The organism is Streptomyces sp. RLB3-17, assembly GCF_007113425.2.
Taxonomy (GTDB): domain Bacteria; phylum Actinomycetota; class Actinomycetes; order Streptomycetales; family Streptomycetaceae; genus Streptomyces; species Streptomyces mirabilis_D.
The window spans coordinates 1871907-1928136 of record NZ_CP041610.2 but is presented as its reverse complement, the minus strand read 5'-3'; the positions used below and the strand labels follow the sequence as shown (position 1 = coordinate 1928136).

Below are 56230 nucleotides of genomic sequence, written 5' to 3'. Positions count from 1 at the left end.
CTCGACCTGTGCTGCGGCACGGGCGCGGGCATGGAGGTGCTGAGCGGACTGTGCCGGGGTCGGGTCACCGGGGTCGACATCAGCGCGGGGATGCTGGCCGTGGGACGGGAGCGGACGGGTACGGGGGGACTGAAGCGTACGGAAGCGGACGCGCCGGGGGTCGCGCTCCCCGGCGCCGAAACGCGCCCGCGGCCCGGCGCGCGAGCGGGGGCGAGCCCCGGATCGTACGAGGGCGTGGACCAGGGGATGTCGCCGCGCCTCGCGTGGGTACGGGGTGACGCGCGTGCCCTGCCCTTCGGCTCCGTCTTCGACCTCGTCGTCAGCTTCGGCGCGTTCGGGCACTTCCTGCCGCGCGAGCTGCCGGGGCTGTTCGCCCAGGTCCACTCCGTCCTGCGACCGGGCGGCCGCTTCGCGTTCCCCGTCACGGCCCCGCCGCGCCCGAGTTCGCCGTGGTACTGGGCCCTGTGGGGCTTCGACGCGGCGATGCGGGTGCGCAACGCGGTCTGGCGGCCACCGTTCGTCATGTACTACCGGGCGTTCCGGCTCGGCGACGTACAGCGGGAGCTGAGGCGGGCGGGGTTCGAGGTGGAGCTCCTGGCGCTGCCCGAGTTCGGGTGGCGGCGTGACGGCAGCCCGCGATGCCGGATGGTCGTGGCCACCCGAAGCGGCGGCGCCTCCGCCGCCGCTTCGGATGCCGCTTCAGGTTCCGGCTGACCCGCGCTGTCGCGGGAGGTCAGGCGAAGCGGCGGACGAACTCCAGCGCGGTGTCGGCGACCTCCTGCCAGCCGTGGTCGATGGTCAGCGCGTGTCCACGGCCCGGGATCTCGGTGATCTCGGTGACGCCCGGGTTGTGCTGCTGCTTCTTGTACGAGGCGTTCGCGATCGCCCACGGCACGGTGTGGTCCTTCTCGCCCGAGATGATGAGCAGCGGGCCGCGGTCGGGGTTCTCGGCGTCGACCTTGACCTCGGTCCACGGGTTGAAGTTCGCCGTGGCGGCCTGGAAGAGCGGGGCGCCCGGCGCGGGTACGGCGAACGTGTCGTACAGCTCCTTGGCCTCCTCCTCGCTCACCGCGTTGGCGAAGCCGTAACGGAACTGGTCGAAGGTGAGCGGGACGGCCCGGTGCCGGTTGGCCGGGTTGCCCAGGACCGGCGCGGCGGAGCGCAGCGACGAGATCGGCAGCGGCAGCACGCCCCGGAACGGTGCCGGGTCGATCGCCACCGAGACGGCGGACCGGCCCCGGCCGGCGAGGATCTGGGTGAGCAGTCCACCGAAGGAGTGGCCGATGACCGCCGGCTTCTTCTCCAGGCCGCCGATCAGTGACTCCAGATGGTCGGCGACCTGCCCGACCGTCTTGCCGGCGAGGACCTCCGGGTGGGCGTTGGCCTCCTCGACCGTGTCGGGGTCGTCGGGCCAGGACAGGGAGACCGGCGCGTAGCCCGCCTGCTCGAAGTGCGCGGTCCACCGGTCCCAGCTGCTCGGCAGCAGCCACAGGCCGTGGACGAAGACGACCGGGACGCGGCCCGTGGCGTTGGCCCGCTCGATCTGCTGTGCGTCGTTGGTGGTCATGTCCCGAACCTAGTCGCGTACGGCGCTCCTGGGATCTGTCACGTGACTGCGTCCTCGGACCGGTTTCACCCCGCTGCCGGCAGTGTGAACTCGTAGACAAGCGCGTCCTGTTGTGCCTCCACCACCAGCTCGGTGATCTCCAGGGGCCGGTCGTACTGATCGTGCACGCGCCGGGTGACCCGCACGGACTGCGGGAGCCGGGTGATCGCGTCCCGGTGGTGCAGGGTCAGACCGGCCTTGCGCATCCAGTCGTACGCCCGCCGCAACTGCGCCGACGCGCAGCCGTCCGCGCGGTCGCGGTAGCGGGCGAGTTCCTCGACCTCGGTCACGGCGACGGCGGAGAACGAGGTGACGGCCGTACGCAGTCCGCTGCCGTCCGCCGCGGCCGACTCGTAGCGATGCACGAGGGTCGGCCGGGCCGGCGCGAGTCCCAGAGCCTCGGCGTGCTCGGGCGGGGGAGCCTCCCAGGTGACGCTGGCGCGGTGGACGGCGCACGGCTCGGCGGTGTGCGCGCCGACGGGGAAGTCGAGCGAGGGGATGTGCTCGGCCGTGGTGCCGGGCAGGGTGGCGTGGCTGCCGCGCCGGTCGGTGGAGACGAGACCGTCGTGCCGCAGCCGCTGCAGCGCCTGCCGCACCGTCTCGCGGCTGACGCCGAAGCGCGAGGCCAACTCCCTTTCTCCCGGCAGTCGTTCACCGGGCGGAACCGTCCCGTCGCGCAGTTCGCCCAGCAGTTGTGCGGCGATCCGCGCGTAGCGGGGCTCCTGGTCGGACGGGTGGGTGCTGGTTGGACTGGTGGTGCGGGCCATGTCCGCGCCTCCTGAGAGGTGACCGTGGTGAGCGTGCTGATCGTGGTGACAACACGTAGCCGTGCGGGCTCTGTGCGCCACCAGATCTAGCATTGGTCTAAACCACGAGGGAAGAGCGGTCGGACGGTTCGGCCGGTTTCAGCCCGCACCCACCGGGCGTCGCGGGCGCCCTCAGAGCGCGCTGTACAGGGCGTCCACGAGCGCCATCTTCCTTGGGTCGTCGGCGATGTGCGGGCCCATCCGGTTCATGACGTACCCCAGGGAGAGGCCCGACTCCGGGTCGGCGAGACCACAGGAGCCGCCGAAGCCGTCATGTCCGAAAGCCCTCGGGTTGGGGCCGTACGAGCCATTGGGTCCGCTCAGCCACAGTCCGAGACCGGTTTCCGTCTCGTGCTCGAACCCGGCGCCGAGCACCAGGTCCCGGCAGCTGCCCTGCCCCTCGCGCACCCGCTCCGCGGCCTCCGGGGAGAGCACCTGCCGGGAGCCGTACGCCCCGCGTCCGGCGAAGATCCCGTACAGCGCGGCGACCGCGCGGGCCGTGCCGTGACCGTTGGCCGCCGGTATCTCGGCCGCCCGCCACCGGGCCGTGTTGGCCTCGGCGGCGCCGACCAGCGGGTTGGCGAGGGCGGCCACCGCCGCGGGCGCCAACTGGGCGAAGATCGCCGCCTGTTCACTGCTCGACGCGACCCGCGGATGCACCAGCTCGGCCGCCCGCTCGGTCTCCTTCTCCGGCAGTCCGATGGTGAAGTCGATCCCGAGCGGCCCGGTCACCTCCCGTTCCAGGAACGCGCCCGGCCGCAGCCCGGAGACCCGCCGCACCACCTCTCCCACCAGATGGCCGAAGGTGAGCGCGTGGTACCCGGACCGGGTCCCCGGCTCCCACCACGGCTCCTGCGCCGCCAGCCGCTCCACGGTCAGCTCCCAGTCGCACAGCTGGGCCAGATCGTGCGGCTCACGCAGCCCGGCCAGCCCCGCGCGGTGCGACAGCAGATGCCGTACGAGCACGGACTCCTTGCCCGCCGCCGCGAACTCCGGCCAGTACGCGGCCACCGGGGCGTCGAAGTCGAGCAGCCCGCGATCGGCCAGGATGTGCGCGCACAGCGCGGTCGGGCCCTTGGACGTCGACCAGACGTTGACCAGGGTCTCGCGCTCCCAGGGCCGGGTGCGCGCCGCGTCGGCCCAACCGCCCCACAGGTCGACCACCGACTCGCCGTCGAGCGTGACGGTCACGGCCGCGCCGAGCTCGTCGCGATCCCGGAAGTTCTCCTCGAACGCGGTGCGCACCGCCGCGAAGCGGGCGTCGCAGTGGCCGTGAACACGCGGCGCGGGCTGGGTCATGGGACCTCCGTCATCCATCGGGACTCCGGGCCCGAACGTACCGACTGGTCGGACTGGAGGGAAGCGGTGTGACGGCATCCGTCTTCCGTATGTGTCGTCGTCGCCCGTCGTCCTTCACCGCGGGATCTTCCGGAAGTCACCCAACACCCCTACGCTGCACGTCGGTTGACCACCGAGACGCAGGAGGCAGGGGAGCATGTACAGACATGTGAGGGTGTTGGCGCGTACCGGGATCGCGGTGGCGACGGCGGGAGCCCTCGCCCTGACCACGGCCCCCGGCGCCACCGCCGCGGACCTCTCGTACTCCGCCAGCACCTCGGTCGGGGTCCACAACTCCTACGACAAGGCCAAGTACACGTACTTCGCCGACGCGCTGGACTCCGGCGCCGGAATGCTCGAACTCGACGTGTGGACCAATGTGTTCGGCGCCTCCTGGCGTGTCTCGCACAGCAACCCGATCGGCAACGACAACAACTGCGAGAACGCGGCGAACGCCTCCGAACTGCGCACCAAGTCCCGCAACCGCGACCTCGCCGGCTGCCTCTCCGACATCAAGGCCTGGCACGACGCGCACCCGGGCCACCGGCCGATCCAGCTGAAGATCGAGATGAAGGACGGCTTCCAGGCCAACAACGGCCGCGGCCCCGCCCAGCTGGACGCCCTGCTCACCGCGAAGCTCGGCGACGCCCTGTTGCGCCCCGCCGACATCGTCGGCTCCCACGCCGACCTCGACTCGGCCGTACGCGCCGACGGCTGGCCCGCCCGCTCGGCCCTCGCGGGCAAGTTCATGGTCGAGCTGATCCCCGGAACCGTCGAGGAGAGCAACCCCCTCGACTCGCTCTGGACCGACCGCGAGTACGCCACCCACCTCCGCGACCTCGCCGCGGCCGGGCGGCTGCGCGAGGCGGCCGCCTTCCCCGCCGTCCACAACGCGGCCACGGGCGACCCGCGCACCCGCTACACGGACCCGGCCATCCGCCCCTGGTTCGTGATCTTCGACGGCGACGCCGCCACCTACGTGAACGGCACCATCGACACCGCCTGGTACGACGACCGCCACTACCTCGTCGTCATGACCGACGGTCAGAACGTGCCCCCGGCCATCGACGCCACCAACCCCACCCAGGCCCAGGCACTGGACCGGGTCGCCCTCCTCGCCCGGCAGCACGCGAGCGTGGTCTCGGCGGACTGGTACCCCCTGCCCGCGGTCCTGGCGACGGTCGTACCACGCGGAACGGCGGGCTGAGCACCCGCCGTCACCTCTGCACGGCTGCGTCAGAGGCGCGCGGGCAGCCAGGACAGCTTGGCCGCCTCCTGGTAGGGGCCGCCGCCCTCGTGGTCGTTGAAGTCGTAGACCTCGATCTTCTTGTCCTCGTGGTCCCAGGCGTTGAAGGCCGCGAAGATCGTGGAGGGTGGGCAGGTCTGGTCCTCCAGCGCGACCGAGAAGAGGGCCGGCGCCCGCCCGCGCGCCGCGAAGTGCACCCCGTCGAAGTAGGACAGCGTGCGCAGGACGTCCTCGGTGCGGCCGCGGTGGGTCTTGAGGTAGTTGCCGATCTCCCGGTACGGGTGCCGGTCCGTCAGCGTCGTCGCACGCGGGAAGTCGCACAGGAACGGCACGTCGGGCGCGATCGCGGCCAGGTCGGGGACCAGACCGCCCACCGCGATCGTGATCCCGCCGCCCTGACTCCCGCCGACGGCCGCCACGCGTTCCGCGTCGACCAGCGGATGCGAGCGGGCCGCCTCCACCGCGCGCACGCCGTCGGTGAACACCCGGCGGTAGTAGTAGTTCTCGGGGGCGTCGATGCCACGGGTCATGTAACCGGGGTACGCGGGCGCGCTGCCCACCGGGTCCGGGGTCTCGCCGCCGCCCCACGCGCTGCCCTGGCCACGGGTGTCCATCACGAAGTGCGCGAAGCCCGCCGAGGCCCACAGCAGATGCGTGTGCGAGAGGCCGCGACCGCCGCCGTAGCCGACGAACTCGACGACGGTGGGCAGGGCGGAGTTCGCCCAGGCGGGCAGCGTGAGCCAGCCCTTGACCGGGTGCCCGCCGAACCCGGCGAACGTCACGTCGTACACCTTGACCGTCTTGAGCGGCGTCTCGACGGGTTCGAAGCGGGCGTCGAGGTCGTGCTCCCGCGTCTCCTGGAGGGTCTTGGCCCAGAAGGTGTCGAAGTCCTCGGGCTCGGCGGACGCGCTGCGGTATTCGCGAAGTTCGTCGAGGGGGAGGTCGAACTGGGCCATGAAGGACCACCTTTTGACGTCACGGGTGCGGATGATCACACCGTACGTGTGACGCCGGAGGGCCGCCAGGCCACCGTTCGGTCAGCCACCGGGGCCGAGGGCCAGGGCCACGGACCAACCGCAGTCACGTCGCCCGGCCCGGTCGTCCTCGCTCTTGCGCGACCAGCGGTTGGCGTTCACGGAGACCTCCTTCGCGCCGGCCCCGACACGGCGTCGGGCGGGCGAGCGCCACGTTAGGAAGCGCCGTCCCGCCGTGCCACGTCACGCGTGCACAGTCGGGCCGCCGGAGGCGCCGCCGGGGCGGACGGGAGCCGTTCCGGTGCACAGGACGGCGGCGCGTCACCTCACCGGTGCACAGTCCGGCGCCGGTGAGGGGCGGGCTCAGGCGGCCGGCAGGAAGGGGCGGCCGGTGCCGGCGTGCAGCGCGAACGCCAACGGGCGTACGCCGCTGAGCGCCTGCTCGTGCTCGTTTCCGTCGAGCGCCTCCGTCTCGTCCGGGCCCACCGGCAGGTGGCGCTGGATCAGCGGCGCGGCGGCCCGCAGGTGACTGCGGACCGTCACCGGCGCCACGTCAAGGGCGGCGGCCGTCCGTCCGGTGTGGGTGTCGTTCTCCAGCCAGACCCGGAGCGTGCGCAGCAGATCGCGGCGGTCGGCCCGCAGCGGCTCGAGGAACGAGTCGGCCCAGGCGCGGACCTCCGGAGCGGACACCATGGCGGTGAAGTCCGCCGCCGGGTCGGCCGAGTGCGCGTCATGACCGTACTTCACGACGACCTGGAGCGCCGTCGAGACCACCACCCGGTTCAGGACCTGGCCGCGGTCGAGGCCGAGCAGACCGAAGCCCTTGCTGATGCGGTGCGTCACCGTGTTGCGGTGGATGCCGAGCAGGCGGCCGACGGCCGTGTGCGGGAACTCGAGCCCCAACTCCAGTGTCCGTACGAGCTGTTCGCGCTGCCCGGCCGGCAGGGTGAGCACCGGGCGCAGCAGTGTGCCCGCCCACCGTCGGGCCGTGGCCGGCGGCAGGACGTCCATCAGGTCGGCGCGCTGTTCGGCGAGCGCGACCCGGCCGGCCGTCCTGCGCGCCGTCACGAGGGTTCCGGCCGCCTGCGTGTACGCGTCCGCCACGCTGCTCAGCGCGTACACCCGGCTGCCGCCCATGCAGTGCCCGGGCAGTGCGGCGACGACCGCCTCCAGCGTGTGCCACACACCGCCCGGAGCGTCCTCGTCCGTCTGGAGCGGATCGACCACGATCAGGTGATTGAACACCGGGCACCGCGCCAGCAGCGCGCGTCCGGCGAGCGCGTCCTCCGCCTGCCGCAGCGCCACCTCACGGTCCTCCCGCGCGCAGTCGATCACATGGACACGCACCGACTCGGTCGCCAGCAGCCCCGGTGCGAGGCCGGCCAGTACGCGCTGGGCCGCCACCTCCTCACCCACCATCAGCAGTTGCAGGACGCTCAGCTGCACCTCGCGCCGGGTCTCCGCCAGTTGGTCCCGCAACCGAGTCCGGTCGATGAGACCCAGCGCCTTCGCCGCGTGCCCCATCAACTCGGTGCGCACGTCGTCGAGCGCACGGCGGGGGGTCACCGTCAGCACCGCGCCGGAACCGGCGGCGCCCAGCGGGAGCGACTCCGTCCGCGTCCGGGGGAAGGCGGTGCGAGGGGGCTGCCGGGTGAGGACGTCGGGCGCCGCGGCCAGTACACCGCGCAGGGGATCACTGACCACCACTTCGGCGTCCACCGCGGCCGCCAGCCAGTCCGCGATCCGCTGCATCGCGTCCGTGTCCGCGTCCGTGACCGTGTGCGCGTCGGCGAGCCGGTCCGGAAGCCGGTTCAGGAGCGCGGTGAGCTGATCGGCGTGCCATTCGGCCTGCCGGTAGCGGTACTCGCGCAGCCGCGGGATCAGTTCGTGCCAGTCGTGCAGCTCCTTCGTCGTGGTCAGCAGCGGTACGCCGAGGCGGACGGCCGAGCTGCGGATCACCACCGGAACGGACTGCGCGCCGTGCTGCCCGACCACCACGGCGAGTCCGGCGGCCCGCTGTCGCGACAGCTCACGCAGCAACGGCTCGACCCCCTCGTGCACGGACGTCCGCCCGGAAGCCCAGAAGTCACCGATCACCACCAGCGCGTCCCTCACATCACCCAGCGAGCCGCCCGCGGCCGCGGCCAGGGACAGGGCGCGTACGGAATCGACCGCGCGGTCGGCCATCGGGCCCCCGTTGACGAACCGAAGACAGAAGTCGGGCTCCTCGCACAGGTTGATCAGCGTGGGCATGGCGTCCTTCCCGTGTCGATGGCGCACCGGCCGCTGCCGACACCGTAGGCGCGTCCGGCGCCGGACCGCAGTACGGGGTGCGCGAAAAAGACGCGGGAGGGGTGGTATCCGGCGCAGTCGCCGTCAAGACGGGTGGTTCCCCCCGCCATCAAGCCGTGTGCCGTCGCCACTTGGGCCCCGTACGCGCCCACTCCCGCTCCCACTCGGCCAGACGGCGACGCGCGGCGATCCGCCGTACGGCGAAGTGCCAGGCGAGTACGACGGCCACGACCCCCGCGGCGGTCGACACGCCCGTCGTCAGCGCGTGTTGCCAGACCGCGCCGGTGCTCACCGGCGGACCGACGTTCCGGCCGCGCTTATCGAGCCAGACCGCGACGCGGTCGCCGCGCTGCCCGCCCGCGGGGACCAGGGCCTCACCGGTCCGGGGCCCCTTGCCCGGCTCGGTCCAGCGCACCTTCACCCGGAACGTGGGCAGCCTGGCACCCTGCGGCGAGGGCACCGCCGCGGGCGCGGTCTCGACGAGTACGGCGCTCACCCGCTGCCGCTCGGCCCGCTGCGTCGCCGCCCGTGCCTGTGCGCTCTCGTACCGCCACCACCCCACAGCGGCTCCGGCCAACGGCGCACCGACGAAGAGCAGCACGGCGACGGTCAGTACCGTCCACGCCTCGACGACGTCCGAGCGGCGGCGCAGTGGATTGCGGCGCCAGCGCCAACCGCGTACCCGGGTACGCATCTTCACCTCCTCGCCTCCAAGGTCCCGCCCGCGGAGGGCCGAACGGACCCCGCACCGGGACGATTCGGCCCACCCGGCGTGACTGATCCGCGCCTCCTGTGGAACCCGCGCACCACTCCACGCAGCGAACAGGAGCCACCATGACCTGTGCCCATCCAGCAGCACTCGACGCGCACTGGCGCGTAACCGACCCCCGCACGAGGGGAAGTTGCCCGAGGTCGCACCCCCTGGGAAGGCGGGAGCCATGAGCACCGACACGCGGACGATCACCGTGGGCATCGACGGCTCGCGATCCAGCCTGGACGCGGCCGACTGGGCAGCCCGCGAGGCGCAGCGCCGCCGGCTCCCCCTGCGGCTGCTGCACGCGGGGACCGAACCGGCCGTTCCCGGCGGCGTCTTCGACATCGACGACATGGACGACATCGACGACATCGACGTTCCCGCCGGGCGCACCCGCGCGGCACTCGACCGGGCCGCCATCGAACTCTCCTACGCCCACCCGGCCTTGGACATCATCGCCCGCCGCACCGCGACACCGGCGGTCCCGGCGCTGCTCGCCGCGGCCGTCGAGGCGGAGACGCTGGTCCTCGGCTCGCGCGGCCGTACGGGGAGCGCGGGGTTCCCGGTCGGCTCGGTCGCCCTCGGCGTCGCGGCCCGCGCCGACCGTCCGGTCGTCCTGGTGCGCGCGGGCGAACTCCCCGAGGACGAACGGGTTCCCGTCGTCGACGGCTCACCGCCGAGTACGGCGCCCTACCTGCCGGTCGTCCTCGGACTCGATCCGGACGCCTCGGCCGACGACCTGATCGGCTACGCCTTCGACACGGCCGCGGTCCGCTCCGCGCCGCTGCACGTGGTGCATCCGTGGACCCTGCCCAGCAGCACACTGCGGCCGTGGCGCCAGAGGTTCCCCGGGACCACGGTCCGCGAGCACCGCGTCGAGGGCGATCCCGGCCCCCGTCTGCTGGAGGCGTCCGCGCGGGCCGGTCTGCTGGTCGTCGGGCGCCGCGCGGGCCGGGGTCCGGGCCGCGCCGCGCGGTCGCTGATCCGGCACGCCGACTGCCCGGTGGCGGTCGTTCCGCACGACTGACCGGGCTCGGCGGGTGAGGACGTCTCGACTGACCGGGCTCGGCGGGTGAGGACGTCTCGACTGACCGGGCTCGGCGGGTGAGGACGTCTCAGCCGACCGGGTTCGACGGACGAGGACGTCTCAGCCGAAGCGTTCGATACGAATGCGGTCCACCGGCTGCCCGGCCTCCACCAGCAGCCGCGAGGCGTGCTCCGCGAACCCGTTGGAGCCGCACACATAGGCCTCCCACCCACCTGGTGGCCGCTCGGCCAGCAGCGGCGCCAGATGCGCCGCCGCGAGCCGTCCCACGGCCATCCCCTCGGGTGCGGTGCGCGTGAAGACGGGCGTGGTCTCGGCACCGTACTCCCGCGCGTAGATGAGCTCTTCGGGGCCGCGCGCGGAGACGAGCAGCCGCAGCGGCACGTCCAGCGCGCGGGCCCGGTGGTGGCGCAGCATCGACATCAGCGGTACGACACCGGAGCCGGCGCCGACGAGCAGCGCGGGCCGGTCGCCGGGCCAGGCGAAGAACCCGCTGAGCGGGCCGCGCACCTCGACCGAGTCACCGGGTCTCGCCACCGTGTGGAACCAGCCGGAGACCTCGCCGCCCTCGACGTGGTCGAGGGTGAGTTCGATGTGCCCGGTGTCGTCGGGCGGCGACGCGAGGGAGTAGTGACGCTGCGCCACGTACCCGTCCTCGGCGGTCAGCCGCAGCATCAGGTGCTGTCCCGGCAGATGCCCCGTCCACTCCGGCACCGCGAACCGGAAGGTGGCGGCGCCCGGCGTCTCCCGGCGGATCTCGGTGAGCGTCGCGGTCTGCCAGGTGGCGGCGGCCCGGTTGCTCACGGCGATCCGCCCGGGCACGGCGAACCGGGTGGGGGGTACGAACGTGTCGGTCATCGTCTCAGTCACCGGAGTAGCGCTGTTCTTCCCAGGGGTTGCCGCGTGCGTGGTAGCCGTTCTGCTCCCAGAAGCCCGGCTCGTCGTGGTCGAGGAGCCTGAGGCCCGCGATCCACTTGGCGCTCTTCCAGAAGTACAGGTGCGGCACGATCAGCCGCGCCGGGCCGCCGTGTTCGGCGGGCAGCGGCTTCCCCTCGTACTCCCAGGCGATCCAGGCACGACCGCCGGTGATGTCGGCGAGCGGGAGGTTCGTGGTGTACCCGGTGTGCGAGTAGGCGACCACGTGGGTGGCGGACGTGTCCGGGCGTACGGCGTCCAGGAACGCGTCCAGGGAGGCACCCCCGAAGCGCACCCCGAACTTCGACCAGCTCGTCACACAGTGGATGTCGCCCTCGTACGCCGAGCCGGGCAGGGCGTGCGCCTGTTCCCAGTCCCAGGTACGCGGCTCGGCCACCAGCCCGTCGACCCGGAAGGTCCAGTCGGCGGGTGCCAGGTCGGGGGTGACCTCGGCGGACAGGACGGGCCAGTCGTCGCCCGCGTCGTACTGGCCGGGCGGCAGTCCGGCGTTGTCGACGCGGGGGCGCCCGGTGAAGGCTCGGGTGACGTTCATGGCGGTGGTGCCTCCAGGCCGTCGCGTGCGGCGGCCCGCGGATCGAGCGTGATCGGTGCTTACGCATTCAGGTGCTTACGCATTCAACCGTACGTGGCCGCGGGCCGTGCTCCGCGCCCGGGCGGGATCCCGATCATTGCGGCCGTATGAACTCTCCCGGGGCCCGGGAATAGCCGCGCCGTGATCTTCCTTGCCGATAGTGCCGCCCGTGGTGGTGACGGCGGAGGAGAGCGAGGAAGCAGATGCCCAAGGCGTACGTCTTCACCCGGTACGGCGGACCGGAGACGGAGGCCCTGGTGGAGCAGGACCGGCCGAGCCCGGGTCCCGGCCAGGTACTCGTGGCGGTCCGCGCGGCGGGTGTGAACCCCGTCGACTGGAAGCAGCGGACCGGATACGCCCGCCCCGGTGCCGGGGCACGCGAGCTTCCCGCCGTCCTCGGCAACGAGGTCGCGGGCGTCGTCGAGGAGCTCGGTACCGACGTGACCGGGTTCACCGTGGGGGACGAGGTCTTCGGCAACCCGGTGGCCGGCGGATACGCCGAGTACGCGCTGCTGCCGACCGCGGTCACCGCCCACAAGCCCGCCGCGCTCTCCTTCACGGATGCGGCGGCCCTGCCCATCGCCGCGGCGACCGCGTACGACGGGATCCACCAGCTCGGCCTGCCCTCCGGCGCCACCGTGCTGATCACCGGCGCGGGCGGTGGCGTCGGTGTCGCGGCCACGCAGATCGCGCGCGCCCTCGGGCTCACCGTGGTCGGCGTCGCGAGCGAGGGCAAGAAGGACTTCGTCGAGGAGCTCGGGGCCGTGCACGTCCCGTCGGGGCCGGATCTGGCCGAGCGGGTGCGGGCCGCCGCGCCGGACGGCGTGGACGCCGTCTTCGACCTGGTCGGGGGTGAGGTCCTGGAGGCCGCGGCGACCTTGCTGGACGACCGTACGAAGCTGATCACCGGCGCCGACCGGGAGACGGCCGCCCGGCTCGGGGGAGGACCCGTCGAACGCGCCCGTACCGCCGCCGTCCTCGACGAGGTGGCGCGCCTGGTGGTCGACGGCCGGCTGAGGCCCTTCGTGACGGGGACCTTCCCCCTCGACCGGGCCGCCGAGGCGCTGCGCACGGTCGAGGACGGCCACGCCCGCGGGAAGATCGTGATCGAGGTCGCCCGATGAGCGACCGTCGCCTCACGAGCCCCCGTCCGCCGGCCGACGCCACGCACCCGCTGGACAACCCGGCCCTCGCCTCGCTGACCGGCCCACACGCCCACTTCGCCGAACGCCGGGGACACGTCCTGCGCTATCCCGTCGACGTGTCGCCGTGGCTGGCCCTGCCCGACGACCCGACCGACGACGACTGGGCGGACCTCGCGGCCCTCGTCGGCCCCGGCGGCGAGGCCCCGCTGGCCGGCTTCAACGGGCCGACCCCGGAAGGCTGGGAGGTGACCTTCAGCCTGGACGGCGTCCAACTCGTCGACGACGGACTCGCCGCGGCGCCGGACGCCGAAGCGGTGCGGCTCGGCCCCGCCGACGTACCCGAGATGCTGGACCTGGTGGAGCGCACCAGGCCCGGCCCCTTCCTGCCACGCACCGTCGAGCTCGGCACCTATCTCGGCATCCGGCGCGGCGGCGCGCTGATCGCCATGGCGGGGGAGCGGCTGCACCCGCCGGGCTGGACCGAGATCAGCGCGGTCTGCACCGACCCGGACTTCCGCGGCGAGGGGCTCGCCACCCGCCTGATCCTTGCCGTGGCGCACGGCATCCGCGAACGCGGCGAGACCCCCTTCCTGCACACCGCCGCGAGCAACACCAACGCCATCCGGCTCTATGAGTCCCTGGGCTTCAAGCTGCGCCGCGGCACGCGGTTCATGGCGGCACGGGTTCCGGAGCATCTGACGGACGGCCGGGCCGTGGGGGTCCGTTGACGGCTCCCGACGACCTCCGGTGGTGAAGCCTCAGCTCCCGGAGGCCTGCGCGGCGGGCGGTGCCCCGGCCGCCGCCGTGTTGTACCGCACCAGGTAGGCGGCGAACCGCTCCAGGTCCGCCGCCGGCCAGTCCGCGAGCCGCTCACGGAACGCGATCCGGCGGCTCTCGGTGACCTGGGCGAGGATGCGGGTGCCCGCCTCCGTCAGCTGGAGCACCTGCACCCGGTGGTCCTCGGGGTCGACTCGGCGTTCGATGAGCTCGGCCCGCTCCAGCGCCGACACCTGTCGGCTCACCGTGGACTTGTCCAGGGCGTAGTGCGCGGCGAGGTCGGTGGCACGACAGCCGCCGCTCTCCTCCAGATGACCCAGCAGGGTGTACGAGACCAGCGACAGCTCCGGATGCATACGCCCCGCCGAGGCCCGGGCGCGGCGGGCGAAGGCCGTCATCTCGCGCTGGATGGTCTCGACGGACGCGTCGGCTGCATTCACGGGAGCTCCTTCCTCTCTAGTTGCATAGTACAACTTGGTGGTCCGCGACCCGCGTGAGGCGAGGGAGCACCTCCCTCGCCGTCCGGCCCTTCCTGTAAGGTGACCGTCCTGGCTGCGGACCGCCCCAGCCCGGGAGTTGCCGAGGAGGTGAGACCCATTACCGCTGTGTCAGGTCGGGTGCTCTCACCTCAGGACCCTGCGGATCGCCGCCTGTAGGCGACCGCGAGAGCGCCCTTCGGCTCACCGAAAGGCTTCTCGGCTCCCATGCCCCCTCTTTCCGATTCCGTTGTCGTCGCGCTCCGCTCCGCGGGCTGTGTCTTCGCCGAGGACGAGGCGGAGTTGATCCTCTCCACCGCCCGCACCCCGGACGAGGTCTCCGCCATGGTGGACCGGCGCGTCTCGGGACTCCCCCTCGAACACGTCCTCGGCTGGGCCCGGTTCCACGACCTGCGCATCGTCGTCGAGCCGGGCGTCTTCGTACCCCGCCGCCGCACGGAGTTCCTCGTCGACCAGGCCGTGGCTCGCGCGCGCGGCGCCGCCCTCGTCGTGGACCTGTGCTGCGGCTCCGGCGCGGTGGGTGCCGCACTGGCCGCCGCCCTCGGCGGCCCCGAACTGCACGCCGCGGACATCGATCCGGCCGCCGTGCGCTGCGCGCGCCGCAACGTCGCACCCTTCGGCGGACACGTCCACCAGGGCGACCTGTTCGACGCCCTGCCCGACGCCCTGCGCGGCCGCGTCGACATCCTCACCGCCAACGTGCCGTACGTTCCCACGCACGAGGTCGGCCTGCTGCCGCCGGAAGCCCGCGACCACGAACCGCTCGTCGCCCTCGACGGCGGCGCGGACGGCCTCGACGTCCTGCGCCGCGTCACCGCCGAGGCGCCCCGCTGGCTGGCCCCGGGCGGCTGTCTCCTGGTCGAGACCAGCGAGCGCCAGGCCCCCGCGGCCGTCGAGGCCTTCGCCCGCGGCGGTCTGACCGCCACGCTGGCCGTCTCCGACGAGCTGTACGCGAACGTGGTGATCGGCGTCAGGCCGCCGCGGACGGTCTGACCTGCGAGGCGGGCTCGGCGAGCACCCGGGCCCGCCCGTCGCCATGGAGCAGGGTCGGTCCTCAGTGAGTGACCTCCGTCATTGTGCAACTAGTTGCATAAGGCGTTGTCCGTCGTCTACAACAGACACACGACACCGCGCACGGAGGGCCCGATGAGCCGTTACCCGCACCTGATGAACCCGCTCGACCTGGGCTTCACCACGCTGCCCAACCGCGTGCTCATGGGCTCCATGCACGTGGGCCTGGAGGAGGCCGAGCGCGGCTTCGAGCGCATGGCGGAGTTCTACGCCACCCGGGCCCGCGGCGGCGTCGGCCTCATCGTCACCGGCGGCATCGCGCCCAACGACGCGGGACGGCCGTACGAGGGCGGCGCGAAGCTGACCACCGAGGCGGAGGCCGAGCAGCACACGGAGATCACCGCCGCGGTGCACCGCGAGGGTGGCAAGATCGCGATGCAGATCCTGCACTTCGGGCGCTACGCCTACCACCAGGACCTGGTCGCCCCGAGCGCCCTGCAGGCCCCGATCAGCCCCTTCCCGCCGCACGCGCTCACCGACGCCGAGGTCGAGCGGACCATCGACGACTACGCCCGCGCCGCCGAGCTCGCACAGCGGGCCGGGTACGACGGCGTCGAGATCATGGGCTCCGAGGGCTATCTCATCAACGAGTTCATCGCCGCTCAGACCAACAAGCGCGAGGACCGCTGGGGCGGCTCGTACGAGAACCGCATGCGCTTCCCCGTCGAGATCGTGCGGCGCGTGCGCGAGGCCGTCGGCGAGAACTTCATCATCATCTACCGACTCTCCATGCTGGACCTGGTGCCGGGCGGCAGCACCCTGGACGAGGTGATCACGCTGGCCCGGGCCGTCGAGGCGGCCGGAGCGACGATCATCAACACCGGCATCGGCTGGCACGAGGCCCGCATCCCCACCATCGCGACCTCCGTGCCGCGCGGCGCCTACACCTGGGTGACCAAGAAGGTCATGGGCGCGGTCTCCATCCCCCTGGTGACCACCAACCGCATCAACACCCCCGAACTCGCCGAACAGTTGCTCGCCGACGGCCACGCCGACATGGTGTCGCTGGCCCGACCGATGCTCGCCGACCCCGACTTCGTGGCCAAGGCGGCGGCCGGGCGGCCGGAAGCCATCAACACCTGCATCGGCTGCAACCAGGCCTGCCTCGACCACACCTTCAGCGGGAAGATCACCTCCTGCCTGGTCAACCCGCGCGCCTGCCACGAGACAGAGCTCGTCCTCGCACCGACCCGGCTGCGCAAGCGCGTCGCCGTGGTCGGCGCCGGGCCCGCCGGCCTGGCCTGCGCGGTCTCCGCGGCCGAACGCGGCCACGACGTCACCCTCTACGACGCCGCGAGCGAGATCGGCGGCCAGCTCAACGTGGCCCGCAAGGTCCCCGGCAAGCAGGAGTTCGACGAGACGATCCGCTACTTCCGCACCCAGCTCGAACTGCACGGCGTGAACGTCCGGTTGAACACCCGCGTCGCCGCCGAGGACGTCTCCGCCTACGACGAGGTCGTGGTCGCCACCGGCGTCAGCCCGCGCACCCCCGAGATCCCCGGCGTCGACCACCCCAGCGTCCTCGGCTACCTCGACGTCCTGCGCGACGGCGCCCCCGTCGGCGACCGGGTCGCGATCCTCGGCGCCGGCGGCATCGGCTTCGACGTCGCCGAGTACCTGACCGACGGCGGCGACAAGGCGAGCGAGGACCCGTCGACGTACTTCCGCCACTGGGGCGTCGACATGGACTACCAGGCACCCGGCGGCCTCGCCGCACCCGAGCGCCCCGCCCCGCCCCGCACGGTCCACCTCCTCCAGCGCAAGGCCTCCAAGGTCGGCGCCGGACTCGGCAAGACCACCGGCTGGATCCACCGCACCGAACTCAAGCACCGGGGCGTCACCATGGTCCCGGGCGTCCAGTACGACCGGATCGACGACGCCGGACTGCACGTCACGGTCGAGGGCCACAGCCAGGTCCTGGAGGTCGACACCGTCGTCCTGTGCACCGGCCAGGAACCGCGCCGTGACCTGTACGAGGAACTGTCCGCGGCGGGACGCAGCGTGCACCTCATCGGCGGTGCCGACGTGGCCGCCGAGCTGGACGCCAAGCGCGCCATCAAGCAGGGCACGGAGCTGGCGGCGGCGCTGTGACCGGCCGAGCCGCGGCCGGAGCGGTCGCGCCCGGGGCCTCGGTCCGGCGTCCCTAGGATGACCCCATGTCACTCCCGCACGCGATCCTCACCGCCCTGCTCGAGAAGCCGTCGTCGGGCCTCGAACTGACCCGGAGGTTCGACAAGTCGATCGGCTACTTCTGGTCGGCGACGCATCAGCAGATCTATCGCGAGCTGGGAAGACTGGAGTCCGAGGGCTACATCCGCGCCCTGCCGTCCGAACAGCCGGCCCGGGGACAGAAGAAGAGCTACGAGGTGCTGCCGGCGGGCCGCGACGAACTGGCCCGCTGGACCTCCGCGTCCCAGGACCCGAAGCCCATGCGGGACACGATGCTGCTGCGGCTGCGCGCCTCGGCCGTCGTCGGCACCGCGGGCCTCGCGACGGACCTGCGTCGCCATCTCGACCTGCACCAAAGGCAGTTGGTCGAGTACGAGGAGATCCAGAAGCGCGACTTCCCGCCCGGCAAGGATGCTCCCCAGGACCGGTTGCGGCATCTGGTGCTGCGGGCCGGGATCGACCTGGAGACCTTCTGGACCCAGTGGCTGACGCAAGCGCTGGACGAGTTCGAGCACCTCGACGAGCAGTAGGGGCCGTCCTCTCGACCGGAGTCGGCCGTCCAACGGACCGGAGTCGGCCGTCCAACGGACCGGAGTCGGCCGTCCAACGGACCGGAGTCGGACGGACGGCCGCCGGTGCGACGGACCCCGTGATCAGAGCCGGTGGGGCTTGGCCCGGCGGCGCAGGTACCAGGCGGTTGCCACGACGCCCGACGTCACCAGCGCACCGCCGCCCACCAGCGTGGCGGTCCCGTAGTCCCTGGTGGCCCCGCCGAGACCGCCCATCACGCCGCGCGACGGCGAGGAGGGCAAGGAAGGCAAGGAGGGCAAGGAGGTCGAGGAGATCCTCGGGGTCTTGGTGACCTTGGGGACCGCGCTGGTCGAGACGATGACGGACTGCGTACCGGCCGTCGTCCCGTCCTGGCAGACCACGACGACGGTATAGGTACCGGCGCTGACGTTGGACCAGACCGCCGACTGAGTGGCGCTCGTTCCGGACAACGGCATCTGGCGGCCTTGGGAGAAGTTCACCTGCCCATTGGCGAGCAGCGAGGCATTGCCGAAACTGCTGCCGTTGCTCGGGCAGGAATTGGTGGTGACCGACACGCTGGACCCGCTGGTGCTCACCGAGATCCCCGAACCGAAGGCGGCGGCCGACGGAGCGGTCAGGGTGAGCGGAAGCGCAGCGACGGCGGCCACGGTCAGGCCGGAGCGGAGAAATATCTGAGAAGTACGCATAGGACTGCCCTCCAGCGGCACGGTTGGCGGTACATCCCATGCGCCGCCGAGGATTGGAAAGGCCCGTGCTGCCTCAGGGAGAGCCAATGCGCATCCGGCTCGGGGCGCACGTGGACGGGGACCGGGCAGGTGACGAATTCGTTCGTCCGGCGGATGAATCCCGCGTTTCGCTGGTGATTCTCTCTGGGCGGATGGCGGATGGCGGATGGCGGATGGCGGATGGCGGATGGCGCATAACAGCTGACGGATAACGGATGACGAAATCTGCCATCTGTCATCTGTCATCCGTCAGCTGTTATCCGCTATCCGCTATCTGCTCTCCGTCCTCACCACGTGCGGCCCGCCTGAAGCAGCCGCTCTCGGACAACCGCCACATGCGGGTTGTCCGACGCGCCCGGCCGCTGGGTGAGGTACCCGGTGTTGATGGGCGGTTCCTCGGGGGACAGCAGGGGCACCAGGGCACCGGAGGCCAGTGCGTCGAGGCACAGGTAGCGGGGGAGCACGGTGATGCCGGCGCCCGCGACCACCGCGGCCAGTACGCCCCGCAGGTCGGGCACCGTGATCGACGCCTGGCCTGTCAGCCGTACGCCGAACACGTGCCGCCAGTAGCGCCGGGCGATGGGCAGATCCTCGGCGTATGTCACCAGCGGTGCCCCGTGCAGCGCGGCGGGCCCCTCGGCCGCCACGCGGGCCGGGTCGATGCGCTCGGCCCACGACGGGGCGGCGACGAGCACGAACTCCTCGTCCATCAGCGGCACGGCGGTCAGAGTGCGGCCGCGCGGCCGGGTCGTGGCGATGACCAGGTCGAAGCGGCCGCCGCGCAGCCCGTCCAGCAGCTCGTCGGTGAGGCCGGGAGTGACGCGCAGACGTACGCCCTGCGCGGTCAGCGGCGCCAGCGCGGGCAGGACGCGCGTGCACAGCAGCTCGGCCGGGCCCGCCAGGTGCACCGGATCCGGCGGCTGGTCGGCGCCGGCCCCGCGGCGGTCCGCGACCGCCGCGAGCGCGTCCAGGGGCGCGGCGACCTCCGCGGCGAGTTCGTCCGCCACCGACGTGGGCACCACGCCCCGTGGCTGCCGTTCGAACAGTTCCCGTCCCAGTTGCTCCTCCAGTGACCGCATCTGCGTAGTCACCGTCGGCTGGGACAGACCGAGCAGCCGCGCGGCCGCCGTGAAGGACCCCGCGCGGTGCACGGCGAGGAAGGTGCGCAGCAGGGAGATGTCCAGGGGAGCCGTCGAGGTATCGAGTTCGCTATGGGGCACGGAGGTGAGCCTACGGTTCGCCTATTTCGGGGTGCCGGCGCTCCCGCCCGTGGTGGAGCCCGTCGTCACCGTCCGCTCCGCCGAGAACCCGCCCCAGGTGCCGTCCGGCAGCTTCGCCCTGATCCGCACCCGGTACGCGACCCCGGCCTCCCGTCCCACGTAGAAGCTGTAGGTGGCCCTTCCGCTGGGCGGTGTGCCGCCCCAGACGAGTGAGGTCGCCTGTCGGCCGTCCAGGTCGATCCGGTACTCCGTGATCACCCCGTCCGTCCGCGGCGGCAGCCAGGACAGGTCGAGGTAGTACGCCCCGTCCGCGCGGTGGGAAGTCGCGCGGAACCCGGTCGGCGCGGTGCCGCGGCCGTCGTCCGCGCCCGGCGCGGTGGTGAGCCGGACGGTGGCGCTCGCGGGGGAGAGGTTGTCCGCCGCGTCGCGGGCTCGCACGGTGAAGGCGTACGCGGTGCCGGGTCTCAGCCCGGTGACGACGGTCGCCGTCTGTCCGCCGCCCACGCTGTGGATCTTCGAGCCGCCTTGGTAGACGTCGTACGAGACCACGCCCCGGGCGTCCGTCGACGCCGACCACTCCAGTTGGGCCGCCCGGCTCCCGACGGCCCTGCCGTGCGGCCGTCCGGGGCGGGTCGGGGGCGTGCGGTCGGCGGCGACCGCGTCCGGTGTGGTGGCGCGCACCGGCTCGCTGGGGGGTCCGGGGTTTCCGTCGGTGTTCAGGGCACGGACCGTGAAGACGTACTTCGTGGACGGGGCCAGTCGGGTGACGTCCACCATGTGTTCGTCGCCGGGCACCCGCTCGACCCGTGTGGTGCCGCGGTACACCTCGTAACCGGTGACCTTCACGTCCCCGGAGACGCGGTTCCACATGACGTGCACGCTGGTCGCGCTGCCCGCCGTCGCGGTGACCCCCATCGGGGCCGGGGGCAGCCGCTCGCCCCCGGCGTCGGCTCCCGCACCTCCTCCGCACGCGGTGAGGACGAGCATCGAGCCGCAGATCAACCCAAGGGAAACGCGTCGCACCGGCCTGCCTTCCCTCGACGGGATTGGTCTGTACCTATAAGACACGGCTGACGCGGCCACATCAAGGGGGCGGTGGCCGTTCGTCGGACCGTCCTCGGGCTACGTATGCTGATGCCTGACGCGGTGTGAACTCACCCTCTCGACAGGGGAGTTCGCGCCCACGGCGCGGACCGCTGTCGTCGCTGATGCCGCGCCGGCGAGGGCGGTCGAGAAGCCCGGGTCCACCACGGCTCGGGCTCTCGACCGCAATGCACCCGCCGAATCCGCCGCGTTCCCGCCGATCCGCGTGCACCCGCCGCATCCGCCGCGTACCCGCCGCGCCCGCCGTGCACCGTCCGGCCCCTTCCCAGTGGACGTATCGTCAGAAACCCGCCAAATTTTGCTGAACAACCGTCAATGTCCTCCAGGAGAGGGTCCTTTATCGTGCGTGTTCAGTCGCTGACGCTGGTCGCGGCCGGCGTGGCCCTGCTCGCCCCCGCCCCGCTTCCCGCCGCCCGTCCGAGCCCGCCCGTGGCGGTGCGGGAAGGAAATGTGCGCGCCGCCGATCTGCTCGCCAAGGTCCGTGACTGCGTACCCGTCTCGAAGGGGCGCTATCGCTCCGACGCCCGCAGCCGCGCCGAGATTCCCGTCTGCGGCGCGCGGGGCGCGGTGTTCTGGAAGGCCGACATGGACATCGACTGCGACGGCCGCCCCGGTCTCCTGTGCAACGGGCGGAACGACCCGCTCTTCTCCGGGACCACCGCGTACCAGCAGTCCGACGGGCGGTATCTGAGCGCCGAGACCCTTCCGTACGTCGTGGTGCCCACACCCAGTGGCATCTGGGACTACCGCGTCCACGGCATCCGAGGCGGCTCGGTGGTCGCGGTGATCTACCGGGACCGGGTCGAGTACGCGGTGGTCGGCGACACCGGGCCGCGCGAAATCATCGGCGAGGCCTCGTACGCCACCGCCAAGGCGCTCGGGATTCGCCCCGGCCCGCACGGTGGCGGGACGAGTTCCGGGGTCACCTACATCGCCTTCAAGAACTCCCGGGTGTCGCCCATCGAGGATCACGCGGCAGCCGTGACGGTGGGTGAGCGACTGGCCCGGAAGTTCGTGCGCGGCGGCTGAGTGGCCGCGGTGGAGGTTCCTTCAGGCGATCGAGGGCGTCAGACCGCCGACCAGCCGTTGTCGACGGGCAGGATCGCGCCGTTGATGTTGCTCGCCGCGTCGGAGGCGAGGAACAGGATGGCGGCGGCCTGCTCCTCGGCCTCGGCCGCGGAGCCCACATTGCCCATGTACGAGGCGAGGACCTGCGGTCCGAGGGCGTCGCGGTCGGCGTCCACGGCGATGGCGGTCTTCGTGCCGCCGGGGGCGATGGCGTTGGCCCGGATGCCCTTGTTGCGGTACGTCACGGCGAGGGACTTGGTGAGGCCCGCGATGCCGTGCTTCGAGGCGGTGTACGCGGCACCCGCGGCGCTGCCGCGCAGGCTGGCCTCGGAGGCGGTGTTCACGATGGCGCCCTTGCCCGCCTCCAGCATGTGCGGGAGCACCGCCCGGGTGAGCAGGAAGGGAGCGGTGAGGTTGACCCGGATGACCCGCTCCCACTCCGCGTCGCCGACCTCACCGGCCGCCGACATGCGGTCCATGATCCCGGCGTTGTTGACCAGCACGTCCACCCCGCCGAACTGCTCCACGGCGGTTGCGGTCACCCGGTCGACCACGGCCTGCTCGCTCAGGTCGCCCGTCACGGCCACGGCGGTGCCGCCGGCCGCCGCTATCTCCTCGACGACCTTCTCGGCGCCCTCGGCGTTGAGGTCGGCCACCAGGACCCGGGCGCCCTCCGCGGCGAAGGCCAGGGCGGTGGCCCGCCCGATTCCGGAGCCCGCTCCGGTGACGATGACGCTGCGGCCGGCCAGTCCAGTGGTGCTCATGACGTGCTCCCAGAAGTGCGTACGTGGTGCGACGAGGTCGTCGTGCGCCACACAGTACGACTTAATGTCTCTCCATGACATAAAGTCCGGAGCCGTTTTCGAGATCGTTAGAATCGCGGCAGCCCGGGCGGCAGCCGCCCGTCGTCGAGTCGAGGGAGTCGCCAGTGCCGGACGGCGCGATCACCGAACCCCCCGGCCGGGGCCGCGGCCGGACGGGCCGGCCACCGCTGACCGAGCGGCGCAAGGCCGAGATCCGGCTGGAGATAGCCCGCGCCGCGGTGGAACTGTTCGTCGCCCAAGGGGTGGCCGCGACCACCGGGGAGCAGATCGGACAGGCCGTCGGGGTCTCCGCGAGGACGGTGTGGCGTTACTTCCCGAGCAAGGAAAGCTGCGTGAGCCCGCTGTTCGCGGCCGGGATCGACGCGATCGCCGCCTCCCTGCGGGCATGGCGCCCCGGCCGGCCGCTTGAGGACGCCCTGGAACGGGCGGCCACGACCGGTGACCCCTCGACGCCCCGACCGCACCTGCCCAAGATCCGGGCGCTGATGAGACTGACCCGGACCGAGCCGGGCCTGCGCGCCGTCTGGCTCCAGGCGCACGACGAGGCCGAGCCGGCCTTCGCCCGCGCCCTCGCCGACCGGGCCGGGCTGCCCGCCGTCGACCTGCGTTCGGAGATCCAGGCCGCCATGCTCAACAGCGCCCTGCGCACGGCGGTCGAGCACTACGCGTGGCGCACGGACGAGGAGCAGCCCGACCCCGCGGTGGCGGAGGCCGAACTGGTGTCCACCGTGCGCTCGGCCCTCGCCATCGTCGCCGAAGGGCTCGCCTGAGGGCTGGGCCGGGCGCCGACCGACCGCGGTCGACGCCCGGCCGCCGAGACCTCCGTGCCCCAGCGCTCAGCGCTTCCGGTCCAGCGCTCAGACCTCCTGGCCCTCGCGTTCAGCCCTCCCGGACCCGCGTTCAGACCTCCTGCCGTCGCGTTCAGCTCTTCCGACCCGCGTTCAGGCCTTCCACCCCCGCGCCCAGCCTTTCCGACCCCGCGCCAAGCCCTTCCGACCCGCGTTCAGACCTCCCGGCCCGGCGATCACCACTTTCGGGCCCCGCACTCACACGCTCCAGCCCCTGCTCTCACGCCTTCCGGTAGGTGTACGCCTCCGCGGCCGCCGCCTCGACCGCCGCGAGGTCGGCTCCGGTCGAGGCCGTGACCACCGCGGCCACCGCGCCCTCGACGAAGGGCGCGTCCACCAGGCGGCTGTTGTCGGGGAGCTCGTCCCCCTCCGCCAGCAGGGCCTTCACGGTGAGGACCGCGCTGCCCAGGTCGGTGAGCACGGCGACCCCGGCGCCGCGGTCCACCGAGGCGGCCGCCGCGGAGATCAGTTCGGCGCTGGTGCCGAGACCGCCGTCCACGGTGCCGCCGGCCGCGGCGACGGGAGCGGTCGTCTCGCCGCCCGCGAGTCCCGTCGCCAGCTCGGCGACCGAGGCGGCGACGGCGGCGCTGTGGGAGACCAGCACGATGCCGACGAACTGGTTCGTGCTGCCCGGGGATTCACTCATCGCGGGCCTCCACGAGCGCGCCGATCAGCAGGGACGAGGACGTGGCACCCGGATCCTGGTGCCCGATGCTGCGCTCGCCCAGATAGCTGGCCCGGCCCTTGCGGGCCTGGAGCGGTGTCGTCGCGACGGCACCCTCCTCGGCGGCCGTCTTCGCCGCGGCGAAGGACTCGGCGAGCGCGTCCACCGCGGGCACCAGTGCGTCGATCATGGTCTTGTCGCCGGGCGCGGCTCCGCCCAGCGCCATCACCGCGTCCACGCCCGCGCGCAACGCGTCCGTGAACTGTTCCTCGGTGACCTCCGCGGCGTCCCCGAGGGCCTTGCCCGTACGGCGGAGCAGGGTGCCGTACAAGGGACCCGACGCGCCGCCGACCGTGGAGATCAGCCGGCGTCCGGCGAGGGTGAGCACGGCGCCGGGGGTGTCCGGCGCCTCCTTCTCCAGCGAGGTCACCACGGCGGTGAAGCCGCGCTGCAGATTGCTGCCGTGGTCGGCGTCGCCGATCGGCGAGTCCAGAGCGGTGAGCCGCTCCGCCTCGCGGTCCACGGACGCGGCGGTCGCCGTCATCCAACGGCGGAAGAACTCGGCGTCGAGCACAGAATCTCCTTGCGTGGTACGAACGTTGACCGGGCGGGGGGCGACATCATGCCGATGCCGCCGGGGTTCACACGCCCCAGCGCAACGCGGGCGTCTTCACCGGCGCGTCCCACAGCCGCAGCAGCTCCTCGTCCACCTGGCACAGCGTCACCGAGGCGCCCGCCATGTCCAGCGAGGTGACGTAGTTCCCGACCAGCGTGCGTGCCACGGGCACCCCGCGCTCGGTGAGCACCCGGTTCACCTCCGCGTGGAACCCGTAGAGCTCCAGGAGCGGCGTCGCGCCCATGCCGTTGACCAGCAGCAGGACGGGATTGCGCGGGTTCAGGTCCTCCAGGATCGCGTTGACCGAGAAGTCGGCGATCTCGTGCGAGGTCATCATCGCGCGCCGCTCCCGGCCCGGCTCCCCGTGGATGCCGACGCCGAGCTCCAGCTCCCCCGGCGGGAGGTCGAAGGTGGGGCTGCCCTTGGCCGGCGTGGTGCAGGCGCTCAGTGCGACACCGAAGCTGCGGGAGTTCTCGTTGACCTGCCGGGCCAGCGCCTGCACCCGATCCAACGGCGCGGCCTCTTCGGCCGCGGCGCCCGCGATCTTCTCCACGAACAGCGTCGCGCCGGTGCCGCGCCGCCCGGCGGTGTACAGACTGTCGGTGACGGCGACGTCGTCATTGACGAGGACCTTCGCCACCTGGATGCCCTCGTCCTCGGCGAGCTCGGCCGCCATGTCGAAGTTGAGCACGTCCCCCGTGTAGTTCTTCACGATGAACAGCACGCCCGCGCCGCTGTTCACGGCCGCCGCCGCGCGCAGCATCTGGTCCGGCACCGGTGACGTGAAGACCTCGCCCGGACAGGCCGCGGACAACATCCCGGGGCCTACGAAACCACCGTGCAGCGGTTCGTGTCCCGACCCGCCGCCGGATACGAGTCCCACCCTGCCGGGCACCGGGGCGTCCCGCCGTACGATCACCCGGTTGTCCACATCCACCGTCAGCTCGGGATGCGCGGCCGCCATACCCCGCAGCGCGTCCGCGACCACCGTCTCCGCCACGTTGATGAGCATCTTCATGGGTACCTCCTGGTGAGACTAACAGGTGGGCCTCTGGCCTCTATTTTTGCAGGTCAGACCACGTTGGGCGAGCAAATGATCTTGGCGGTTCGTGCTGGTCGGGGGCGGGTTCCGGCGGTGCTGACGCCGACCCGGCGCCGACTTTGGTGACAGGGTGTCAGAGGGGGTCGGCATGCATACGGATCGACCCGAGAAGCCTGCCCCGGGAGGTGTCGGCGTCGGGGATGCGGTGATCATCCGTGCGCATGCGAGCGGAAACGTCTGCGGCTGTCCGGCTGCCGGGCGAAGCCCGCCCTCGGGGCGGACTGTGGAGACACTGTCCGACGGAGTGTTCATCGGAGGCGCGGAGGGCTCCGGCGCGAGTGTAGTAAGCACTTCGTGTCTCGATCCCAGGCTCGGGCGTGTTCCCCATTCCATGCAGGCCTGGTGGTGGAGAAGTCTGTTACGGCCCGCTGAACCGAGCATCCCCGAAATCCTGGCTGGCTGCCAGATGTCCCCGCCGCCCACTCCCGAAGTCCCGCCGCTGCCGCGGGGCGGGGTCCGTTGACCTGTGGTCATGCTTTTGGAGCGGGCGTCCGTGAGACGTGGTTGGTGCGCCCTGGTTAGGAGCGACCCAGAGGGAGGGGCGCGTCTCGGGGTGGTCGATTCCGGCCGGGCTGCAACGTTGCACGTGAAGGCGTCTGCGACCAGGTCTGATCAGGCACGGCCCACCGCCAATGGGCACCCGTGGCCGCCTCGTTCATTCGGCACAGCGCACGCCCACCCCCACTCATCACGGTGGGCCGGGAATCAGCAGTTGCGGGAACCGGTGGCAGAGAAGCCGGCGGAGGACCGGGCGTCGGAGCAGAGAGGGGACAAAGGGCAGTCCGCCCACACCGAATACCCTCTCAGGCACGGGACTTGGCATGATTGTGGTGCTCGACCGAGTCGCCGTGGGCGACGAATACGTCGGCGACCAGCGTCGGAGGGAACAGGCCGTGCTCGACGACGCCGGGGGTGGCGCCGAGCAGCGCCGCCAGGCCCGCGGGGTCGTCGACGGCACCGTGGTAGTCCGCGATGACGCCGCCGTCGGGGCTGCGTGGCACGTCGCGCAGGGAGACCGGGTGGAGCAGACGCATGGTCGCGGCCAGCCCGAACTCGAGCAGCTCGAGCGGGACCGGCGGGTGCAGCGCTGTCACTCGTTTGCTCGAGTCGGCGATCACGACGAAGCGGGCGGCGGCCGCCGCGACAATCTTCTCCCTGGTGTGCGCGGCGCCGCCGCCCTTGACGAGCCAGCCGTCCGGCGTTATCTGGTCCGCACCGTCGATCGTGATGTCGAAGCGGTCGATGCTGCCGAACGGTTCGACCCGCAGATCGAGCATCAGGGCCGCCTCCTCGGTCTGCGGCGACGTCGCGACACACCGCAGGGACAGACCGCGGCGGGCCAGCGCAGGCAGGAGGTGGGCGACGGTCGAGCCGGTGCCGAGGCCGACGGTCATGCCGTCCTCCACCAGCTCGGCCGCGGCCTCGGCGGCACATTGCTTCTCATGCTCGACGCTCACGGTCCTCCTCCTTGGGGCAGGTTTCAGGCTGAGGGCGGCCAGGCCCGGGCTTGCGGTGCCGCGGGTCAGAGGATGAACTGCTCGACCGCGTTCGCGAAGCCCTCCTCCTCGTTGCTCGTCGTCACCCGCCTGGCCGCGCGCTGGACCTCGTGGCCGGCGTTGCCCATCGCGATGGACAGTCCCGAGTGGGCGAACATCAGTACGTCGTTGGGCATGTCGCCGATCGTGGCGATCTGGTCGGGGGAAATCTGGAGCTTGGCTGACCAGTACTTGACGACACCGCCCTTGTTGGCCTGCGGATGGGTCACATCGAGGTAGTAGGGCTGCGAGCGGGCGGCCGAGACATGCTCGCCGAACTGCGCGCGAGCCGCGACCGCGGCCGCCTCGACGACCTGGTGGTCATCGCTGACCCCGACGACCTTGGCGGTGCCCTGCTCGAGCCCGTCGAAGCCGGGGACGAGCGTGGGCGCGAACTGCACCGTCCAGCTCTCGCGATCCACGTGCGGCCCCTTCACGTCGCGGACGTACCAGTCGGCACCCCGGTAGATCCAGACGCTGAGGCCGAACGACTCCATCAGCGCGACGACCGGGGCCACCACCTCCGCGGGAATGACCTGCTGTTCGACGACGGTCATATCCGGGTTGACGATGAGACCACCGTTGAAGGCGGCGAGTTCAGTGGTCAGCGCCAAGGGCTCGATGATCATGGACATGCCGCGTGGTGGTCTCCCGCTGGTCACCGCGAAGAGGACGCCTGCGTCGTGGAGCTTGTGGACCGCGCGGACGGCGCGGTCGGTGAGGACCTTGTCGTTCGTGACCAAAGTGCCGTCGACGTCGGCAAGAAGCAGGCGGATCGGGGTGGTCGGCATCACGCCTCCGTAAGCTCTGGTCGCGGCCGGTCCGGGTGGGAAGAGGCAACGGCTCATGGATGCGGGGGCCTGTGGGACGGGTTCCCAGTCGGCTTGATTTCCGAAAGTTGCTGGAGGATACCGTCGCGGCCGGCAATGAGTCGCAGTCGCGTTCCTCTCGAACAGAGGGGGAAGGTCAATGCTCTTGAGGGCGCGCAATGCTTGGATATACCCCTTGAGCTTCGATATAACCCTGTAAGAGTGATGTGGCGAATATAAAGGATATGTGCGAGCGTTGAGGATTACATGGCGAAGCTCTTATGGGGCCTGACGTCCAAAATTCACACAACGCATTTTGGGCCGGCCCCTGAGGGGAGCGGGCAGTGGCGCAGGCAAGTCTGGACAAGACGGCCCACGTGGTGGGGATCGACATCGGCGGAACCGGTATCAAGGGAGCGCCGGTCGACCTGGAGCTCGGCAGCCTCATCGGTGAGCGGGTCCGGATCCCGACCCCGCATCCGGCGACCCCGGGGGCAGTCGCGGACGTGGTCGTGCAGGTGCTCACCCAGATCGGCGTCCCAGGACCGGTCGGGCTGACGCTTCCGGCAGTCATCCGGGGCGGCAAAGTCCAGACGGCGTCCAATATCGACCCGGCCTGGATGGAGACGGACGCGGCCCAGCTCTTCGCACGAGCGACCGGCCGCGACGTGAGGGTGGTGAACGACGCCGACGCGGCCGGGATCGCCGAGATGCGCTTCGGCGCCGGCAAGGGACGCAAGGGCGTCGTCGTGATGGTGACGCTCGGCACCGGTATCGGCAGCGCCATCTTCTCCGACGGGTTCCTGGTGCCCAACAGCGAGCTGGGGCACCTGCCGCTGCACCACGAGGATGCCGAGGACTGGGCCGCGGAGTCGGTGCGCGAGCACGACGACCTGTCCTGGAAGAAATGGGCGCACCGTCTGGAGACATATCTCGAGCTCGTCCAGCGGCTGTTGTGGCCCGACTTGATTGTCATCGGCGGCGGCGTCAGCAAGAAGGCGGACAAGTTCCTGCCGTACATCGAGCTCAGGACCGAGATCGTACCGGCGCAGCTGTTGAACGATGCGGGCATTGTCGGCGCGGCGCTTTTCGCCCCGGCCGGGAAAGCTCAACCCTAGTCTGCCGCCCTCGACATGAGCGCAGAAGCAGCACCTTCAGGGAGGCTCGCATTGAGCAACAATGACCTGGAAACCCTTTCCGCCAAGACGATCCGCACTCTGTGCATGGACGCCATCCGGGCGGCCGACTCCGGCCGTCCGGGGACGCTGCTCGCCTACGACACGCAGCGAACGGTGGCGGCCGCCAAGGCGCCGCACGCCAGGGCCGCCCGGCGCGACCTCTTCATCGAGATCCCCGGGACGCCCGAGGGGCTGCCGGAGATCGAGGAGGCCATCGCCTCTGGCGTTGCGGTGAGTGGGGCGTCGAGCTCGGCGACGTGCTTGCTGTCGCGATCATCCCGGAGCTCGAGAGCGCGACCGACCCCGAACGCGGACACGACTCGTCCACGAACGCGCTGATGCGGCACTACCGCACGCTCAAGGACTAGGAGGCGCCAGATGGCGACAGACAAGCCCATGCAGCTCGGGATGATCGGGCTCGGCCGGATGGGGGCGAACCTGGTGCGTCGGCTGATGCGAGACGGCCACAGTTGCGTCGTGTCCGACGTCAACGCGGACGCCGTCGCCGAACTGGCCGGCGAGGGCGCGACGGGCGCGGACTCACCCCGGGACTTCGTCGCGAAACTGGACAAGCCACGGGCCGTATGGCTCATGCTTCCGGCCGCGATCGTCGACTCCATCCTCGACCAGCTCGAGCCGTTGCTGGAGCCCGGTGACATCCTGATCGACGGCGGCAATTCCTACTACCGCGACGACATCACACGCGCCAAGCGTCTTGCCGACAAGTCGCTGCACTATGTCGACTGCGGGACCAGCGGTGGGGTCTGGGGCCTGGAGCGCGGCTACTGCCTGATGATCGGCGGCGAGGACGAGGTCGTGGCCCATCTGGACCCGATCTTCAAGACGATCGCTCCCGGCGAGGGCTGTGCCGAGCCGACGCCGAGCCGGACCCGGACCGACGGCACCGCCCCGCTCGGGTACCTGCACTGCGGGCCGAACGGCGCCGGGCACTTCGTGAAGATGGTCCACAACGGGGTCGAGTACGGGATGATGGCCGCGATCGCCGAGGGCCTCAGCATCATCAAGCGCGCTGACGTCGGCAGAGGTCGGCAAGAGGTCGACGCGGAGACGACGCCCCTGCGCGATGCGTGGGCCTACCAGTACGACATCGACGTCGGAGAGGTGGCCGAGGTCTGGCGGCGCGGCTCGGTCGTCGGCTCGTGGCTGGTCGACCTGATCGCCGACGCCTTCGCCGGCTCGCCCTCCCTCGACGGCTTCGCCGGGCGGGTCTCCGACTCCGGGGAAGGCCGTTGGACCGTCCTCGCCGCGGTGGACGAAGGCGTCCCGGCACCGGTCATCACCACCTCGCTCTACGAGCGCTTCGAGTCCAGGGAGGCCGGGGAGTTCACCGACAAGATCCTCTCGGCGATGCGCTCGGAGTTCGGCGGGCACGCCGAAAAGAAGGGCTGACGGCTGTGCAGCACGAACTCCAAGTCGTCGCCGACCCCGATGCGGTCGCCGGCACCGCGGCGGCGTTCGTGGCGCGGCTGGCCCGGACCTGCGTGCAATCCCACGGCCGATTCACGTTCGCCGTCAGCGGGGGGCACACGCCGTGGGCGATGTTCGCGCGGCTCGCACATGAGCACGTCCCCTGGGAGCACGTGGCGGTGTTCCAGGTCGACGAGCGGGTCGCGCCCGACGGCGACCCGGACCGCAACCTCACCCACCTGCGGGAGAGCCTCGGTGCGGCCCCGGCCGAGGTCATCGCGATGCCCGTGAACGACACGGACCTTGACGCGGCGGCCGACGCCTACGGGCGGTCGCTGCCCGGGCGTTTCGACCTCGTTCACCTCGGCCTCGGCCCGGACGGGCACACCGCCTCGCTGGTGCCACGGGACCCGGTGCTCGAAGTCTCGGACCGGCTGGTGGCCCTGACGGCCCCCTACATGGGCCACCAGCGCATGACACTCACCTATCCCGCGCTCGCCCGCGCCCAGCAAGTGCTCTGGCTCATCACCGGAGCGGACAAGCGCGAACCGCTCTCGAGGCTCGTCGCGGGAGACCGGTCGATTCCCGCAGGCCGGGTCGAGGCGGCGGCGTCGCTCGTCCTCGCGGACGCGGCGGCAGGCCAGGTCCCGGCTCGCGCCGGCGCCCAGCCGCCAGCATGACCATGACGCCCGACCCTCATGACGCCCGACCCTAGTGCCGTGCCGGCCCCGTAAGGGGGATCAGATGGCTTTGAACTCATCGAACGTTCCCGCAGACGTGCTGGTCATTTTCGGGATCACTGGCGACCTCGCGCGAAAGATGACGTTTCGCTCGCTCTATCGGCTCGAGCGACGCAAGTTGCTGACCTGCCCGATCGTCGGAGTGGCGCGCGACGGCTGGTCCGACGACGCGCTGCGTGACCACGCCAGCGCGGCGATCAAGGCAGCGGGTGAGCCGCTCGACGACAGCGTCTTCGCCCGGTTCGCCGCCCGACTCAGCTATGTGCAGGGCGATTACGCCGACGAGGAGACGTTCCATCGTCTCGCCCGGGCGGTCAACGGCAGGCGGCACCCCGTCTTCTACCTGGAGATCCCGCCGTCGCTGTTCGCCCGGGTGGTCGGGGGCCTGGCAGGCGTCGGGCTGACCAAGGGTGCCCGGGTCGTCGTGGAGAAGCCGTTCGGGCATGACCTCGCGTCGGCGCGCGCCCTCAACGCCGAGCTGCGTCAGCTCCTCGACGAGGATCAGCTGCTGAGGATCGATCACTTCCTCGGCAAAGAGCCGGCGATGGACATCCTGTTCCTGCGGTTCGCCAACTCCGTGTTCGAGCCGGTGTGGAACCGCGACCACGTCTCCTGCGTGCAGATCACCATGGCCGAGGACTTCGGGGTCGAGGACCGCGGTCACTTCTACGACCCGGTCGGCGCGCTCCGCGACGTCGTGCAGAACCATCTGCTGCAGCTGCTCGCCCTGGTGGCGTCCGAGCCGCCGTCAGCCGCCGATGCGGACGCGCTCCGAGACCGCCGGGTTGATGTGTTCCGGGGGATCCCCGACGCCGACCCGGCCCACTACGTCCGCGGGCAGTACGAGGGGTACCTGCAGGTCCCCGGGGTGCGGCCGCACTCGCGCACCGAGACCTTCGTCGCGTTGCGGCTGGAGGTCGAGAACTGGCGCTGGTCCGGGGTGCCGTTCTTCATCCGCGCCGGCAAGTCGCTCCCCGAGCGAGTGACCGAGATCCGGATCGTGTTCAAGCGCCCGCCGCGGCTTGCGTTCGCGGAGCGGTTCGCGCCCGAGCCCGACCAGTGGATCCTGCGGATCGATCCGAGCCCTGGCATGAACTTCTGCATCCAGGCCAAACAGCCGGGCAAGCAGGACACGCAGTTGGTGAACCTCGACCTCCTCTTCGCGGCCGAGCTGGGTGAGGCACCCGAACCGTACGAACGCCTGCTCAGTGATGCGATGCAAGGCAACGCGAGCCTGTTCACCCGGGAGGACTCGGTGGAGGAGACGTGGCGAATCGTCCAGCCACTGCTGGAGGCGCCCGGCGACCCCGAGCGCTACCGGCAGGGAACCTGGGGACCGACGGCCGCGAGCAAGCTCGTCGCCGGATATCCGCGATGGCACGAACCATGGCTGCCGGCGAGCTCTCCCGACTGACACGGCCGCGCACCGGACCCGGTGCGCGCAGGGTATGAACACCGGCATCCAGGACGCGTGAAACCGGTAGCTCGGCGTTGTCTGCCAGGGTGCCGCACCTGAGGAGCTGCTGGAGACCTACGAGGCCGAGCGCGCCCCGGTCGGCCGCAACGTCCTGCGCTTCGCCGACCGCGCCTTCACCACCGCCACCAGCCCCAACGAGGCGGAAACGCCCGCCTGCCTCCGGCCGCGTGGCAAGCACAGACGGCCCGGTGCCGTCGTCCCCCACACTCACGCCCCTCCCGCCGCCCGAAGAACCCTCCCCGGGGCGCCGTTCATGAGCCATTTTTGAGGGCCGGGTGAACCTGAACGGCACCGCGCGCGTAATGCTCTTCGTCCGCCCCAGTCGGGCGATGACGAATCGGCGGATTTCTTGACGGGCAGGAGGAACGGTGCAGCGTTCGCTGAACATGGTGGGCGGTATCTTCGTAGGGGGCGCGCTGGCCCTGACACTTGGCGCGCTGGTCTACCCGTCGATGCTCGGAGTTGACACCGTGTCGACCTCGAACGACCGGATCATCGCCAACACCCAGTGGGGGCCGTTGACCGAGGGGGACCGGGCCTTCGTGGTGGCGGTGCGCGCTGCCGGCTTGTGGGAGCACCCGGTGGGGCAGATCGGGCTCCAGAAGGGGCAGAGCAAGGGCGTCCTCACCGCCAGTCAGCACCTGATCGACGGGCACGCGGCGCTGGACGAGACCTGCCGCAAGATCGCGCCGATGCTGAACGTGACGCTGCCCAACGTGGCCAGTCCGCAGCAGGAAGGATTCGTCACCACCCTCAAGGCGGACAACGGCAAGCAGTTCGACATCGACTTCGCCAACATTCTTCGCCAGACGCACGGTTCGATCTTCAACACCGTGGCAAAGATCCGCTCGACGACGAAGAACACGCTGGTGCGCGCCCTGGCCGACCAGGCCAACGACACCGTCCTGGACCACATCACGGTGATGGAGAAGACCGGCCTGGTCGACTTCGACACCACGCTGTTCAAGCAGACCACCCCGCCGAAGCTGCCCAAGTCGGACATGACCCCGCCGGTCCCGCCCGCCGGCCAGCCCCTGATCGTCCTCCCTCCGCCGCCGAACGCCACGTCCACCCCGGTCGACCTGGGCCCGGCATTGAACGGCCAGTCCGCCAACGGCAGCTAGGCGCTGCTTCTCGGATCTCCCGACGTGGGTTGGGGGGTGGGGGTCAGGCCGGCTGTATGGGGCGTGGGGATCTGGCGAATGCGGAGTGGGATCGGCTGACCGGCAAGAGCTCCTGCCTGGTGCCACCGTGAACATCGGCAGCGGAGAGTAGACCCTGCTCACACTCACCACCGGACCGAAGGGCACCAGCCTCGTCCGCGGGCGGGACGGACTCCGCGTCACCGAAGGCCCGGCCGGCTCCCTCGCCCGCATCGGCGCCGACACCACCGCGTGGATCCTTGGCGGCGCCGGACTCCTGCCCGCCGGCGGCATCGGCGCGGTTGTCGTCGTGCGCCGACACAAGGACTCCGGGTCCGAGCAGGCTAAGACGTCATTTCAGTTGGTGTGATCTTGCGGCACTCTGGGGCGATGACTGCTGCACTTGTCGAACGGTTGGCGCCGGAAGACCTGTGGGAGTTGTTCCAGCGAGTGGTCCCGCCGGCACCGGAACGCCCACAGGGCGGAGGACACCGTCGACGAGGGGACCGCGAGGTGCTTGCCGCGATCATCTTCGTGGCCACCTCGGGCTGCACTTGGAACCAACTGCCACCCGGATTCGGCCTGTCCGGCGTCACTGCCTTCCGCCGGTTCACCGAGTGGACCGAGGCCCGGGTGTGGGCCAAGCTCCACCGCCTGGTCCTGGATGAACTCGGCTCCCGCGGCAGGCTGGACTGGTCGCGCTGCGCGATCGATTCCGTCAGCGTCCGGGCCCTCAAAGGGGGCAACTGACGGGACCGAATCCGACCGACCGCGGCAAAAAGGGATCGAAAATCCACCTCATCGTCGACCGCCACGGTCTGCCGCTGTCGATCGGTATCTCCGCCGCAAACCTGCACGACAGCCAGGCCCTCATCCCGCTGGTCCGCGGCATCCCACCCATCCGCTCACGCCGCGGCCCCCGACGCCGGCGGCCCGGAAAACTGCACGGAGACAAGGGGTACGACTACCGTCACCTGCGGCGTTGGCTGTCCTCCCGCGGCATCCGGCACCGCCTCGCCCGCAAGGGCATCGAGTCATCCCAACGCCTGGGCAAACACCGCTGGGTCGTGGAACGGACCGTGTCCTGGCTGTCCGGCTGCCGACGTCTCCACCGCCGCTACGAGCGAAAGCCGGAACACTTTCTCGCCTTCACCGCCATTGCCGCGACCCTCATATGCCACCGCAGACTCGCCAACTGAAATGACGTCTAAGAGCGACGAGACCAACTGATCAGATCAGGCTTTCCTCAAGCAGCAGGCCTCCGGGACTCGGGCTCAGTCCTGGAGGCGTGGTGCGTATCAGTGCTCCTGCCGCAACCGGGTGAAACACCCCTCGGATCGACTTGCGACGGAGCAGTTACGGGTAATTGCTGATGGCCTCCATTTGGCCTGGACCCATCATGCTCTGACGCCGACACGAGCTGCGCGTATCGAGGAAGGACTCCGACCATGAGAAAAAGAGTCATCTGGGCGGTCGCTCTAGCGACTGCCTCCGCCTCCCTTGTCACCCCGGCAGCAGCCACCCAACGTGGGCATGACCACCACACCTGCCACGTCTCACACGCCGCCGACCCCAATAGGGGTGACTGCTTCGTAGAGTTCGGCGTGAAGTTCGCGCAGGTGAAGAAACTCAACCTCGGGGGACCGCCTGGGCCGAGTCTCGGCGACGAGATGATTTTGAGCCTGGACGTGTTTCAGAATGGTCGGAAGATCGGTGTCGGGGACGGCACCTTCACCACGACGCGGGTCACTGGTTCAGGGCCCAACACGGTGGTCGAATCGCAAGGGATTTTCACCCTGCGGCTGCGCGATGGGCAATTGAGCATTCAGTTCATCCAGCTCCGTGACAATGAGCAGATCCTGCCTGTCGCCGTCACGGGGGGCAGCGGAGTCTTCCGCGGGGCCGGAGGCGACGGGACTATCACGAAGGGCAACAACTCCGGCGTCGTCAGGCTGCACCTCCAGTTCGCGTAAGGCCGCCCTGGGAATGACACGCCTTGTTGTCCGCTCTGCGCCCGCGCTGTGCTCACCGTAGCCAAGGACGTCAATCCGCGGGGAACCACGGGCAAGACCGGGGAACCACGGGGTCTTCCTCGTGGAACCGAGCCACGTCTCCGAGCGGACGTCTCCCCACTGGAGGTCCGACAACAGGTCCGACAGCTGCTCGCTGAGCTGAACGTGATGCTTGGACCGTGTCCTCCATGGCTGTTGGCCGTTCTGAGGTGAGAGAGCGGCTGGTCGCGAACGCTGGGGTGCGCATGACGTCCACTTCCCCTCATCGGGAGCTGATTCGTGTCGGTGTCGTGGGGCTGAGCGCGAGCGGCGGGTGGGCGGCCACCGCCCATGTGCCGGCGCTGGCCGGGCTCGACGGATACGAGTTGCGCGCGCTGAGCGCCAGCAGCGCCGAATCCGCGCGTGCGGCCGGTGAGAAGTACGCGGTGCCGCTGGCCTTCGCCAGTGCAGAGGAGCTGGCCCGTAGTGAGGAAGTCGATCTCGTGGTGGTGACGGTGAAGGTTCCGCATCACCTGGAGCTCATCCGACCCGCGCTGGAAGCGGGGAAGATGGTGTTCAGCGAGTGGCCGCTCGGCGCCGACCTGGCGCAGGCCGAGGAACTCGCCGACCTCGCGCATCGCAGGGGTGTTCTTACGGCCGTCGGTCTGCAGGCCCGGTCGGCTCCGCCGCTTCGGTATCTGCGGGACCTGGTCGCTGAGGGCTACGTGGGGCGGGTGCTGTCGACCAGCATGCTTGGGTCGGGCTGGATCGGGGGCGCCACTTACGACGACAACTATGCGTACGTGCTGGACGCTACGAGCGGCGCCACGCTGCTGTCGATTCCCTTCGGGCACTCGGTCGACGCGCTGACCATGGTGCTCGGGGAGTTCCGCGAGGTGTCAGCTCTCGTCGAGAACCTGCGCCCGGAGGTCACGAACGTCACGAGCGGCGCGGTCGCGGCCAAGAGCGCGGAAGACCAGATCGCCGTCACGGGTGTGCTGGAGTCGGGGGCCGTGGCTGCGATGCACTTCCGCGGTGGGACGTCCCGCGCCACTGCGTTCCATTGGGAGATCAACGGCACGGAGGGTGATCTCGTCGTCAAGGCCGACCGGGCTCAGTGGTGGTATGGGGGGACACAGCTGCATGGCGCCCGGGGAGAAGAGGGCGCGTTGACCGAACTCCCGGTTCCCGCCCGCTATCAGCGCTCGCTGACGCAATGGACCGGGCGCTCCGCCGAGCCCGCCTGCGGCGTCGCTCACGAGTACGCGCTTCTGCGCGACCAGATCATCGGGAGCCTTGCGCCGGACGAGGACGGCGTTCCCGACTTCCGGCACGCCGTACGGCGGCACGCCATGCTGGAACGGGTCCGAGAGGCGGCGCGCGCGGGCCGGAAGGTCACACTCGCGGAGCAGGGCGCGTAAGCCCCGAAGCGAGTCAGGCCGTGAGCGGGCCAGGCTCATTGACCTGCCGTCCACCACCGACTTCGCCTCGACCAGGTCCTGGCCGAGGACGCCTTCGCGCCGTGGATGGTCCAATCTCACGAGTCCGCCCGGCAACCGCACGCCCTGGCAGAGGACCCCGAAGCCTTCCGGGACTGGGCGACGAAAGCCGCCATCTCCTGCGGGCGGCAGCTCAAGCCGGCCGCGTCGCAGCCGAGGATCACCGGCTGCTGTTCCTCGCGGATGCCGACTCCCTCCAGGGTCCACGGATCGTGGTGGTTGAGCGGGGCGGCCCTGAGGGCGACGGTGGTTCGGTCGGCGGGCACGGCCGGTTCGGGGGGCTCCCCCCAATTCCATGCCGCTGACCAGCTGATCACGGTCGAGGCGGGCGGTGGCGTACCGCCGCACCGGTTTCACCACCGCCGGCACTCCTGAGAACGCTCTGAAACCGCGCTGAATGGGGGGTCGGCCACGCTCTGCGGCATGACGACGACGACCCCGCCAGGGGCAGCGGACCGGGAGGGGATCACCATGAACGGCCTGCGGCTGATCCGTCGGCACGCGGCGGCCTTCGGGCGCTTCGCCGGGCTGGGCAGCGGGGTCACCCTGGCTGCCTCGGCGGCCCTGGTCCTGCTTTCGCGGTGGATCCCGTGGATGGCGGCGAACGCGCTGACCACCGTCGCCTCCACCGTGGTCGCCACCGAGTTGCACGCCCGCGTCTCGTTCGGCCACGGCCGGCCCGGTCTGGCCGGCCACCTGAAGAGCGCGGCCACCATGGCCCTCGGTTGGCTGGTCACGTCCGCCGCGGTCGGCTCGCTGGCCGCGCTCCGTCCCGACGCCGGACTCGTCCTGCAGCAGACGGTGTACCTGTCGGCCACCGCGCTCGTCGGGATCGGCCGCTATCTCGTGCTGCGTCTGGCTGTGTTCGCGGAGCGCGCCCCGCGGCCCCGCACCGGCGGCGGCGTCCGGCTGCGGGCCGCGTACGACGCGGCGGCGTGAGTGCCGGTGGGGAAAGTACTGCGGCCCGGGGTCGGGGCGGGCGGCGCGTCCCTCGGGGGTCGGCAGTCGCGGATGGACGTGCGGCCGGCCGTCGGCCCCGTGGGTCGACGGCGAGTCCGGACACGTCGGTCCGTTCCGCAAGGCGGCGGCTGTCGGGGGGATCAGGTCGCGGGTGCCGGCGAAGACCGTGAGTCCTCGTGTCCTGTCTCCATGCATCTGGTCCCCGGCTCAGCTGATCTGGTCCTTTCGTGTGTGCTGTCAAGGGATGTGGTTCGCCGACGTGTTCGAGGCGGGTCGGCGCTCGTTGAGTGATGCCTTGCGCCTGATCACTTCCTGCGGTGATTGTCGTGCGTGGCCGGACTGTCGTTCGCCTGGTCGGGACGGGCCGCCCACTGGAGGAGGAAACGCAGTGCTTCCTCGGAGGGAGAGTCGGGTGGGGCGGTGTAGGCGACCAGTTGCTGGTCCGGTTGCGTGTCGACGGAGAACTGCTGAACGTCCAGGGTGATGCTGCCCGCGACGGGGTGCAGGTAGGTCTTGGCGAGCCGGCGCGCCCCGCGGACCCGGTGGTCGGCCCACCAGGTGCGGAAGTCCGGATCGCGCAGGCTCAGCTCGCCGATCAGTGCGGCGAGGGCCTGGTCTTTGGGGTGGCGGCCGGCTTCCATGCGCAGAACAGCCACGCACTCGCGCGCCGCTCGCGGCCAGTCCGCGTACAGCGCGCGGTAGGCGTCGTCGAGGAACGTCAGCCGGATCAGGTTGCGTTCGGCCGGGGCGAGCGCGCCGAAGTCGGTGAGCAGGGCGGCCGCGCCCCGGTTCCAGGCCAGGACGTCCATGCGCCGGTTGAGGATCATGGCGGGGATGTCGTGCATGGTCGTGAGCAGCTGTTGCAGCTGCGGGTCGACCTGCTGTCTGCCCGGTCCCGGCGTGGGAGCGCTGGGGGTGACGTCGGCGACGGTGAAGAGGTAGGCGCGTTCGTCCGGAGCGAGTTGCAGCGCGTCGGCGAGCGCGTCGAGGACCGGGCGCGAGACGCGGCGGGTGCGCCCCTGCTCCAGGCGGACGATGTAGTCGATGCTCACGTGTCCGAGCTGGGCCAGCTCCTCGCGGCGCAGGCCCGGCACTCGGCGTGGACGGCCGTCGTCGGGAAGGCCGACCTGGTGCGGATCGAGAGCGGCACGGCGGGAGCGCAGGAAATGGCCCAGCTCGTTGCCGCCGGAAGCGTTGTCCTGGAGTTCCATGACTCAAGTGTCCCCAGACGGACAGCCGCGTGCCTGGTACTGGCGTGCATAGGCAGCACCCTCCCTGGTACCCCCGACGCGCCGACGCCACCGTGGAGGTGTGGCCGCCGGCAGGAGGCCACCGGAGCTCGCCCACCGCGAGCCCGTCCCTCCGCGACTGGAGCACCCCCTTGAGGACCGACGTCACCTTTCCCAGTGCCGGCCTGAAGCTCGCCGGCCACCTGTACACGCCGGACGACGGGGCCGTCGGCCCGCGCCCGGCGATCGTCGTCAGTCACCCCGGCAGCGGTGTGAAGGAGCAGGCCGCCGGCCTGTACGCGCTTCGCCTGGCCGAGCAGGGCTTCGTCACCCTCGCGTTCGACGCCGCCCACCAGGGCGAGAGCGAGGGCGAGCCGCGCGGCCTGGAGGACCCAGCCCACCGGGTCGAGGACATCAAGGCCGCGGTCTCGTTCCTCACTACTCGTGACGATGTCGACGCTGACCGCGTCGGGGCGCTGGGCATCTGCGCCTCCGGCGGCTACGTCCTGAGCGCGACGGCGTCCGACCACCGGATCAAGGCCGTCGGCACCGTCAGCGCCGTGGACATCGCCCGCCAGTTCCGTGACGGCGCCGACGGCGCCCAGGACCCGGCCGTCTTCCAGGGCATGCTCGCCGCGGCCGCGGCCGCGCGCACTGCCGAGGCCCGCGGTGAGGGAGTCCAGACCTTCCCGCTCTTCCCCGACACGGCCGAGCAGGCCCGCGCGCTGGGGGGCCGGCACGCCGTGGAGGGCTGCGAGTACTACTGCTCCGATCGCGCTCAGCACCCACGCTCGGCGAAGTCCTTCACCTGGTCCAGCGTCGACCGCATGGCCTTCTTCGACGCCTTCCGCTTCGTCCACCTGATCGCGCCGCGCCCGCTTCTCATGATCGTCGGACGCGAGGCGGTGACCTCCTGGATGAGCGTGGAAGCGTTCCAGAACGCCCGCGCCCCGAAGGAGCTCCACTGGATCGACGGCGCCAGCCACGTCGACCTCTACGACAAGGAGCCGCACGTCGGGCCCGCTGTCGAGAAGCTGACCGACTTCTTCCGGGCCCAGCTGGCCGACACCGAGTAGACGTCAGGGCGGCCGGTCGATTCGGGCGCTCCACCAGCCCGACGGTGTGCTGAACCGGACCGGATCACCCGAGGTATGGCCGGCCCAAACCCCTTTCGGGCACCGTCGAAACGATGGTCAGAGCGACGGCGCGCAGCCGATAGTTGTCTCCGTTCCGTCGACCGGTGCAGACACAGGGGGAATGACATGCTCAAAATCTTGCGCGGCGTCGCCGCGTTGGCGACCGCGGCGACCGCCGTCGTGGCGATGAGCGGCGCGGCGCAGGCCAAGCCCGCTGAAGGCGACTGGAATGGTTGCCCGTACGGGGCCGTCTGCATCTGGGGTCAGGACCGCAACCCGTACCTCGACCCCCACCCGACCAACGTGTACTGGAGCTACGGCGCCCACAACCTGAGCAACCAGTACGGCGACCACTACGTCTTCAACAACCAGTACGGCGGCGCCGGCATGAGCCTGTGCACCGGCTACAACGGCGTCGGCTGCCACGTGGCGCTCGAGGTGCAGGAAATCGGGAGCTTCAACCTGACGCCTTACAACTCGCTCACCCTCAACCGGTAGCGCATCCACTGCCCCTGACCGGCATGGCTGTCCGCTGGCCGGTCCCGGTATCGGGAGGAGTGAGGAAGAGGGGGAGCCTCAGGTGCATGCTGGGCCTCAGCGGTCCGTCACACGGTGATGACGACCTTCGAGCGCGCGTGCTCCACTTCGAGGTACCGAATGGCCTCGGGTACTTCACTCAACGGGTAGGTCCGGTCGATGACTGGGGTGAGTTTCCCGGACTCGGCGAGTTCTCTCAGCGCTGCCAAGTTCTCCTTGCTCGGCGTCGCCGTGAGGACGAGCAACCGATGGCGGACAAAGCGAGACATCGCTTGCCCCTTGAGGATGAGACCCATCGGCCCGACAAGGCTCCCGCCTTCGGATACGCCCCCACCGGAGAGAACGAGCCTCCCCGTGGGTGTCAGCGCGCGTCGGCACTCGGTCAACGTATGGTTCCCCACCAGGTCGAACACGACGTCGTACCGCCGTCCGTTCCGGGTGAAGTCTTCCCGGGTGTAGTCGACGAGATGATCCGCGCCCATCGACCGGACCAGTTCCATGTTTCTCGTACTGCACACGCCGGTCACTTCCGCGCCGAACGCCTTGGCGATCTGTACGGCGAAGGTGCCCACACCACCTGACGCACCATTGACCAGTACCTGCTGTCCCGGCTGTACCCGTCCCAGGTCGCGCAGGCCCATCAGCGCGGTGTTCCCCGCCAGCGGCACCGCGGCCGCCTGCTCGAACGGCAGGCCGGCTGGTTTCGGCTCCACCACGTTGTCCTGGGCACACACGTACTCGGCGAATGCCCCGTCGACTTCGCCGAATACCTCGTCACCGGGACGGAACCGCTTCACGTTCCTGCCCACCGCTTCCACCCGACCCGCGAAGTCCGTGCCCCGGATCTTCGTCTTCGGGCCGCTCAACCCGAGCACCAGGCGCGCCAGGTACGGGTCGCCCCGCATGAGGTGCCAGTCGCGGGCGTTGACCGCGGCCGCGTGGACTCGAACCAGTACCTCATGGTCGGCGACGACCGGCTTGTCGACCTCCCTGAGTTCCAAGACGTCAGGCGAGCCGTAGCGGTCCTGGGCGATCGCCTTCATCGGGCCTCCGTAGCGAACGAGTTCGATCCAGAATGGATCGGCTGACCGGAAGTTCAGCACTACTCACGACGGTAGGCGAGCGACCTCGGTGCGGGCATCGGGGCAAATCCCTAGGTGACGCACAGCACCAGACGGCGACGGGGCCTGGTCTTTTGTCTCGCGTCGAACTCGTCGGCACGCGACCTGCTCGGCCCGGTGGCTCCTCAGGGTGTGCTGTCGACGTCCATGGCCGCCGGGTTCAGCGACGTCAGGAGTTTCAGGAGCAGTGAGTGGGCCTGTTCCTGCTCCGTCGGTGTGAGTACTTCCAGGGCTTCGGCGTGGGTGGCGTCCACGGCGGCGCCGGCCTCGGCCGCGAGCCGCAGGCCGGCCTCGGTGGCGTGCAGGCGCTGAGTGCGTCTGTCGCCAGGGGCGGTCCGCCGTTCCAGGAGCCCCCGCTCGACCAGCCCGTTGACGGCGGTTCCCATGGACTGGGGGGTGATCGCCGCCCTGCGCGCGGCGGTCGCGCTGGAGACGCCCGGGTCGAAGGCGGCCTGGATCAGGGCGCTGTTCTGGGCGAGGGTCAGCTGGAAGGGGCGCAGGGTGCGCTCGATCCGGGACGCCATGATCTGGCCGATCTGCCAGGCCACGTAGCCCGTACGCCGGTCGGGATGTTTCACGTGGCGGACCCCTTTTGTAAGGCAGCTGATTGTGGTGTACAAAGATTATCAGTTGACTTCCATTCTTCCTATTCTTCGAGGACCCTGCCTCCGATGTCCCAGCACTCCTCCGCCCGACAGCACCACAAGCACGCCCTGGACGTGGCCCATCCGCCGCCGCGCCCCGGAACCCCGCGCGCCGTCCTGGTGCCCGTGGCGGTCGTCCTGCTGATCGGCACCGTGTTCGTCAGCGTCTACCTCGCCGCCTTCCACGCACCGCGCCCCCACGAGCTGCGGGTGGGCACCACGGAGATCGGCACCCATCAGGCGAGCCTGCGCCAGGACCTCGCACGCGTCGTCCCGGACGGCTTCACCCTGGAGACCTACCCCGACGAGTCCGCCGCCCGGCGCGCCGTCCAGGACCGGTCGGTCTACGCGGCCTACCTCGGCAACGGGGATCTGCTCTACGGCAGTGCCAACGGAGCCGCCGTCACCGCCACCGTGACCACCGCGTTCGGCTCCGTGGCCCGCGCGGAACACCACCGCCTCTCCGTCGAGGACGTCGCCCCGGCGTCGGCGGGGGACACCCGGGGGCTGTCCGTCTTCTACGCGGCCTTCGGCCTGGTACTGGCCGGATACCTCTTCGGCATGACCACCTACCAGCTCGCCCCCCGCCTCCAGTACCGCTGGCGGATGGCCAGCCTGGCCCTCTTCGGCGTGGCCGGCGGCGTCCTGGTCGCCGTCATCGGCGGCGGCACGGGCTTCGGCGCCCTGCCCGGCCCCTTCCTGCCCCTCGCCCTCGTCGTCGCGCTCATGGGCGCCGCGGTCGGCGCCACGACCATGGTGCTGCTGCGCCTGTTCGGCTCCGCCGGCGTCAGTCTCGCCTCGATCCTGCTGCTGATCCTCGGCAACAGCAGCAGCGGCGGCATCATGCCCGCCGCCTACCTCCCCGCCTGGCTGCGCCCGCTGTCCGAGATCCTGCCCGTCGGGGTCGGCGTCCGCGCCATGCAGGGGCTCTCCCGATTCCAGGACGACGGTCTGACCCGCGCCCTGGTGATCCTCCCGCTGTGGGTGCTGGGCGCTGCCGCCGTGCTCTACCTCAAGGACGTCTTCCGACGCGAGACCCCGAGCCGTGTGCCGGACACGGCCGAGCCCCAGCCCGCGGCGGCCTGACAGCGGACGCTTCCGCACCCGCCCCTGTCCCCCTGCCGAGGGTTCATGGACAACCCCGGACGGCGGTGCCGCCCTTCAGCCGGCCCGGATGAAGCGGGCCATCCCGATGGACTTGGGCGCCCTGTCGGTGAACCCGAACTTCCGGTAGAGATGGTGCGCGTCGCCGTCGGCCATGAGGGAGACGTACGAGAGTGCCGGCGCGCGGCGTTCCAACTCGTCGTTCAGGGCCTGTATGATGCGGCGGCCGAGTCCATGGCCCTGGTGCTCGGGCAGCACGCAGATGTCGACGATCTGGAAGAAGCATCCACCGTCGCCGATGATCCGGCCCATGCCGATCGGATCGCCACCGTGGACGGCCACCACCCCGTACCAGGTGTGGGCCAGCCCCACCGCCGCGCCCTCGGCCGACTTGTCGCTGAGGCCGGCGCGGGTGCGGAGCCGGCGGTAGTCCTCCACCGACGGGACACCGGGGCGGACCTCGTATGCGCTGGGATCGGGCAAGGCGGTTCCCCTTACGGCTCGGTTACGGCTTGGTGTGACGCGGGGCGTAGTGGCCCAGGAACATGTCGACCCCACCCGTGATCAGACGGTCGGTGAGACCGTCGTCGACGTCGGTGCCGTAGGCACTGAAGACCAGGTACGGGAAGACCAGCAGGGAGTAGAGCTGGAGCACGGCCACCTCGATGTCGGGGACGTCGAGCCGGCCCTGTGCGACCAGTTGCCGGAGTGCTCCCGCGACGGCGGGGTGATGGCGCTCGGGACCGGCGTCGTGCCAGCCCTCGCCGAGTTCGGGGAAGCGGTGCAGTTCGCGGGCGACGACGTTCCGCAACGCGAGGATCTCCGGGTTGGTGCGGATTCCGGCCACCCAGGCGCGGGCGGCGGCGATGAGCGACTCACGCAGGTCGTCCGAGTCGGCGAGGCGGGCGACGGCGTCGGCGAGGGTGCCGCCGAGCGGGGCGTCGAGCGAGTCCTTGACGACCCCGATGAACAGGGCTTCCTTGCTGCCGAAGTGGTTGTAGACCGTCACCTTGGACACGCCCGCCTCGGCGGCGATGAGATCGACGCTCACGTCGAAACCCTCACGCAGAAACAGCTCGCGGGCCGCTTTGAGGATGGCCAGTCGCTTTGCCTCGGCGCGCGGTCCGGCGGGGGGCCGCTTGACGTCCTTCGTGTCGTCCTTCGTGCTCATGCGACGAGTCTACCGACATCTGAACTGAACGGTTGAGTTCATATGTACTGGGCCGTACAGTTCACTTGACCGGTCGTACCGAGTTCGTCGTGGCCCGGCCGCACTTCCCCCTTCCGTATCGCACGCTCGGAGGAGTCGTCGTGACGCACAGCACCGCTGACGCGCACCACGCGTCCGCTTCGCAACCCCCGGCCGACCCGCGCCGCTGGCTGATGCTCGTCCTGCTCTGCCTGGCCCAGTTCATGCTCATCCTGGACGTCACCGTCGTGAACGTCGCCCTGCCCGACATGGCGACCGACCTCGACCTCGGCAGGCAGGCGCTGACCTGGGTGGTGACCTCGTACACCCTGTGCTTCGGCGGGCTGATGCTGCTCGGCGGGCGCCTCGCCGACGTGTTCGGCGCCCACCGCACCGTCCTCGCCGGGATCGCGGTGTTCACCGCCGCGTCCCTGGTCACCGGGCTCGCCACGGGCGCGCCCATGCTGCTGGGCGGCCGGATGTCCCAGGGCGTCGGAGCCGCCCTGCTCTCCCCGGCCGCGCTCTCGATCGTCACCACCGACTTCCACGGTGCGGAACGCAACAAGGCGCTCGGCGTCTGGGCCGCCGTCGGCGGCGCCGGATCGGCCATCGGTGTGCTCCTGGGCGGGGCGCTGACCGACGGGCCCGGCTGGCAGTGGGTCTTCTACATCAACGTGCCCGTCGGCGTCCTCGCCCTCGCCGCGCTGCCGGGCCTGCTCCCGGCCCGTCCGCCGCGGCCGGCCCGGCTCGATCTGCCCGGCGCGCTGCTGGTCACCGCGGGCACCGGGGCGCTCATCTACGGCCTGGTCAAGGCGGGCGACACGGGCTGGAGCGGAGCCGCCACACTGCTGTCGCTGCTCGCGGCGGTCGTGCTGTACGGGGCGTTCGCCGCGGCCGAACGGGTCGGCGGCGCCCCGTTGATGGACCTCCGCATGCTCACCCGCCGTCCCGTGGTCGCGGGCGCGTTCCTGTTGCTGATCGCCACCGCGCTGCTGATCGCGTTCTTCTTCCTGGGCTCGGTCTATCTGCAACACGTACGCGGCTTCAGCCCGCTGCGGACCGGCCTAGTGTTCCTGCCCGTGGCCGTCGCCACCGCCGTCGGCGCCCACCTCGGGTCCCGGCTCGTCGGCAGGATCGGCAGCAGGACCACCGCCGTGGCGGGCATGGTGATCGCGGCGGCGGGCACCGCGCCACTGACCCGGCTGTCGCACGACGGCAGCGTGTACGCCGGCCTGCTGCCGGGCCTCGCCGTCGCCTCACTCGGCCTCGGGGCGGTCTTCGTCACCGCCACCACCACGGCGCTGGCCATGGTCGCTCGCGAAGAGGCCGGGCTCGCCTCGGGCGTCGTCAACACCTTCCACGAGGTGGGGGGTTCGATCGGCGTGGCCGTCCTGTCCACCGTCGCCGCCGCGGGCGTCGAGCACGGCGCGATCGACGGTTTCACGGACGCGTTCAGGCTCAGCGCGGTGGTGGCCGCCGTGAGCGCGGGCGTCGCCCTGTTCCTCGTACCGCGAGGCAGGCCACAGACGACCGGCGGTCCGCATGTCCACTGAAGCGCCCGAGTGACCGCCCGGGCTCCCCACGGCGGCCGAGGGAGCCCGGAACGGTCAACGGGTACCGCGGATCAGAGCCGGTCGAGGATGCTCTGGAGTTGCTTGACCTCGGCGGACTGGCCCGTGACGATGGCGTCGGCCATCTTCTTGGCGTCGGCGTTCTGGCCGCTCTTCTGCTCGGTCTTCGCCATGGCGATCGCGCCGTTGTGGTGGTCGATCATCATCTGGGCGAACATCTTGTCGAACTCCTTGCCCTGCATGGCCTTGAGTTCCTTCATGTCCTTGTCGGACATCATGCCGTCGCCGCCCATGCCCATCCCGGGCATGTCCCCCGCCACGGTGGGCTTGCCCCAGGACTTGAGCCAACCCGTCATGGTCTTGATCTCGGGATCCTGAGCCTTCTCGATCTTCGCGGCCAGGTCCTTGATCTCCGCGTCGGAGGCGCGGCCGTCGGCCAGTTCGGCCATCGCCACGGCCTGCTCGTGGTGGGGGATCATCATCTGCGCGAACGTGACGTCCGCCTCGTCGACGTCACCGGCCTTGGCGGCCGCCGTCGCGGTCGCTGTGGCCGAGCTCTTGCTCCCGCCGTGGTCCATGCCGCTCATGCCGCTCGCACCGTCGCCGCCGCTGCCGCAGGCGGAGAGCATCAGGGCCCCGGCCGCCACGACGCCGACGGCCGCGACACGGCGGACGGGCTTGCGGTGGAGGTGCTTGCCGTGGAAGGCGCGCGTGAAGGCAGTCATCGTGAACTCACCTCGTGTGTTGGTTCTGGCTGTGTGGGCGTACGCGTCGTCGCGGGAGCGCGCGTGGTGCGCGTCCGCGAGGGCGGTTCGGCCTACAGCCGCAGGACCGACAACTCGGTGAGATCAGGGCCGCGGGGTGGGGGATTGGGCCGCAGCATGACGGGCGCCTGGGCGAGGAGCTTCGCCAGCCAGTCCGGACGCCGGGCGAGGGCCCTCCGCAGCAGTGCCGTGAGCACCCACGCACCGAACATCACCGCCACGCACAGCGAGACCATGTCCATCGCCATGGCCGGACTGTCCTTGGAGGACGTGTGCGTGGAGTGCGCGGCGCTGCCCCGCTCCGGTGATGCCGGAGCCCCCATGGGGTCGTGGGCGGCCACCACCGTGGGCACCGTCGAGACCTGGGACGCGCGGCTCATGCCGTCGCCGGGCGGCTGGTCGGGGTGTCCCACGGTGTGCATGACGAACACGCCCAGCGCGAGAACGACGACGAGCAGCAGGTGCCCGTAGGCCCCTCCCGTTCGTACGTATCGGTTCACGCGCACGTCGGCAGTCTCCGTCTGTGATCGCTCCGGACCGGCTTTCCGACACTATCGAAGGTGAGGGGAGCGTGCCGTCGTGGGGGCCGGGTTCCGGCCCCCACGACCTGAACGGTCCATGGAACGCACGGTGCGGTACCGGAACCCCGCACAGACATGGCCGACCCGGAACCGCGCCTCCGGCTGCGCGTCCTTCACCCGGTCGGGCCGGCGCACGTCAAGGCGGTGTCAACGTCCACGTGACCGGCGCCAAGGATGCGTCAATGAGCGCGCCGAACGACTCACGGAAGGGCTTCGGTGGGGGGAAGTACCCCTTCCCGTCGGAGAGTTGATCTTCAGTGAGCGGAGCGCGTCGGCTGCGATGAATGACGGACCGACCGAGATGAGTGATGTGCGGACCGGCGGGGGTGAGGTACGGGCCGCCGTGGGTGACGTACGGCCCGGTCGGCTGAAGGTCTATCTGGGGGCGGCCCCGGGGGTCGGCAAGACCTACCGCATGCTCGACGAGGCGCGCCGTCGGGCGGCACGCGGCGCCGACGTGGTGGTGGGGTTCGTGGAGTGCCACGGCCGCCCGGGCACGGAGGCGCTGCTCGACGGCCTGGAGATCGTGCCGCGCGCCCACTGCGCCCACCGCGGCGGGGAGTTCGAGGAGATGGACCTCGCCGCGGTCCTCGAGCGCCGGCCGCAGGTCGCGATCGTCGACGAGCTGGCCCACACCAACGTCCCCGGAGCCGGCCGCAACGCCAGACGCCGGCAGGACATCGAGGAACTGCTCGCCGCCGGGATCGACGTCATCTCGGCCCTCAACATCCAGCACCTGGAGTCCCTCAACGACGTCGTCGAGAAGATCACGCGGATGCCGCAGCGCGAGACGGTGCCCGACGAGGTCGTACGACGGGCGCAGCAGATCGAGTTCGTCGACATCACGCCGGAGGGACTGCGTCGTCGGATGGCGCACGGCAACATCTACGCCCCCGAGAAGATCGACGCGGCCCTGGCCGACTACTTCCGGCCCGGCAATCTGACCGCGCTGCGCCAACTGGCCCTGCTGTGGGTGGCCGACCGGGTGGACGAGGCGCTCCAGTCGTACCGCTCCGAGCACGGCATCGGCGGGGTGTGGGAGATCCGGGAGCGGGTGGTCGTGGCCCTCACCGGCGGGCCCGAGGGCGGCACCCTCATCCGGCGGGCCGCCCGGATCGCCGACCGGTCGGCGGGCGGTGACCTGCTCGCCGTGCACGTGACCCGCAGCGACGGCCTCGCCGCGGGTGCCTCGCACGCCTCGCTCGCCCGGCAGCGGCGGCTGGTCGAGGATCTGGGCGGGAGCTACCACTCGGTCGTCGGCGACGACGTGCCCACCGCCCTCGTCGACTTCGCCCGCGCCGAGAACGCCACCCAACTCGTCCTCGGCACCAGCCGACGGGGCCGCGTCGAACGCTTCGTCACCGGCCGCGGCACGGGCGAGACGGTGGTCGAACTCTCCTCGGACATCGACGTCCACATCGTCACGCACGAGCGCGCGGGACGCGGCACGCTGCTGCCCTCGCGGCGGCGCACCCTGTCGACCGCGCGCCGGGTCGCGGGCCCGGTCGCCGGGCTGCTGCTGCCCGTGGCGCTCACCTTCCTGCTCGATCTCGACTGGGCCCGGGACCGGCTCAACCTCACCAGCGAGGCGCTGCTGTTCCTGCTGACCGTGGTGGGCGTGGCCTGCATAGGAGGGGTCGTCTCGGCGGTGATCGCCTCGGTGACGGCGTCCCTGCTGCTCAACTACTGGTTCATCCCGCCCGTCGGGCAGTTCACGCTCGACGATCCCAACGCGCTGCTGGCCCTGGCGGTCTTCGCGGCGGTCGCCGCCGTGGTCGCCGGTGTCGTCGACCGCTCCCTGCGTCTGTCGCGGCGCTCGGCCCGCGCCACCGCCGAGGCCGAGACCATGTCCTCGCTCGCCGGCAGCATCGTGCGGGGCGGCGCCACGATCCCGGCGCTGGTGGAACGTACCCGCGAGACCTTCGGCATGGACTCGGCGGAACTGGTCGACGAGCCGCCCGGAGACAACGGCGCGACGGTCGTGCCCGCGGGCCCCGGCGCCTTCCTCGTCCTGCGCGGGCGCCCCCTGCCCTCCTCCGAGCGGCGTGTGCTCGCCGCGTTCGCCGCCCACGTGGGATCCGCCGTCGAACGCGCCAGGCTCGCGGAGGCCGCCGCCGAGGTCGAACCGGTCAAAGCGGCCGACCGGATGCGTACGGCGCTGCTGCGGGCGGTCGGCCACGACCTGCGCACGCCTCTCGCGGCGGGCTGGGCCGCGGTCTCCTCGCTGCGCAGCCGGGACGTCGAATTCTCCGACGAGGACCGGGACGAACTCCTCGCGACCGCGGACGAGTCCATGGCCAGACTCAACCGCCTGGTCGAGAACCTCCTCGACCTCAGCCGCCTTCAGGCGGGCGCGCTCACGTTGAACCTGCGGGCCACCACACTGGAGGAGGTCCTTCCGGCGGCGCTCGCGGACACCCCCGAGGTGGTGGTCGGGGACCTGGAGGAGATCCCGGCCGTGCTGGCCGATCCGCCTCTCCTGGAACGCGTGATCGCCAACCTCGTCGGCAACGCGGCCCGCCACAGCCCGGCGGACCGCAAGGTGCTGCTGACCGCGAGCGCACACGCGGGCCGCGTCGAAATCCGTGTCGTCGACCGCGGCCCCGGCCTGCCGCCGGCCCTCAAGCTCTCGGCTCCGCCCGGGCAGGGAGGCACCTCCGTCCGCGACCGGCTCTTCGAGCCCTTCCAGCGCCTCGGCGACACCGACAACACCACCGGTCTCGGCCTTGGCCTGGCCCTGTCCCGGGGGCTGACCGAGGCGATGGACGGCACCCTCACCCCGGAGGACACTCCCGGCGGCGGTCTGACGATGGTGCTGTCGCTGCCCTTCGCCGAGCGGGTGGATCTTCCCAGTGATACGCAGAGCGTAGGAGGCGGCGTATGAGCGGGGGGCGTACGAGTCGTGGAAGCGGCGTACGAGGGCTCGGGCCCGAGGTCGCCGTGGCAACCGCAGGAGGTGACGGTGTGATGACCGGCTATTCGCTCCGGGACCGGCTCGCCCTGGTGGCGGGCCTGGTGGGCCCCTTCCTGGTGGCGCTCGTCCTGGTGCCCTTCCGCACGGATCTGTCGCGTACGAACGCGGCGCTGATCCTGGTCGTGGTGGTGGTCGCGGTCGCCGCCCTCGGCAGCCGTACGGCGGGGGCGCTCGCGGCGCTGTCCGCGGCGGCCTGGTTCGACTTCTTCCTCACCCGCCCGTACGAGACGTTCGACATCCATACCTCGTCCGACATCGAGACGGCGGTGCTGCTGCTCGTCGTCGGCGTGATCGTGTCCCAGCTCGCGGCCCGGGCCCGCCGCCTGGAGGTCATCACGGTGACGGACGCGGACTATCTCGCCCGCGTCCACGAGACCGCCGTGCTCGCCCAGTCCGCCAAGTCCTCCGACACCGTGGTCGACCACGTCCGCGGCCAGCTCACCGAGCTGCTCGGCCTGCGCGGCTGCCGCTACGAGTACGGCACCCTGCTGGGGCAGCCGCCCCGGCTCGAGCAGGACGGAAACGTCTCGGTCGGCCACCGGCGCCGGGGCGACGCCTGCGGCTGGCCGGACGGCGAGATCGAACTGCGCACCTACGGCAACGGCCACTACCTGGGCCGCTTCATGCTCACCCCCGGCCCGGGCCCCGTACCCCCGCTCCAGGCCCGCCTGGTGGCGGTCACCCTCGCCGACCAGACGGGCGCGGCCCTCGACACGGCCGGGCAGTAGGTAACCGAAGGATCACTGAGCGCAGCCGAGCGGGAGCCGAGCGGGAGCCGCGCGGGGCACACGGTCGTCAAGGTCCCGTCAACGTCCCGTCAAGGTCCGGGGCTTCGGCGCGAAGAAGGCGCAAGGAAGGATCGAAAGCAGTCGGGGACGGACAGAACCTGGGCGCACCCGCGCACGCCTCCCCGCGTGCGCGGGCCATCGCGTAAGGAGCCCGTATCCCATGTCTGTCCTGACCATCGAGCCGGGGGCGACCCCCGCCGACGAGGAGCCGCCCGATACCGGCGAGCGCCATCGCCTCACCGCCCTCACGGGTCTGGCCGCCCTGTCGCTGGACGCGATGGCCTCGGTGGCGTACGGGCCCGAGGCGATCGTCCTGGTGCTGGCCGCGGCGGGCGCGCACGGCCTCGGCTTCACGCTGCCGGTGACGCTGGCCATCGCCGGCCTGCTGGCGGTGCTCGTCGCCTCGTACCGGCAGGTGATCGCCGCGTTCCCGGACGGCGGCGGGTCGTACGCCGTCGCCAGGACCCACCTGGGCGCCCGTACGAGCCTGGTGGCGGCGGCCTCGCTGGTTCTGGACTATGTGCTGAACGTGGCGGTCGCCGTCACCGCCGGAGTGGCCGCCCTGACCTCGGCGTTCCCCGAACTCTACGGCGACCGGCTGTGGCTGTGTCTGGCCGTGCTGGTGCTGATCACGGGCGTGAATCTGCGCGGCATCGTGGAGTCGGCGCGCGCGTTCATCGTGCCGACGGCCGTCTTCGTCGTGTCGATCCTGGTGCTGATCGCCGTCGGTCTCTTCCGGTCCGCGCCCGTCAGCACCGCGGCCACGACCGGGCACGCCTCCGTCCTCGCCGACAACGCCACCACCGTCGGCGCGCTGCTTCTGCTGAAGGCCTTCGCCTCGGGGTGCAGCGCGCTCACCGGTGTCGAGGCACTGGCCAACGCCGTGCCGTCCTTCCGCGTCCCGCGCGTGCGCCGGGCCCAGCGGGCGGAGGTGGCCCTGGGCGCCGTCCTCGGGGTGATGCTGATCGGCCTGTCGGTCCTCATCTCGCGCTTCCACCTCCAGCCGGTCGAGGGCGTCACCGTCCTCGCCCAGCTCGCGGACGCCTCGCTCGGCCACAACTGGGCCTTCTACGTCATCCAGTTCGCCACGATGATCCTGCTGGCGCTCTCCGCGAACACCTCCTTCGGCGGCCTGCCCGTGCTGCTGAAGCTGCTCGCCCGCGACAACTACCTCCCGCACGTCTTCGCCCTGAAGGCCGACCGACAGGTCCACCGTCACGGTGTGCTCGCGCTGGCCCTGGTCTCGGCGGCCCTGCTCGTCTTCTCCGGCGGCGACACGAACACCCTGGTGCCGCTCTTCGCCATCGGCGTCTTCATCGGGTTCACGATCGCGCAGGTCGGAATGGTCCGGCACTGGCGTGGTGAGCGGGGGAGGGGGTGGCGGGGCAAGGCCCTGCTGAACGGTTTCGGCGCCCTGCTCACCGGCGTCTCGGCGGTCGTGGTGACGGCGACGAAGTTCGAGGACGGCGCTTGGCTGATAGTGATCGCCGTGCCGCTGCTGGTGGCCGCCTTCGAGACGGTGCACCGGGCGTACGCGCGCATCGGTGAGCGGCTGGGCCTCGGGCGGATTCCCGAGCCGCCGCACCGCGAGCGTTCACTGGTGATCGTTCCGGTGTCGAACCTGTCCCGGCTGACCGTGGAGGCGCTGAACGCCGCCGCCTCCCTCGGCGACGAGGTGCGCGCCGTCACGGTGTGCCATCCCGACGCCGAGGACCGCGCCCACACCCACGCGCTGGCCCGCGACTGGGCACAGTGGGACCCCGGGGTACCGCTCGTCCAGCTCACCTCCGAGCGCCGCACCCTGGGGCGCCCGATCGCCGAGTACGTGGGCGAGACGGCCGCCGCGGAGCCCGGCACCCGGGTCACCGTGCTGATCCCCGAGGTCGAGCCGGACCGGCTGTGGCAGCGGCTGCTCCAGAACCAGCGGGGCGCGGTCGTCGCCCACGCGGTGCGCCGTGACACGGACGCGGTGATCTGCCGACTGCGGTTCCGCATCTTCTGAATCCTCCGACGCGTACTGAGCCGGAAGGCGGGACCCGTCGCCGCACGTGGAGCGGCCGACCGTAAGGGTTCCGTCAAAGGCGGACCGGCCGCCGTATGGGAGGTGTCAACGGCGGCCAGATCCGGCCATCGAGGCGGTTACCTCTAACCGTCCGCTTCATTTCTGAACCTCATCTAGGAGTTCGCGATGGCCGATCTGGCCTTCGTCGTCACCACGATCGCGGTGTTCGCGCTGGTGGCCCTCGTCGCCAAGGGGGTGACGAAGCTGTGACCGCCGAGAACATTGTCGGCCTGGTCGTGGCCGTCGCCCTGCTGGGCTATCTCGTCCTCGCCCTGATCTTCCCGGAGAGGTTCTGAGAGCGCCATGAGTCCCGTTCTTGCCGGCGTGCTCCAGTTGCTCGCGCTCATAGCGGCACTGGCCCTCGCCTACGTCCCCCTTGGCGACTACATGGCCAAGGTCTACTCCTCCGACAAGCACTGGCGTGTGGAGAAGTGGATCTACAAGGGCATCGGCGCCAATCCGAACACGGAGATGCGCTGGCCCGCGTACCTGCGCGGCGTCCTCGCCTTCTCCGCGGTCGGCGTCCTCTTCCTCTACCTGCTGCAGCGTCTCCAGGGCCATCTGCCCGGCTCGCTCGGCTTTGCCGCCATCGACCCGGACCAGGCGTTCAACACCGCCGCGTCGTTCGTGTCGAACACCAACTGGCAGTCGTACTACGGCGAGCAGGCCATGGGCCACGTCGTGCAGACCGGCGGCCTGGCGGTGCAGAACTTCGTCTCGGCCGCGGTCGGCATCGCCGTCGCCGTGGCGCTCGTACGCGGCTTCTCGCGCTCCCGCACCGGTGAGCTCGGCAACTTCTGGGCCGACCTGGTGCGCGGCACGATCCGCATCCTGCTGCCGCTCTCGGTCGTCGCCGCGATCGTCCTGGTCGCCTGCGGCGCGATCCAGAACTTCTCCGGGATCCACTCCGTGGGCCAGTTCATGGGCGGCTCGCAGCAGTGGAACGGCGGCGCGGTCGCCTCGCAGGAGGCCATCAAGGAGATCGGCACCAACGGTGGCGGTTACTTCAACGCGAACTCGGCCCACCCCTTCGAGAACCCCACCCCCTTCTCGAACCTGTTCGAGATCTTCCTGCTGCTGGTCATCCCGTTCGCGCTGACCCGCACCTTCGGCCGCATGGTCGGCAGCCTGAAGCAGGGCTACGCGATCCTCGCCACGATGGCCACGATCTGGCTCGGCTTCATCGCCCTGATGATGTGGACCGAGTTCGCCCACCACGGTCCGGCGTTCCAGATCGCGGGCGGCGCGATGGAGGGCAAGGAGAACCGCTTCGGTGTCGGCGCCTCGTCGATCTTCGCGGTGTCGACCACCCTGACCTCGACGGGTGCGGTGAACTCCTTCCACTCCTCGTTCACCGGCCTCGGCGGCGGTATCACCATCCTGGGCATGCAGCTGGGCGAGATCGCACCCGGTGGTACCGGCTCCGGTCTCTACGGCATGCTGATCATGGCGATCATCGCGGTGTTCATCGCCGGTCTGATGGTCGGCCGCACCCCCGAGTACCTGGGCAAGAAGATCGGCACCCGCGAGATCAAGTTCGCGGCCTGCTACATCCTCATCACCCCGGCGCTGGTGCTCGTCTTCACCGCCGCTGCGATGGCCCTGCCCACTCCGGGCCACTCCATGACCAACAGCGGGGCGCACGGCTTCTCCGAGATCCTGTACGCCTACTCCTCCGGCGCCAACAACAACGGCTCGGCCTTCGCGGGCCTGAACGCCGACACGCAGTGGTTCAACAGCACGATCGGCATCGCGATGCTGCTCGGCCGCTTCCTGCCGATGGTGTTCGTGCTGGCGCTGGCCGGTTCGCTCGCCGAGCAG

General features: G+C 71.0%; 55 protein-coding genes (2 of these 55 only partly in view). 29 read left to right on the top strand and 26 right to left on the bottom strand.

Annotated elements, in window-relative coordinates; all coding sequences use genetic code 11:
• Positions 1-714: the 3' portion of a class I SAM-dependent methyltransferase gene (locus tag FNV62_RS09165; protein ID WP_144315030.1), read on the top strand. 177 nt of this gene lie to the left of the window's left edge; the window shows 714 of its 891 coding nt (coding positions 178-891); its start codon lies off the left edge, out of view; it ends in the stop codon at positions 712-714.
• Between the two features lie 19 nt (positions 715-733).
• On the opposite strand, the gene FNV62_RS09160 is transcribed toward FNV62_RS09165, so the two are convergent.
• The 3 genes from FNV62_RS09160 to FNV62_RS09150 form a co-directional block, all read right to left on the bottom strand.
• Positions 734-1567: an alpha/beta hydrolase gene (locus FNV62_RS09160; RefSeq protein ID WP_144315029.1), complete on the bottom strand. Its 834-nt coding sequence runs from the start codon at positions 1565-1567 to the stop codon at positions 734-736.
• Positions 1568-1632: 65 nt separating this feature from the next.
• Positions 1633-2373, bottom strand: coding sequence for a GntR family transcriptional regulator (locus FNV62_RS09155; protein ID WP_143607343.1), 741 nt, complete (start codon positions 2371-2373; stop codon positions 1633-1635).
• A 171-nt stretch (positions 2374-2544) separates the two neighbouring features.
• Positions 2545-3711: a serine hydrolase domain-containing protein gene (locus FNV62_RS09150; protein WP_143607342.1), complete on the bottom strand. Its 1167-nt coding sequence runs from the start codon at positions 3709-3711 to the stop codon at positions 2545-2547.
• A 196-nt stretch (positions 3712-3907) separates the two neighbouring features.
• Here FNV62_RS09150 and FNV62_RS09145 point away from each other — a divergent pair, with 196 nt between their 5' ends.
• Positions 3908-4957 carry a phosphatidylinositol-specific phospholipase C domain-containing protein gene (locus FNV62_RS09145; RefSeq protein ID WP_143607341.1) on the top strand — a complete coding sequence of 350 codons (1050 nt, stop codon included), beginning with the start codon at positions 3908-3910 and terminating at the stop codon, positions 4955-4957.
• Between the two features lie 29 nt (positions 4958-4986).
• Here the strand turns inward: FNV62_RS09145 and FNV62_RS09140 are convergent, their stop codons facing one another.
• From FNV62_RS09140 to FNV62_RS09130, 3 genes are all read right to left on the bottom strand, one after another.
• On the bottom strand, positions 4987-5952 hold the full coding sequence (locus FNV62_RS09140; protein ID WP_143607340.1) for an acetylxylan esterase: 966 nt from the start codon (positions 5950-5952) through the stop codon (positions 4987-4989).
• Between the two features lie 381 nt (positions 5953-6333).
• Positions 6334-8223, bottom strand: coding sequence for a hypothetical protein (locus FNV62_RS09135; protein ID WP_143600589.1), 1890 nt, complete (start codon positions 8221-8223; stop codon positions 6334-6336).
• A gap of 148 nt (positions 8224-8371) precedes the next feature.
• Positions 8372-8956, bottom strand: coding sequence for a hypothetical protein (locus FNV62_RS09130; RefSeq protein WP_097288791.1), 585 nt, complete (start codon positions 8954-8956; stop codon positions 8372-8374).
• 244 nt (positions 8957-9200) lie between these two features.
• Here FNV62_RS09130 and FNV62_RS09125 point away from each other — a divergent pair, with 244 nt between their 5' ends.
• The gene (locus tag FNV62_RS09125) at positions 9201-10043 is read left to right on the top strand and encodes a universal stress protein (RefSeq protein WP_144315027.1); all 843 of its coding nucleotides are present in this window, start codon (positions 9201-9203) and stop codon (positions 10041-10043) included.
• A 120-nt stretch (positions 10044-10163) separates the two neighbouring features.
• Here the strand turns inward: FNV62_RS09125 and FNV62_RS09120 are convergent, their stop codons facing one another.
• Complete coding sequence (locus FNV62_RS09120; RefSeq protein ID WP_144315025.1) at positions 10164-10919, bottom strand: ferredoxin reductase; 756 nt, start codon at positions 10917-10919, stop codon at positions 10164-10166.
• Between the two features lie 4 nt (positions 10920-10923).
• Positions 10924-11529 (bottom strand): sulfite oxidase-like oxidoreductase, encoded by a 606-nt coding sequence (locus FNV62_RS09115; protein ID WP_097283402.1) that lies wholly within the window; start codon positions 11527-11529, stop codon positions 10924-10926.
• Positions 11530-11771: 242 nt separating this feature from the next.
• Here FNV62_RS09115 and FNV62_RS09110 point away from each other — a divergent pair, with 242 nt between their 5' ends.
• The gene (locus tag FNV62_RS09110; protein WP_144315023.1) at positions 11772-12692 is read left to right on the top strand and encodes an NADP-dependent oxidoreductase; all 921 of its coding nucleotides are present in this window, start codon (positions 11772-11774) and stop codon (positions 12690-12692) included.
• Complete coding sequence (locus FNV62_RS09105) at positions 12689-13441, top strand: GNAT family N-acetyltransferase (protein ID WP_143600585.1); 753 nt, start codon at positions 12689-12691, stop codon at positions 13439-13441. The genes FNV62_RS09110 and FNV62_RS09105 overlap by 4 nt, the downstream gene beginning before the upstream one ends.
• A 30-nt stretch (positions 13442-13471) precedes the next feature.
• On the opposite strand, the gene FNV62_RS09100 is transcribed toward FNV62_RS09105, so the two are convergent.
• Entirely contained in the window at positions 13472-13888 is a 417-nt protein-coding gene (locus FNV62_RS09100; RefSeq protein WP_376224412.1) for a MarR family winged helix-turn-helix transcriptional regulator, read from the bottom strand.
• Between the two features lie 306 nt (positions 13889-14194).
• Between FNV62_RS09100 and FNV62_RS09095 the strand changes: the two genes are divergently transcribed.
• From FNV62_RS09095 to FNV62_RS09085, 3 genes are all read left to right on the top strand, one after another.
• Positions 14195-14980 carry a putative protein N(5)-glutamine methyltransferase gene (locus FNV62_RS09095; protein WP_144315021.1) on the top strand — a complete coding sequence of 262 codons (786 nt, stop codon included), beginning with the start codon at positions 14195-14197 and terminating at the stop codon, positions 14978-14980.
• A 153-nt stretch (positions 14981-15133) separates the two neighbouring features.
• Positions 15134-17149: an NADPH-dependent 2,4-dienoyl-CoA reductase gene (locus tag FNV62_RS09090; RefSeq protein WP_054233323.1), complete on the top strand. Its 2016-nt coding sequence runs from the start codon at positions 15134-15136 to the stop codon at positions 17147-17149.
• A 65-nt stretch (positions 17150-17214) separates the two neighbouring features.
• On the top strand, positions 17215-17757 hold the full coding sequence (locus FNV62_RS09085) for a PadR family transcriptional regulator (RefSeq protein WP_054233324.1): 543 nt from the start codon (positions 17215-17217) through the stop codon (positions 17755-17757).
• 123 nt (positions 17758-17880) lie between these two features.
• Here the strand turns inward: FNV62_RS09085 and FNV62_RS09080 are convergent, their stop codons facing one another.
• From FNV62_RS09080 to FNV62_RS09070, 3 genes are all read right to left on the bottom strand, one after another.
• Complete coding sequence (locus tag FNV62_RS09080) at positions 17881-18465, bottom strand: hypothetical protein (RefSeq protein WP_144315020.1); 585 nt, start codon at positions 18463-18465, stop codon at positions 17881-17883.
• A 326-nt stretch (positions 18466-18791) separates the two neighbouring features.
• Positions 18792-19724, bottom strand: a complete 933-nt coding sequence (locus tag FNV62_RS09075; protein WP_097283395.1) for a LysR family transcriptional regulator — start codon at positions 19722-19724, stop codon at positions 18792-18794.
• 21 nt (positions 19725-19745) lie between these two features.
• Entirely contained in the window at positions 19746-20711 is a 966-nt protein-coding gene (locus FNV62_RS09070) for a fibronectin type III domain-containing protein (RefSeq protein WP_144316443.1), read from the bottom strand.
• A gap of 459 nt (positions 20712-21170) precedes the next feature.
• Here FNV62_RS09070 and FNV62_RS09065 point away from each other — a divergent pair, with 459 nt between their 5' ends.
• Entirely contained in the window at positions 21171-21857 is a 687-nt protein-coding gene (locus FNV62_RS09065; protein WP_186003061.1) for a glycoside hydrolase family 75 protein, read from the top strand.
• Between the two features lie 38 nt (positions 21858-21895).
• On the opposite strand, the gene FNV62_RS09060 is transcribed toward FNV62_RS09065, so the two are convergent.
• A complete protein-coding gene (locus FNV62_RS09060; protein WP_143607329.1) occupies positions 21896-22660 on the bottom strand; it encodes an SDR family NAD(P)-dependent oxidoreductase in 765 nt (254 codons plus the stop codon).
• A 164-nt stretch (positions 22661-22824) separates the two neighbouring features.
• Between FNV62_RS09060 and FNV62_RS09055 the strand changes: the two genes are divergently transcribed.
• Complete coding sequence (locus FNV62_RS09055; protein ID WP_225900211.1) at positions 22825-23490, top strand: TetR/AcrR family transcriptional regulator; 666 nt, start codon at positions 22825-22827, stop codon at positions 23488-23490.
• A 298-nt stretch (positions 23491-23788) separates the two neighbouring features.
• Here the strand turns inward: FNV62_RS09055 and FNV62_RS09050 are convergent, their stop codons facing one another.
• The 5 genes from FNV62_RS09050 to FNV62_RS09030 form a co-directional block, all read right to left on the bottom strand.
• Positions 23789-24214, bottom strand: coding sequence for a PTS-dependent dihydroxyacetone kinase phosphotransferase subunit DhaM (locus FNV62_RS09050; protein WP_054233329.1), 426 nt, complete (start codon positions 24212-24214; stop codon positions 23789-23791).
• Positions 24207-24806, bottom strand: coding sequence for a dihydroxyacetone kinase subunit DhaL (dhaL, locus tag FNV62_RS09045; RefSeq protein WP_060899431.1), 600 nt, complete (start codon positions 24804-24806; stop codon positions 24207-24209). Before dhaL ends, FNV62_RS09050 begins: the two co-directional genes overlap by 8 nt.
• Before the next feature lie 67 nt (positions 24807-24873).
• A complete protein-coding gene (dhaK, locus tag FNV62_RS09040) occupies positions 24874-25866 on the bottom strand; it encodes a dihydroxyacetone kinase subunit DhaK (protein ID WP_097283392.1) in 993 nt (330 codons plus the stop codon).
• 887 nt (positions 25867-26753) lie between these two features.
• Positions 26754-27407 carry a ribose 5-phosphate isomerase A gene (gene rpiA, locus FNV62_RS09035; RefSeq protein ID WP_205521691.1) on the bottom strand — a complete coding sequence of 218 codons (654 nt, stop codon included), beginning with the start codon at positions 27405-27407 and terminating at the stop codon, positions 26754-26756.
• Positions 27408-27472: 65 nt separating this feature from the next.
• On the bottom strand, positions 27473-28276 hold the full coding sequence (locus FNV62_RS09030) for a Cof-type HAD-IIB family hydrolase (protein ID WP_097283391.1): 804 nt from the start codon (positions 28274-28276) through the stop codon (positions 27473-27475).
• Between the two features lie 362 nt (positions 28277-28638).
• Here FNV62_RS09030 and ppgK point away from each other — a divergent pair, with 362 nt between their 5' ends.
• The 9 genes from ppgK (at position 28639) to FNV62_RS08985 (ending at position 37671) form a co-directional block, all read left to right on the top strand.
• Positions 28639-29412: a polyphosphate--glucose phosphotransferase gene (gene ppgK, locus FNV62_RS09025; protein WP_225900210.1), complete on the top strand. Its 774-nt coding sequence runs from the start codon at positions 28639-28641 to the stop codon at positions 29410-29412.
• Positions 29413-29463: 51 nt separating this feature from the next.
• A complete protein-coding gene (locus FNV62_RS09020; RefSeq protein ID WP_205521690.1) occupies positions 29464-29811 on the top strand; it encodes a transaldolase family protein in 348 nt (115 codons plus the stop codon).
• A 39-nt stretch (positions 29812-29850) separates the two neighbouring features.
• Entirely contained in the window at positions 29851-30882 is a 1032-nt protein-coding gene (gnd, locus tag FNV62_RS09015; RefSeq protein WP_097283390.1) for a phosphogluconate dehydrogenase (NAD(+)-dependent, decarboxylating), read from the top strand.
• A 5-nt stretch (positions 30883-30887) separates the two neighbouring features.
• Entirely contained in the window at positions 30888-31580 is a 693-nt protein-coding gene (pgl, locus tag FNV62_RS09010) for a 6-phosphogluconolactonase (protein WP_164404846.1), read from the top strand.
• A gap of 64 nt (positions 31581-31644) precedes the next feature.
• Positions 31645-33054, top strand: coding sequence for a glucose-6-phosphate dehydrogenase (gene zwf, locus FNV62_RS09005; RefSeq protein WP_143607325.1), 1410 nt, complete (start codon positions 31645-31647; stop codon positions 33052-33054).
• Between the two features lie 449 nt (positions 33055-33503).
• On the top strand, positions 33504-34241 hold the full coding sequence (locus FNV62_RS09000) for a DUF4142 domain-containing protein (protein WP_097288785.1): 738 nt from the start codon (positions 33504-33506) through the stop codon (positions 34239-34241).
• 408 nt (positions 34242-34649) lie between these two features.
• Positions 34650-35458, top strand: a protein-coding gene (locus FNV62_RS08995) for an IS5 family transposase (RefSeq protein WP_121417351.1) whose coding sequence is annotated in 2 segments (ribosomal slippage) — positions 34650-34997 and positions 35000-35458 — 807 coding nt in all. Because the reading frame shifts where the segments join, the coding sequence is not laid out codon by codon here.
• Between the two features lie 405 nt (positions 35459-35863).
• The gene (locus FNV62_RS08990) at positions 35864-36232 is read left to right on the top strand and encodes a hypothetical protein (protein WP_143600575.1); all 369 of its coding nucleotides are present in this window, start codon (positions 35864-35866) and stop codon (positions 36230-36232) included.
• Positions 36233-36516: 284 nt separating this feature from the next.
• Positions 36517-37671, top strand: a complete 1155-nt coding sequence (locus FNV62_RS08985) for a Gfo/Idh/MocA family protein (RefSeq protein ID WP_144315018.1) — start codon at positions 36517-36519, stop codon at positions 37669-37671.
• A 116-nt stretch (positions 37672-37787) separates the two neighbouring features.
• On the opposite strand, the gene FNV62_RS57975 is transcribed toward FNV62_RS08985, so the two are convergent.
• Complete coding sequence (locus tag FNV62_RS57975; RefSeq protein WP_143600573.1) at positions 37788-38015, bottom strand: hypothetical protein; 228 nt, start codon at positions 38013-38015, stop codon at positions 37788-37790.
• Between the two features lie 205 nt (positions 38016-38220).
• Between FNV62_RS57975 and FNV62_RS08975 the strand changes: the two genes are divergently transcribed.
• The gene (locus FNV62_RS08975; RefSeq protein WP_144316442.1) at positions 38221-38688 is read left to right on the top strand and encodes a hypothetical protein; all 468 of its coding nucleotides are present in this window, start codon (positions 38221-38223) and stop codon (positions 38686-38688) included.
• Between the two features lie 326 nt (positions 38689-39014).
• On the opposite strand, the gene FNV62_RS08970 is transcribed toward FNV62_RS08975, so the two are convergent.
• Positions 39015-39920 (bottom strand): helix-turn-helix transcriptional regulator, encoded by a 906-nt coding sequence (locus FNV62_RS08970; RefSeq protein ID WP_097283383.1) that lies wholly within the window; start codon positions 39918-39920, stop codon positions 39015-39017.
• A gap of 170 nt (positions 39921-40090) precedes the next feature.
• Here FNV62_RS08970 and FNV62_RS08965 point away from each other — a divergent pair, with 170 nt between their 5' ends.
• Both FNV62_RS08965 and FNV62_RS08960 read left to right on the top strand, forming a co-directional pair.
• Positions 40091-41014, top strand: coding sequence for an alpha/beta hydrolase (locus FNV62_RS08965; protein WP_143654501.1), 924 nt, complete (start codon positions 40091-40093; stop codon positions 41012-41014).
• Between the two features lie 186 nt (positions 41015-41200).
• Positions 41201-41572: a hypothetical protein gene (locus FNV62_RS08960; RefSeq protein WP_097283381.1), complete on the top strand. Its 372-nt coding sequence runs from the start codon at positions 41201-41203 to the stop codon at positions 41570-41572.
• A gap of 107 nt (positions 41573-41679) precedes the next feature.
• On the opposite strand, the gene FNV62_RS08955 is transcribed toward FNV62_RS08960, so the two are convergent.
• Positions 41680-42654, bottom strand: coding sequence for an NAD(P)-dependent alcohol dehydrogenase (locus FNV62_RS08955; protein WP_144315016.1), 975 nt, complete (start codon positions 42652-42654; stop codon positions 41680-41682).
• A gap of 203 nt (positions 42655-42857) precedes the next feature.
• On the bottom strand, positions 42858-43310 hold the full coding sequence (locus tag FNV62_RS08950) for a MarR family winged helix-turn-helix transcriptional regulator (protein WP_097283380.1): 453 nt from the start codon (positions 43308-43310) through the stop codon (positions 42858-42860).
• A 93-nt stretch (positions 43311-43403) separates the two neighbouring features.
• On the opposite strand from FNV62_RS08950, the gene FNV62_RS08945 reads away from it, so the two are divergent.
• Positions 43404-44462 carry an ABC transporter permease gene (locus tag FNV62_RS08945; protein WP_097283379.1) on the top strand — a complete coding sequence of 353 codons (1059 nt, stop codon included), beginning with the start codon at positions 43404-43406 and terminating at the stop codon, positions 44460-44462.
• A 75-nt stretch (positions 44463-44537) separates the two neighbouring features.
• Here FNV62_RS08945 and FNV62_RS08940 read toward each other — a convergent pair whose 3' ends face one another.
• Positions 44538-44963, bottom strand: a complete 426-nt coding sequence (locus tag FNV62_RS08940; RefSeq protein WP_144315015.1) for a GNAT family N-acetyltransferase — start codon at positions 44961-44963, stop codon at positions 44538-44540.
• Positions 44964-44985: 22 nt separating this feature from the next.
• Complete coding sequence (locus FNV62_RS08935) at positions 44986-45651, bottom strand: TetR/AcrR family transcriptional regulator (protein ID WP_144315014.1); 666 nt, start codon at positions 45649-45651, stop codon at positions 44986-44988.
• 140 nt (positions 45652-45791) lie between these two features.
• Here FNV62_RS08935 and FNV62_RS08930 point away from each other — a divergent pair, with 140 nt between their 5' ends.
• Entirely contained in the window at positions 45792-47222 is a 1431-nt protein-coding gene (locus FNV62_RS08930; RefSeq protein ID WP_413083821.1) for an MFS transporter, read from the top strand.
• A 71-nt stretch (positions 47223-47293) separates the two neighbouring features.
• Here FNV62_RS08930 and FNV62_RS08925 read toward each other — a convergent pair whose 3' ends face one another.
• Positions 47294-47965: a DUF305 domain-containing protein gene (locus tag FNV62_RS08925; protein ID WP_054233348.1), complete on the bottom strand. Its 672-nt coding sequence runs from the start codon at positions 47963-47965 to the stop codon at positions 47294-47296.
• Between the two features lie 92 nt (positions 47966-48057).
• The gene (locus FNV62_RS08920; protein ID WP_144315012.1) at positions 48058-48510 is read right to left on the bottom strand and encodes a DUF6153 family protein; all 453 of its coding nucleotides are present in this window, start codon (positions 48508-48510) and stop codon (positions 48058-48060) included.
• Between the two features lie 418 nt (positions 48511-48928).
• On the opposite strand from FNV62_RS08920, the gene FNV62_RS08915 reads away from it, so the two are divergent.
• The 5 genes from FNV62_RS08915 to kdpA all read left to right on the top strand — a co-directional run.
• Entirely contained in the window at positions 48929-51469 is a 2541-nt protein-coding gene (locus tag FNV62_RS08915) for an ATP-binding protein (RefSeq protein WP_144316440.1), read from the top strand.
• A gap of 83 nt (positions 51470-51552) precedes the next feature.
• A complete protein-coding gene (locus FNV62_RS08910) occupies positions 51553-52287 on the top strand; it encodes a DUF4118 domain-containing protein (RefSeq protein WP_144315010.1) in 735 nt (244 codons plus the stop codon).
• Positions 52288-52507: 220 nt separating this feature from the next.
• Positions 52508-54349 carry an APC family permease gene (locus FNV62_RS08905; protein ID WP_143612617.1) on the top strand — a complete coding sequence of 614 codons (1842 nt, stop codon included), beginning with the start codon at positions 52508-52510 and terminating at the stop codon, positions 54347-54349.
• A 266-nt stretch (positions 54350-54615) separates the two neighbouring features.
• The gene (gene kdpF / locus FNV62_RS08900; protein ID WP_016434100.1) at positions 54616-54705 is read left to right on the top strand and encodes a K(+)-transporting ATPase subunit F; all 90 of its coding nucleotides are present in this window, start codon (positions 54616-54618) and stop codon (positions 54703-54705) included.
• A gap of 7 nt (positions 54706-54712) precedes the next feature.
• A protein-coding gene (gene kdpA, locus FNV62_RS08895; protein WP_143612616.1) for a potassium-transporting ATPase subunit KdpA crosses the window boundary here: on the top strand, positions 54713-56230 show its 5' portion. Its footprint extends 147 nt past the window's final position; only the first 1518 of its 1665 coding nucleotides appear in the window; the start codon lies at positions 54713-54715; its stop codon lies off the right edge, out of view.

Coding starts and splice junctions, on each gene's coding strand:
- FNV62_RS08935 (WP_144315014.1), bottom strand. CDS start 45,651: ATGAGCACGAAGGACGACACGAAGGACGTCAAGCGGCCCCCCGCCGGA.
- FNV62_RS09030 (WP_097283391.1), bottom strand. CDS start 28,276: ATGCCGACCACCCCGATCCGCCTGCTTCTTGCCGACGTCGACGGCACT.
- FNV62_RS08955 (WP_144315016.1), bottom strand. CDS start 42,654: ATGAAGGCGATCGCCCAGGACCGCTACGGCTCGCCTGACGTCTTGGAA.
- FNV62_RS09000 (WP_097288785.1), top strand. CDS start 33,504: ATGGTGGGCGGTATCTTCGTAGGGGGCGCGCTGGCCCTGACACTTGGC.
- FNV62_RS09090 (WP_054233323.1), top strand. CDS start 15,134: ATGAGCCGTTACCCGCACCTGATGAACCCGCTCGACCTGGGCTTCACC.
- FNV62_RS09060 (WP_143607329.1), bottom strand. CDS start 22,660: ATGAGCACCACTGGACTGGCCGGCCGCAGCGTCATCGTCACCGGAGCG.
- FNV62_RS09145 (WP_143607341.1), top strand. CDS start 3,908: ATGTACAGACATGTGAGGGTGTTGGCGCGTACCGGGATCGCGGTGGCG.
- FNV62_RS08910 (WP_144315010.1), top strand. CDS start 51,553: ATGACCGGCTATTCGCTCCGGGACCGGCTCGCCCTGGTGGCGGGCCTG.
- FNV62_RS09100 (WP_376224412.1), bottom strand. CDS start 13,888: ATGACGGCCTTCGCCCGCCGCGCCCGGGCCTCGGCGGGGCGTATGCAT.
- FNV62_RS08925 (WP_054233348.1), bottom strand. CDS start 47,965: ATGACTGCCTTCACGCGCGCCTTCCACGGCAAGCACCTCCACCGCAAG.
- FNV62_RS09085 (WP_054233324.1), top strand. CDS start 17,215: ATGTCACTCCCGCACGCGATCCTCACCGCCCTGCTCGAGAAGCCGTCG.
- FNV62_RS09120 (WP_144315025.1), bottom strand. CDS start 10,919: ATGACCGACACGTTCGTACCCCCCACCCGGTTCGCCGTGCCCGGGCGG.
- gnd (WP_097283390.1), top strand. CDS start 29,851: ATGGCGACAGACAAGCCCATGCAGCTCGGGATGATCGGGCTCGGCCGG.
- FNV62_RS09095 (WP_144315021.1), top strand. CDS start 14,195: ATGCCCCCTCTTTCCGATTCCGTTGTCGTCGCGCTCCGCTCCGCGGGC.
- FNV62_RS09135 (WP_143600589.1), bottom strand. CDS start 8,223: ATGCCCACGCTGATCAACCTGTGCGAGGAGCCCGACTTCTGTCTTCGG.
- FNV62_RS08985 (WP_144315018.1), top strand. CDS start 36,517: ATGACGTCCACTTCCCCTCATCGGGAGCTGATTCGTGTCGGTGTCGTG.
- FNV62_RS09160 (WP_144315029.1), bottom strand. CDS start 1,567: ATGACCACCAACGACGCACAGCAGATCGAGCGGGCCAACGCCACGGGC.
- FNV62_RS08905 (WP_143612617.1), top strand. CDS start 52,508: ATGTCTGTCCTGACCATCGAGCCGGGGGCGACCCCCGCCGACGAGGAG.
- FNV62_RS09155 (WP_143607343.1), bottom strand. CDS start 2,373: ATGGCCCGCACCACCAGTCCAACCAGCACCCACCCGTCCGACCAGGAG.
- FNV62_RS08960 (WP_097283381.1), top strand. CDS start 41,201: ATGCTCAAAATCTTGCGCGGCGTCGCCGCGTTGGCGACCGCGGCGACC.
- FNV62_RS09130 (WP_097288791.1), bottom strand. CDS start 8,956: ATGCGTACCCGGGTACGCGGTTGGCGCTGGCGCCGCAATCCACTGCGC.
- dhaK (WP_097283392.1), bottom strand. CDS start 25,866: ATGAAGATGCTCATCAACGTGGCGGAGACGGTGGTCGCGGACGCGCTG.
- FNV62_RS09125 (WP_144315027.1), top strand. CDS start 9,201: ATGAGCACCGACACGCGGACGATCACCGTGGGCATCGACGGCTCGCGA.
- FNV62_RS09140 (WP_143607340.1), bottom strand. CDS start 5,952: ATGGCCCAGTTCGACCTCCCCCTCGACGAACTTCGCGAATACCGCAGC.
- FNV62_RS09050 (WP_054233329.1), bottom strand. CDS start 24,214: ATGAGTGAATCCCCGGGCAGCACGAACCAGTTCGTCGGCATCGTGCTG.
- zwf (WP_143607325.1), top strand. CDS start 31,645: ATGGCTTTGAACTCATCGAACGTTCCCGCAGACGTGCTGGTCATTTTC.
- FNV62_RS09110 (WP_144315023.1), top strand. CDS start 11,772: ATGCCCAAGGCGTACGTCTTCACCCGGTACGGCGGACCGGAGACGGAG.
- FNV62_RS08975 (WP_144316442.1), top strand. CDS start 38,221: ATGAACGGCCTGCGGCTGATCCGTCGGCACGCGGCGGCCTTCGGGCGC.
- FNV62_RS09105 (WP_143600585.1), top strand. CDS start 12,689: ATGAGCGACCGTCGCCTCACGAGCCCCCGTCCGCCGGCCGACGCCACG.
- FNV62_RS09080 (WP_144315020.1), bottom strand. CDS start 18,465: ATGCGTACTTCTCAGATATTTCTCCGCTCCGGCCTGACCGTGGCCGCC.
- FNV62_RS09115 (WP_097283402.1), bottom strand. CDS start 11,529: ATGAACGTCACCCGAGCCTTCACCGGGCGCCCCCGCGTCGACAACGCC.
- FNV62_RS08945 (WP_097283379.1), top strand. CDS start 43,404: ATGTCCCAGCACTCCTCCGCCCGACAGCACCACAAGCACGCCCTGGAC.
- FNV62_RS08970 (WP_097283383.1), bottom strand. CDS start 39,920: ATGGAACTCCAGGACAACGCTTCCGGCGGCAACGAGCTGGGCCATTTC.
- FNV62_RS09150 (WP_143607342.1), bottom strand. CDS start 3,711: ATGACCCAGCCCGCGCCGCGTGTTCACGGCCACTGCGACGCCCGCTTC.
- FNV62_RS09070 (WP_144316443.1), bottom strand. CDS start 20,711: ATGCTCGTCCTCACCGCGTGCGGAGGAGGTGCGGGAGCCGACGCCGGG.